This is a genomic window from Micromonospora sp. NPDC049900, assembly GCF_044461025.1.
Taxonomy (GTDB): Bacteria; Actinomycetota; Actinomycetes; order Mycobacteriales; family Micromonosporaceae; genus Micromonospora.
The window spans coordinates 213737-271407 of sequence record NZ_JBITKM010000007.1; the positions used below are offsets into that span (position 1 = coordinate 213737).

Annotated in this window: 47 protein-coding genes (2 of these 47 running past the window's edge); 25 read left to right on the forward strand and 22 right to left on the reverse strand. The window is 73.0% G+C overall.

Annotated features, from left to right (window positions below):
* On the reverse strand, nt 1-987 hold the 5' portion of the coding sequence (locus tag ACIBMZ_RS18300) for an ABC transporter substrate-binding protein (RefSeq protein ID WP_396695175.1). It extends 357 nt beyond the left edge of the window; only the first 987 of its 1344 coding nucleotides appear in the window; it begins with the start codon at nt 985-987; its stop codon lies beyond the left edge, outside the window.
* Nucleotides 988-1006: 19 nt separating this feature from the next.
* Nucleotides 1007-2137 (reverse strand): LacI family DNA-binding transcriptional regulator, encoded by a 1131-nt coding sequence (locus ACIBMZ_RS18305; RefSeq protein ID WP_396695177.1) that lies wholly within the window; start codon nt 2135-2137, stop codon nt 1007-1009.
* A 239-nt stretch (nt 2138-2376) separates the two neighbouring features.
* Between ACIBMZ_RS18305 and ACIBMZ_RS18310 the strand changes: the two genes are divergently transcribed.
* From ACIBMZ_RS18310 to ACIBMZ_RS18350, 9 genes are all read left to right on the forward strand, one after another.
* The gene (locus tag ACIBMZ_RS18310) at nt 2377-3705 is read left to right on the forward strand and encodes a Gfo/Idh/MocA family protein (RefSeq protein WP_396695179.1); all 1329 of its coding nucleotides are present in this window, start codon (nt 2377-2379) and stop codon (nt 3703-3705) included.
* A 24-nt stretch (nt 3706-3729) separates the two neighbouring features.
* Nucleotides 3730-5160 (forward strand): glucuronate isomerase, encoded by a 1431-nt coding sequence (gene uxaC, locus ACIBMZ_RS18315; RefSeq protein ID WP_396695181.1) that lies wholly within the window; start codon nt 3730-3732, stop codon nt 5158-5160.
* A complete protein-coding gene (locus tag ACIBMZ_RS18320) occupies nt 5157-6458 on the forward strand; it encodes an enolase C-terminal domain-like protein (protein ID WP_396695183.1) in 1302 nt (433 codons plus the stop codon). The genes uxaC and ACIBMZ_RS18320 overlap by 4 nt, the downstream gene beginning before the upstream one ends.
* Nucleotides 6449-7936, forward strand: a complete 1488-nt coding sequence (locus ACIBMZ_RS18325) for a mannitol dehydrogenase family protein (RefSeq protein ID WP_396695185.1) — start codon at nt 6449-6451, stop codon at nt 7934-7936. Before ACIBMZ_RS18320 ends, ACIBMZ_RS18325 begins: the two co-directional genes overlap by 10 nt.
* A gap of 143 nt (nt 7937-8079) precedes the next feature.
* On the forward strand, nt 8080-9258 hold the full coding sequence (locus ACIBMZ_RS18330; RefSeq protein WP_396695187.1) for a Gfo/Idh/MocA family protein: 1179 nt from the start codon (nt 8080-8082) through the stop codon (nt 9256-9258).
* A 214-nt stretch (nt 9259-9472) separates the two neighbouring features.
* A complete protein-coding gene (locus ACIBMZ_RS18335) occupies nt 9473-10831 on the forward strand; it encodes a polysaccharide lyase family 1 protein (protein WP_396695189.1) in 1359 nt (452 codons plus the stop codon).
* Nucleotides 10832-10906: 75 nt separating this feature from the next.
* On the forward strand, nt 10907-12469 hold the full coding sequence (locus ACIBMZ_RS18340; RefSeq protein ID WP_396695191.1) for a polysaccharide lyase family 1 protein: 1563 nt from the start codon (nt 10907-10909) through the stop codon (nt 12467-12469).
* Nucleotides 12470-12609: 140 nt separating this feature from the next.
* On the forward strand, nt 12610-15426 hold the full coding sequence (locus tag ACIBMZ_RS18345; RefSeq protein WP_396695193.1) for an AAA domain-containing protein: 2817 nt from the start codon (nt 12610-12612) through the stop codon (nt 15424-15426).
* 315 nt (nt 15427-15741) lie between these two features.
* The gene (locus tag ACIBMZ_RS18350; protein WP_396695195.1) at nt 15742-16530 is read left to right on the forward strand and encodes an HD domain-containing protein; all 789 of its coding nucleotides are present in this window, start codon (nt 15742-15744) and stop codon (nt 16528-16530) included.
* Nucleotides 16531-16632: 102 nt separating this feature from the next.
* Here ACIBMZ_RS18350 and ACIBMZ_RS18355 read toward each other — a convergent pair whose 3' ends face one another.
* Nucleotides 16633-17232 (reverse strand): hypothetical protein, encoded by a 600-nt coding sequence (locus ACIBMZ_RS18355; RefSeq protein WP_396695197.1) that lies wholly within the window; start codon nt 17230-17232, stop codon nt 16633-16635.
* A gap of 148 nt (nt 17233-17380) precedes the next feature.
* Here ACIBMZ_RS18355 and ACIBMZ_RS18360 point away from each other — a divergent pair, with 148 nt between their 5' ends.
* Both ACIBMZ_RS18360 and ACIBMZ_RS18365 read left to right on the forward strand, forming a co-directional pair.
* On the forward strand, nt 17381-18178 hold the full coding sequence (locus tag ACIBMZ_RS18360) for an SAM-dependent methyltransferase (protein ID WP_396695199.1): 798 nt from the start codon (nt 17381-17383) through the stop codon (nt 18176-18178).
* A gap of 162 nt (nt 18179-18340) precedes the next feature.
* Complete coding sequence (locus ACIBMZ_RS18365; protein WP_396695201.1) at nt 18341-18559, forward strand: hypothetical protein; 219 nt, start codon at nt 18341-18343, stop codon at nt 18557-18559.
* Here the strand turns inward: ACIBMZ_RS18365 and ACIBMZ_RS18370 are convergent.
* From ACIBMZ_RS18370 to ACIBMZ_RS18385, 4 genes are all read right to left on the reverse strand, one after another.
* Entirely contained in the window at nt 18495-19280 is a 786-nt protein-coding gene (locus ACIBMZ_RS18370) for a DUF4184 family protein (protein ID WP_396695203.1), read from the reverse strand. The genes ACIBMZ_RS18365 and ACIBMZ_RS18370 overlap by 65 nt on opposite strands.
* A 139-nt stretch (nt 19281-19419) precedes the next feature.
* Nucleotides 19420-20745: a cellulose binding domain-containing protein gene (locus tag ACIBMZ_RS18375; protein ID WP_396695205.1), complete on the reverse strand. Its 1326-nt coding sequence runs from the start codon at nt 20743-20745 to the stop codon at nt 19420-19422.
* Nucleotides 20746-21007: 262 nt separating this feature from the next.
* Nucleotides 21008-21613 carry a TetR/AcrR family transcriptional regulator gene (locus ACIBMZ_RS18380; protein ID WP_396695207.1) on the reverse strand — a complete coding sequence of 202 codons (606 nt, stop codon included), beginning with the start codon at nt 21611-21613 and terminating at the stop codon, nt 21008-21010.
* A 15-nt stretch (nt 21614-21628) separates the two neighbouring features.
* A complete protein-coding gene (locus ACIBMZ_RS18385) occupies nt 21629-22717 on the reverse strand; it encodes an aldo/keto reductase (protein WP_396695208.1) in 1089 nt (362 codons plus the stop codon).
* Between the two features lie 234 nt (nt 22718-22951).
* Here ACIBMZ_RS18385 and ACIBMZ_RS18390 point away from each other — a divergent pair, with 234 nt between their 5' ends.
* Nucleotides 22952-24166 (forward strand): S8 family peptidase, encoded by a 1215-nt coding sequence (locus ACIBMZ_RS18390; protein ID WP_396695209.1) that lies wholly within the window; start codon nt 22952-22954, stop codon nt 24164-24166.
* A 109-nt stretch (nt 24167-24275) separates the two neighbouring features.
* Here the strand turns inward: ACIBMZ_RS18390 and ACIBMZ_RS18395 are convergent, their stop codons facing one another.
* Both ACIBMZ_RS18395 and ACIBMZ_RS18400 read right to left on the reverse strand, forming a co-directional pair.
* Nucleotides 24276-25187 (reverse strand): hypothetical protein, encoded by a 912-nt coding sequence (locus ACIBMZ_RS18395; RefSeq protein WP_396695211.1) that lies wholly within the window; start codon nt 25185-25187, stop codon nt 24276-24278.
* The gene (locus ACIBMZ_RS18400) at nt 25174-27201 is read right to left on the reverse strand and encodes a hypothetical protein (RefSeq protein WP_396695213.1); all 2028 of its coding nucleotides are present in this window, start codon (nt 27199-27201) and stop codon (nt 25174-25176) included. Before ACIBMZ_RS18400 ends, ACIBMZ_RS18395 begins: the two co-directional genes overlap by 14 nt.
* 209 nt (nt 27202-27410) lie before the next feature.
* Between ACIBMZ_RS18400 and ACIBMZ_RS18405 the strand changes: the two genes are divergently transcribed.
* The 3 genes from ACIBMZ_RS18405 to ACIBMZ_RS18415 all read left to right on the forward strand — a co-directional run bounded on the left by ACIBMZ_RS18405 (nt 27411) and on the right by ACIBMZ_RS18415 (nt 30976).
* A complete protein-coding gene (locus tag ACIBMZ_RS18405) occupies nt 27411-28109 on the forward strand; it encodes a hypothetical protein (RefSeq protein ID WP_396695215.1) in 699 nt (232 codons plus the stop codon).
* A 124-nt stretch (nt 28110-28233) separates the two neighbouring features.
* Nucleotides 28234-30369 carry a sensor histidine kinase gene (locus tag ACIBMZ_RS18410; RefSeq protein ID WP_396695217.1) on the forward strand — a complete coding sequence of 712 codons (2136 nt, stop codon included), beginning with the start codon at nt 28234-28236 and terminating at the stop codon, nt 30367-30369.
* Entirely contained in the window at nt 30341-30976 is a 636-nt protein-coding gene (locus ACIBMZ_RS18415; RefSeq protein ID WP_396695219.1) for a response regulator, read from the forward strand. Before ACIBMZ_RS18410 ends, ACIBMZ_RS18415 begins: the two co-directional genes overlap by 29 nt.
* 84 nt (nt 30977-31060) lie before the next feature.
* Here ACIBMZ_RS18415 and ACIBMZ_RS18420 read toward each other — a convergent pair whose 3' ends face one another.
* Nucleotides 31061-31612 carry an AAA family ATPase gene (locus tag ACIBMZ_RS18420; RefSeq protein ID WP_396695221.1) on the reverse strand — a complete coding sequence of 184 codons (552 nt, stop codon included), beginning with the start codon at nt 31610-31612 and terminating at the stop codon, nt 31061-31063.
* 70 nt (nt 31613-31682) lie between these two features.
* Entirely contained in the window at nt 31683-32561 is an 879-nt protein-coding gene (locus ACIBMZ_RS18425; RefSeq protein WP_396695223.1) for a hypothetical protein, read from the reverse strand.
* 140 nt (nt 32562-32701) lie between these two features.
* Between ACIBMZ_RS18425 and ACIBMZ_RS18430 the strand changes: the two genes are divergently transcribed.
* Nucleotides 32702-33919 (forward strand): MFS transporter, encoded by a 1218-nt coding sequence (locus ACIBMZ_RS18430; RefSeq protein ID WP_396695225.1) that lies wholly within the window; start codon nt 32702-32704, stop codon nt 33917-33919.
* Here ACIBMZ_RS18430 and ACIBMZ_RS18435 read toward each other — a convergent pair.
* The 3 genes from ACIBMZ_RS18435 to ACIBMZ_RS18445 all read right to left on the reverse strand — a co-directional run bounded on the left by ACIBMZ_RS18435 (nt 33906) and on the right by ACIBMZ_RS18445 (nt 37542).
* Entirely contained in the window at nt 33906-35930 is a 2025-nt protein-coding gene (locus tag ACIBMZ_RS18435; protein ID WP_396695227.1) for a copper resistance protein CopC, read from the reverse strand. The genes ACIBMZ_RS18430 and ACIBMZ_RS18435 overlap by 14 nt on opposite strands.
* 118 nt (nt 35931-36048) lie before the next feature.
* Nucleotides 36049-36777, reverse strand: coding sequence for a hypothetical protein (locus ACIBMZ_RS18440; protein WP_396695229.1), 729 nt, complete (start codon nt 36775-36777; stop codon nt 36049-36051).
* Between the two features lie 36 nt (nt 36778-36813).
* Nucleotides 36814-37542, reverse strand: coding sequence for a DUF2470 domain-containing protein (locus ACIBMZ_RS18445; protein ID WP_396695231.1), 729 nt, complete (start codon nt 37540-37542; stop codon nt 36814-36816).
* Nucleotides 37543-37574: 32 nt separating this feature from the next.
* On the opposite strand from ACIBMZ_RS18445, the gene rpsD reads away from it, so the two are divergent.
* The 4 genes from rpsD (at nt 37575) to ACIBMZ_RS18465 (ending at nt 40995) form a co-directional block, all read left to right on the forward strand.
* Nucleotides 37575-38183 carry a 30S ribosomal protein S4 gene (rpsD, locus tag ACIBMZ_RS18450; RefSeq protein ID WP_396695233.1) on the forward strand — a complete coding sequence of 203 codons (609 nt, stop codon included), beginning with the start codon at nt 37575-37577 and terminating at the stop codon, nt 38181-38183.
* Nucleotides 38184-38312: 129 nt separating this feature from the next.
* Entirely contained in the window at nt 38313-38618 is a 306-nt protein-coding gene (locus ACIBMZ_RS18455; RefSeq protein WP_396695235.1) for a DUF6403 family protein, read from the forward strand.
* Nucleotides 38615-39976: a hypothetical protein gene (locus ACIBMZ_RS18460; RefSeq protein ID WP_396695237.1), complete on the forward strand. Its 1362-nt coding sequence runs from the start codon at nt 38615-38617 to the stop codon at nt 39974-39976. Before ACIBMZ_RS18455 ends, ACIBMZ_RS18460 begins: the two co-directional genes overlap by 4 nt.
* Nucleotides 39973-40995 (forward strand): hypothetical protein, encoded by a 1023-nt coding sequence (locus ACIBMZ_RS18465; RefSeq protein ID WP_396695239.1) that lies wholly within the window; start codon nt 39973-39975, stop codon nt 40993-40995. The genes ACIBMZ_RS18460 and ACIBMZ_RS18465 overlap by 4 nt, the downstream gene beginning before the upstream one ends.
* Here the strand turns inward: ACIBMZ_RS18465 and ACIBMZ_RS18470 are convergent.
* Both ACIBMZ_RS18470 and ACIBMZ_RS18475 read right to left on the reverse strand, forming a co-directional pair.
* Nucleotides 40936-42456 carry a DUF2207 family protein gene (locus tag ACIBMZ_RS18470; protein ID WP_396695241.1) on the reverse strand — a complete coding sequence of 507 codons (1521 nt, stop codon included), beginning with the start codon at nt 42454-42456 and terminating at the stop codon, nt 40936-40938. The two genes, ACIBMZ_RS18465 and ACIBMZ_RS18470, sit on opposite strands and share 60 nt — an antisense overlap.
* On the reverse strand, nt 42456-43052 hold the full coding sequence (locus tag ACIBMZ_RS18475) for a LemA family protein (RefSeq protein ID WP_396695243.1): 597 nt from the start codon (nt 43050-43052) through the stop codon (nt 42456-42458). The genes ACIBMZ_RS18470 and ACIBMZ_RS18475 overlap by 1 nt, the downstream gene beginning before the upstream one ends.
* Nucleotides 43053-43289: 237 nt before the next feature.
* Here ACIBMZ_RS18475 and ACIBMZ_RS18480 point away from each other — a divergent pair, with 237 nt between their 5' ends.
* Together ACIBMZ_RS18480 and ACIBMZ_RS18485 are read left to right on the forward strand one after the other, a co-directional pair.
* On the forward strand, nt 43290-45323 hold the full coding sequence (locus tag ACIBMZ_RS18480) for an NAD(+) synthase (protein WP_396695245.1): 2034 nt from the start codon (nt 43290-43292) through the stop codon (nt 45321-45323).
* Nucleotides 45324-45488: 165 nt separating this feature from the next.
* A complete protein-coding gene (locus ACIBMZ_RS18485; RefSeq protein ID WP_396695247.1) occupies nt 45489-45905 on the forward strand; it encodes a cold-shock protein in 417 nt (138 codons plus the stop codon).
* 3 nt (nt 45906-45908) lie between these two features.
* Here the strand turns inward: ACIBMZ_RS18485 and ACIBMZ_RS18490 are convergent, their stop codons facing one another.
* The 5 genes from ACIBMZ_RS18490 to ACIBMZ_RS18510 all read right to left on the reverse strand — a co-directional run bounded on the left by ACIBMZ_RS18490 (nt 45909) and on the right by ACIBMZ_RS18510 (nt 51263).
* Nucleotides 45909-46787 carry a metallophosphoesterase family protein gene (locus ACIBMZ_RS18490; RefSeq protein WP_396695249.1) on the reverse strand — a complete coding sequence of 293 codons (879 nt, stop codon included), beginning with the start codon at nt 46785-46787 and terminating at the stop codon, nt 45909-45911.
* Nucleotides 46788-46860: 73 nt separating this feature from the next.
* Nucleotides 46861-47538, reverse strand: coding sequence for a hypothetical protein (locus ACIBMZ_RS18495; protein WP_396695251.1), 678 nt, complete (start codon nt 47536-47538; stop codon nt 46861-46863).
* A 217-nt stretch (nt 47539-47755) separates the two neighbouring features.
* Complete coding sequence (locus ACIBMZ_RS18500) at nt 47756-50047, reverse strand: FtsX-like permease family protein (RefSeq protein ID WP_396695253.1); 2292 nt, start codon at nt 50045-50047, stop codon at nt 47756-47758.
* A complete protein-coding gene (locus ACIBMZ_RS18505; RefSeq protein WP_396695254.1) occupies nt 50044-50736 on the reverse strand; it encodes an ABC transporter ATP-binding protein in 693 nt (230 codons plus the stop codon). Before ACIBMZ_RS18505 ends, ACIBMZ_RS18500 begins: the two co-directional genes overlap by 4 nt.
* Nucleotides 50733-51263 carry a PadR family transcriptional regulator gene (locus ACIBMZ_RS18510; protein WP_396695256.1) on the reverse strand — a complete coding sequence of 177 codons (531 nt, stop codon included), beginning with the start codon at nt 51261-51263 and terminating at the stop codon, nt 50733-50735. The genes ACIBMZ_RS18505 and ACIBMZ_RS18510 overlap by 4 nt, the downstream gene beginning before the upstream one ends.
* A 297-nt stretch (nt 51264-51560) precedes the next feature.
* Between ACIBMZ_RS18510 and ACIBMZ_RS18515 the strand changes: the two genes are divergently transcribed.
* The gene (locus ACIBMZ_RS18515) at nt 51561-54383 is read left to right on the forward strand and encodes a M36 family metallopeptidase (RefSeq protein ID WP_396695258.1); all 2823 of its coding nucleotides are present in this window, start codon (nt 51561-51563) and stop codon (nt 54381-54383) included.
* Between the two features lie 162 nt (nt 54384-54545).
* Nucleotides 54546-56693 carry a glycogen debranching N-terminal domain-containing protein gene (locus ACIBMZ_RS18520; RefSeq protein ID WP_396695260.1) on the forward strand — a complete coding sequence of 716 codons (2148 nt, stop codon included), beginning with the start codon at nt 54546-54548 and terminating at the stop codon, nt 56691-56693.
* Nucleotides 56694-56708: 15 nt separating this feature from the next.
* On the opposite strand, the gene ACIBMZ_RS18525 is transcribed toward ACIBMZ_RS18520, so the two are convergent.
* Entirely contained in the window at nt 56709-57329 is a 621-nt protein-coding gene (locus ACIBMZ_RS18525; RefSeq protein WP_396695262.1) for an L-threonylcarbamoyladenylate synthase, read from the reverse strand.
* An 87-nt stretch (nt 57330-57416) separates the two neighbouring features.
* On the opposite strand from ACIBMZ_RS18525, the gene ACIBMZ_RS18530 reads away from it, so the two are divergent.
* Nucleotides 57417-57671, forward strand: partial view of a hypothetical protein gene (locus ACIBMZ_RS18530; RefSeq protein WP_396695264.1) — the 5' portion only. The gene runs 144 nt beyond the window's last position; only the first 255 of its 399 coding nucleotides appear in the window; the start codon lies at nt 57417-57419; its stop codon lies beyond the right edge, outside the window.

Genomic DNA, 57671 nt, shown 5'->3' on the forward strand with positions numbered 1-57671 from the left:
GTACATCGAGGCGCGGGCCCACTGCGCGCTCGGGTCACCCGGGTACGCGATGACGCCCAGCTCGTCGGCGGTGTTCTTCTTCAACTCCGGCATCTGGTTGACCCAGACCCAGGAGGTGCCCGACTTGCCGGTCACCACGAGCTGCTTGGTGATGTCGGTGGCGTTTCCCTCGTGGATGATGTCGGGGGTGGGCGTGGCGCCCCGGTCCCGCGCGCCCTTCCACAGCTCGAACCACCTGGTCACGTCCTCGGCGGTGAAGCCGAGGTCGTTGCCGGAGTAGAGGTCCTTGCCCTGCTGGCGCAGCCAGACCCAGAACGCCTTGTAGTCGGCGCTGGGGTCCTGGGTGCCGGGGACACCGGCCTTCCTGCTGACCTGCTCGGCCCAGGTGATGTGCTCCTCCCAGCTCATCCCGGTGGTCGGCTCGGGCAGCCCGTTCTTGGTCAGCAGCGTCTTGTTGTAGACCAGGCCCTGGGTGTTCTCCCCGGCGGCGAGGCCGGCGAGTTTGCCGTCGACCTCGCCGTACTGGAGCAGGCTGGGCGGGAACCTGCTGGTGTCGAGGTCGCCGGAGTCCGCGTACTTCTTCAGGTCCAGGGTGGCGTTGCGGGCCGCGTACTCGGCGAGGAAGTTGTCGTCGATCTGGAAGATGTCCGGCGGGTTGCCACCGGCGGTCAGCGTGGCCAGCTTGTCGAAGTAGCCCTGGTTGGCCTGCCAGACCTTCTCGAACGTGACGTCCGGGTTCTTCTTGGTGTAGAGGTCGAGGGCCTGGTTGGTGAGATCGGCCCGGGCCTCGCCGCCCCACCAGAAGATGGAGAGCTTGACCTTGCCGTCGGAACCGGCGTCGTCACCGCCGCAGGCGGCGGCCGCGCCGACCAGCGGCAGGGCCACGACGGCGGCGAGCATGCCGCGCAGCAACCGGCGGCGGAGCAGGGGGGTACGGTAGGTGCGCCCGTCGGACGCGTTCGCGGTGGGGTGCGTTGCGGGGTGCATGTGCGCTCACTCCTTGGCGTTAGGAGGCGACGACGTCACCGGCGGCCACGATCGGGCTGCCCGGGTCCGCACGGCGATGCGGGCCCGGGCCTACGGCAGCGGCGCCGGGACGTTCCCGGCCGGCGTATGGTCCCGGCGCGGTGGAGTCGCGGATGACCAACTCGGTCTGGAGCATTACCTGTGCGGTGGTACGACGGACGCCGACTGTCGCCCCGGCACCGCCGCCCCGCCCGGTGCGCGGGAGATCGGTGTCCTGTTGCAGCAACATGTCGACGGCCGTCCGGCCGGCGGCCGCGGTCGGCGTGGCCACCGTCGTCAGCTTGGGGCGGGTGAGTCGGCTCAGGCTGATGTCGTCGACCCCGACGACACTCACCTCCTGCGGCACCCCGACCCCGAGTGCGTCGAGCCCCTCCAGGAGTCCGATCGCGATCAGGTCGTTGTAGGCGAGCACGGCCGTGACGCCGGCCCGGCGGACCTGCTCCGCCTGGGCCAGGCCACCGTGTTCGGTGGGCGGGTTGGGGCCGAGCACGGTCAGGTCCGCGCCGGCGGTCCGGGCCGCCGCGCTGGCGGCGCGTCGGATCTCCCGGCTGGTCCATGAGCCGCGAGGCCCGCCGAGCAGGGCGATCTGCCGGTGGCCCAGGCCGACGAGGTGCTCGATGGCGGTGCGCGCGCCCTGCCCGACGTCCATCAGGACGCAGGGCAGACCGGCCAGTTGGCGGTTGACCACGACCAGCGGCACCTCGCGGCTGAGCTGCTCGATCAGGCTGTTGCTCATCCGTGGGCTGCACAGCAGCACGCCGTCGACCTGCTTGGCCAGCGCGTGCACCAGTTCCTCCTCCGCGGCGGCGTCCTCGTTCGTGTCGGCGACGAAGACGTGGTAGTCGCGGTGGCGGGCCTGGCTCTCCGCCGCCTTGATCAGCGGCGGGAAGAACGGGTTGGCGATGTCGGCGATGATCAGGCCGATGTTGTGCGTCCGGCCGGTGATGAGGGCGCGGGCGGCGCGGTTGGGCCGGTAGCCCAGGTCCTCGGCGCAGGCCAGGACCCGTACCCGGGTCTCCGGGTTGACCAGATGGGGTGCGGAGAAGGTGCGGGAGACGGTGGAGATGTGCACGCCGGAGGCCCGTGCGACGTCCCGGATGGTGACTGGCACTCAGGCCCCCTTCATCGATGTGTGTCGGCGGTCACGGGTGTCGCCAATTAATGCAAACGGTTGCTCCACTGTCAACGGCGCTTGATTACAGCTCTGTTTCGGCCGGGCTCTCACCATGCACTCTAAGCCCCACGAATAGGGTCAAAAGACGCCGATTCTCGGCCGCTCGTTGACTCTGACCAATCGATCGTGGTTACTTCACTGCAAAGGTTTGCACAAAGATCGAGGAGGATCGGTCTGTGTCACCGCAACCCGGCAAGCGCGCCCGGTACGCCGTCGTCGGCACCGGCGCCCGCGCCGAGATGTTCGTCCGGGCACTGGTCCGCGACCACGCGGACACCGCCGAGCTGGCCGCGTTCGCCGACGTCAACCAGGCCCGGATGGACGCCCACAACCGATGGCTCGGCGAGCTGGGCCACGCCGCGCTGCCGACCTACCACGCCGACGACTTCACCGCGATGCTCACCAAGGAGCGGGTCGACGTGGTCCTGGTGACCTCGGTCGACGTCACCCACGACGCGTACGTGGTGGCCGCGCTGGACGCCGGCTGCGACGTGGTCACCGAGAAGCCGATGACCACCGACGCGCCCCGCTGCCAGCGCATCCTCGACGCGGTACGCCGCACCGGCCGACGGGTGACGGTGGCGTTCAACTACCGCTACAACCCGTTGCACGAACAGATGCGGCGGCTGCTCGCCGAGGGCGCGGTCGGCGAGATCGGCTCGGTGCACTTCGAGTGGCTGCTCGACGTACGCCACGGGGCCGACTACTTCCGGCGCTGGCACCGCGACAAGGCCAGCTCCGGCGGGCTGATGGTGCACAAGGCCAGCCACCACTTCGACCTGGTCAACTGGTGGCTCGACGCCACCCCGGTGCAGGTGTACGCCGCCGGCCGGCTGTTCTTCTACGGCGACGACGGCCGCCGGCACGGCTACGCCCGCGACTACGAGCGGGCGCACGCCGCCCCCGCCGCCGCCGACGACCCGTTCGCGCTGCGCCTGGCCGAGCACCCCCGGCTGCGGGAGCTGTACCTGGACGCCGAGGCCTCCGACGGCTACCACCGCGACCGCAACGTCTTCGCCCCCGGCGTGACCATCGAGGACGACATGGCGGTGCTGGCCACCTACTCCAGCGGCGCGACGATGACCTACCACCTCACCGCGTACGCGCCGTGGGAGGGCTACCGGGTGATGGTCAACGGCAGCCGGGGCCGGCTGGAGCTGGAGGTCACCGAGAGCGAGTTCGTCAGCCCGGCCGCCGCCGGCGCACTCAAGGGCGCCGCCCTGCACGGCGCCGAGGCCGCCAGCGAGGGCGGCGACGCCACGCTGACCCTGCGCCCCTTCTGGTCCCCGCCCCGACGCATCGAGGTCGACGGGTACACCCGGCACGGCCACGGCGGGGCGGACGCCCGGATGACCCAGGTGCTGTTCGGCGGCGTACCCGATCCGCTGGACCGCGCGGCGACCGCCCGCGACGGCGCACTGGCCCTGCTCACCGGCCTGGCCGCCAACCGGTCCTTCGACACCGGCGCCCCCGTGCGGGTCGCCGACCTGCTCACCCTCGACTGACCTCGACCCCAGGAGCCGAACCCCGTGCCCACCTCGACCCGTCCCGACCTGCTGTTACCCGCCGAGCCCGGCCAACGCGCCCTGGCCCGCGAGCTGTACGCGCTGGTGGCGCGGCTGCCCATCATCTCGCCGCACGGGCACGTCGACCCGGGGCTGCTCGCCGACGACCAGCCGTTCCCCGACCCGTCCCGGCTGCTCATCGTGCCCGACCACTACCTGACCCGGATGCTGTTCAGCCAGGGGGTGCTCCCGGCCGAGCTGGGCGTGCCCACCCGCGACGGCAGCCCGGTGGAGACCGACGGGCGGCGGATCTGGCGACGCTTCGCCGAGCACTGGCACCTCTTCCGCGGGACCCCGTCCCGGCTCTGGCTGGAGCAGACCCTCACCGAGGTCTTCGGCCTGGACACCCGACTGTCGCCGCAGACCGCCGACGAGGTGTACGACGCGCTCGCCGCCCGGCTCGCCGAGCCGGAATTCCGGCCCCGGGCCCTGTTCGAACGGTTCAACATCGAGGTGCTGGCCACCACCGAGTCCCCCCTGGACGACCTGGGTCGGCACGCCAAGCTCGCCGCCGACGGGTGGGGTGGTCCGGGCGGTCGGGTGGTCACCACCTTCCGGCCGGACAACGTGGTGGACCTGGAGTTCGAGGACTGGTCGACCAACGTCGACCGGCTCGGCGAGATCACCGGCGAGGACACCGGCACGTACCAGGGCTACCTGGCCGCGCTGCGGGCCCGCCGGGAGGCGTTCATCGCCGCCGGTGCCACCTCGTCGGACCACGGGCACCTCACCGCCCGCACCCTGGACCTCGGCGCGGGCGCGGCGGAGGTCTTCGACCGGGCCCGCCGGGGTCGGGCCGAGCCGGGCGACACCGAGGCGTTCCAGGCACACATGCTGCTGGAGTTCGCCCGGATGTCGCTGGACGACGGCCTGGTCATGCAGTTGCACCCGGGAGCGGTACGCAACCACAACCGCTGGCTGCACGACCGGCACGGCCGTGACGTGGGCGGCGACGTCCCGCAGGCCACCGAGTTCGTGCACGCGCTGGCGCCGCTGCTCGACGCGTACGGCAACGACCCCCGGCTGCGGGTGGTGCTCTACACGCTGGACGAGGACACCTTCACCCGGGAACTGGCACCGCTGGCCGGTGGGTACGCCGCCCTGGTGCTCGGCGCACCCTGGTGGTTCCTGGACTCCCCCGAGGTGCTGCGCCGATTCCGCGAGACGGTCACCGAGACCGCCGGCTTCTACAACACCGCCGGGTTCGTCGACGACACCCGCGCGTTCTGCTCCATCCCGGTACGCCACGACGTGGCCCGCCGCATCGACGCCGGCTTCCTCGCCCGGCTGGTGGCCGAGCACCGACTGCCCATGGACGAGGCCGCCGAGACCATCGTCGACCTGGCGTACCGGCTGCCGAAGCAGGTCTTCAAGTTCGGAGAGAAGCAGGCATGACGACCATCACCGACGTGACCGTGCACGACGTACGGTTCCCGACCGCCGCCAGCGGCGACGGCTCCGACGCGATCAACCGGGGCGACTACTCGGCCACCTACGTCGAGTTGCGCACCGACGACGGGCCGACCGGCGCCGGGTTCACCTTCACCAACGGTCGCGGCAACGAGATCACCTGCGCCGCCGTGCAGGCCCTGGCCCACCACGTGCGGGGACGCGGCGTGGAGGAGATCACCGCCGAACCGGTGGCGTTCTGGCGCTCGCTCGTCGCCGACGTGCAGTTGCGCTGGCTCGGCCCGGAGAAGGGGGTCATCCACATGGCCACCGGCGCGCTGGTCAACGCGGTGTGGGACCTGCGCGCCAAGCTCGCCGGCAAGCCGATGTGGCGCTACCTGGCCGAGCTGTCCACCGAGGAGTTGGTGGCCAACGTCGACTTCCGGCACATCACCGACGCGCTCACCCCGGACGAGGCCGCCGCTCTCCTGGACAAGGGACGCGACGGGCTCGCCGACCGGCTGGCCCTGCTGGAGCGGGACGGCTTCCCCTCGTACACCACCTCGGTGGGCTGGCTGGGCTACCCGGACGACAAGGTGCGGGCGTTGACCCGGGAGGCGTACGCGCAGGGGTGGCGGGCGATGAAGATGAAGGTCGGCGGCCCGCCCGAGGACGACCTGCGGCGGGCCCGGATCATCCGGGCCGAGATCGGCCCGGACGCGCTGCTGATGATGGACGCCAACCAGGTGTGGGACGTCGACGAGGCGATCACCAACATGACGGCGCTGGCCGAGGTCGACCCGTACTGGATCGAGGAGCCGACGCACGCAGACGACGTGCTGGGTCACGCCCGCATCGCCCGCGCGCTGACCGAGCTGACCGGCGGCCGGTGCCGGGTCGCCACCGGCGAGGTGGCCGCCAACAAGGTCATCTTCAAGCAGTTGTTGCAGGCCGAGGCGATCGGCGTGATGCAGATCGACGCCTGCCGGGTGGCCGGGGTCAACGAGGTGCTCGCCGAGATCCTGCTGGCCGCGAAGTTCGGCGTACCCATCTGCCCGCACGCGGGCGGCGTCGGGCTCTGCGAGTACGTCCAGCACCTGGCGATCTTCGACTACCTGCGGGTGGGCACCAGTCTGGACGGCCGGATGGTGGAGTACGTCGACCACCTGCACGAGCACTTCGTCGACCCGGTACGCACCCGCGACGGGCGGTACCTGCTGCCGACCGAACCGGGCTACAGCGCCACCATGCGGCCGGAGTCGATCGCCACCTTCCGCTTCCCGGACGGCCCGACGTGGCGGTGACCGTGGGCGCGTCCCGACTGGACCTGGGCGCCCTGCGCCGACTGCCGGCGCAGTCCCGTCCGCTGATCCGCCCGGGCACCGTGCCGGCCGGCGTGATGCACCTCGGGCTCGGCGCGTTCCACCGCGCCCACCAGGCCGTCTACACCGAGCAGGCGCTCGCGTCGGCCGGGGGCGACTGGGGCATCGTCGGCGTCGCGCCACGCAACGCCGATCTGGTGCGGACGCTGACCGCGCAGGACAACCTGTTCAGCGTGAGCACGCTCTCCGCCGCCGACCAGCAGACCCGGGTGATCGGAGCGCTGGCCGACGTCCGGCTGGCCGCCGCCGACCCGGGCGCGATCGTGGCGTTGCTGGCCGACCCGGCGATCCGGGTGGTGACGCTGACGGTGACCGAGAAGGCGTACCAGCTCGATCCGGCGGCCGGCACGCTGCGCCCCGACTCCGAGCTGGTTGCCGACCTGACCGGCGACCGGCCCCCGGCCACCGTGCCGGGGCTGCTGGTGCGCGGCCTGCTCGCCCGGGCCGCCGCCGACGCCGGGCCGATCGCGCTGGTGAGCTGCGACAACCTGCCCGCCAACGGTCGTCGGCTGCGTGGCCTGGTCACCCAGGCGCTGGTGTACGCGGGCACCGGGCAGACCGCGCTGGACTGGGTCCAGGACCAGGCCGGCTTCCCCGGCACCATGGTCGACCGAATCGTCCCGGCCAGCACCGCGCAGACCCTGGACGCGGCCCGCCGGGCGCTCGGCGTCGAGGACCTGGCGGCGGTGGCGGCCGAGCCGTACACCCAGTGGGTGATCGAGGACGACTTCCCCGGCGGACGGCCCGCCTGGGACCGGGCCGGTGCGGTGCTCTGCGCCGACGCCGGGCCGTGGGAGCGGCTGAAGCTGCGCGGACTCAACGGGGTGCACTCGGCCGCCGCGTACCTCGGTGCGCTCGCCGGATGCGAGACGATCGCCGACGCGCTCGCGCTGCCGCACCTGACGACGGTGCTGCGTCGGCTGATCGCCGAGGTGGCCGCCAGCTTCACCCCGCCCGACGGCGTCGACGTGGTCGACTACGGCGAGCAGGTGCTCGCCCGCTTCGGTAACCCGGCGATCCGGCACCGCACCCTCCAGGTGGCCATGGACGGGTCGCAGAAGCTGCCGCAGCGGATCCTGCACACCATCGCCGACCTGCGCGCGTCCGGCCGGTCCGCCCGGTGGGCGGCGCTGGTCGTGGCCGCCTGGATCCGGTTCGCCCAGGGCATCGCCGACGACGGCCGCGCACTGCCGCTGGACGACCCGCTGGCCGAGCGGATCCGTACCGCCCTGGCCGCCGCGCCGCAGACCCCGGTCGGTGCCGTCGACGCGGTCCTCGCCCTCGACGAGGTCGTCCCGCCCGAGGTGGCCGCCGACGCGCAGGTCCGCGCCGACGTCACCGCCTGGCTGACCGACCTGCACCGGCACGGCGTCCGAGCGACCCTGGCCGGTGCCGGATGAGTGAAAGGAAGGGCACCTTCCTAACGCCTGCGGTAGAGCAGGGGTCCCCTGCCAACGCCCCGACACCCACGACCCGCGCGACACCCACGACCCGCGCGACACCCACGACCCGCGCGACGCCCACGACCCGCGCGACGCCCGCCGTGCCCGCGACGTCGGTGCCGACGGTCGCGCTGGTCGGGGCGAACGGGCACGGACGTTGGCACCGGCGGGTGCTCGGCCCGCTGCACGACGCCGGACGGCTGCGCCTGGTCGCACTGGTGGACACCCGGCCGTTGGAGGACGAACGGACCGCGCCGGTACCCCCCGACGCCCGGGTCTTCACCGACCACCGCGCCATGCTCTCCGCCGTCACGCCGGACGTGGTGGTGATCTGCACCCCGCCGCACACCCACCTGCCGATCGCCCGGGACGCATTGACCGCCGGTGCCGACCTGCTGCTGGAGAAGCCGCCGGTGCTCTGCACCGCCGAACACGAGGAGCTGGCCGGGGCGTTGGCCGGCACCGGCCGGGTGGCGCAGGTCGGCTTCCAGGCGCTCGGGTCGGCCGCGCTGACCGCACTGACCGACGCGGTCGGCGCCGGTCGACTCGGTACGGTCACCGGCATCGCCACCGTCGCCGCCTGGCAGCGTCCGGACGCGTACTACGCCCGCTCACCGTGGGCCGGTCGGCGGACGTTGCACGGGCGGCCGGTGCTCGACGGCGCGTTGGCCAATCCGCTGGCGCACGCGGTGATGCAGTGCCTGGCGGTGGCCGAGGCGGTCACCGGTGGGCCGGTGGAGCCGACCGCCGTCGAGGTGGAGCGCTACCGGGTCCGGCCGATCGAGGTCGAGGACACCGCCGTGCTGCGGGTACGCCTGCGGCACGGCCCGCCGGTCGTGGCCGCGGTGACGCTGGCCGGGGAGGACTTCGTCCCCGGCGAGGTGATCGTGACCGGGGACGCCGGACGGGCCGTGCTGGAGTACCCGACGGACCGCCTGCTGCTGCCCGGCGAGACGCAGGCACGGGAGGTGCCCGGCCGACGGGGCCTGTTGGAGAACCTGCTGGACCATCGGGCCGATCCCCGGGTGCCGTTGATCGCGCCGCTGGCCCGGACCGCCCCGTTCACCGCGGTGCTGACCGCGCTCCAGGCGGCGCCCGAGCCGACGTTGCTCGGTGGCGGCTGGGTGGAGACGGTCGGCGACGGCCCGCAGCGGGTGCGAGTCGTTCCGGGCGTCAACGACGTGCTGCGCCGGTCCGCCGAGAGCGGCGCGTTGCCGACCGAGCTGGGTGTGCCGTGGGCGGTCGCCCCGTGGCGGACCGATCCGACCGGAGCGGAATAGGAGGACACCGCAACGCCACTGCAACATCGCCGGTCCGATCAGGACCGATCACGCCACGATGACCAGCGGTTTCCCGACCGGGACAGGTCGGGACGATGTCGGCCGAAAGCATTTTCTGCAACAAAACTGCACATCATTAATATTGACCACAATAAAAACATAACCGTAACCTTCGTCACATAGAGAAACAACGACGAGGGAACGGGACGAGCTGATGCGCAGAATTGCCGCCGGTGCGGCATTGATCATTCTCACCCTGACCGCCGCGCCCACCCCGGCGGCGGCACACCCCGGCCCGACGGGCGGCACGGACACCCTGTCCGTACTGGCCCGCCAGATCGGCCGACAGGCGCTGCCGACGAACGACGGCTGGGCGGCGGCCGGGCCGGGCACCACCGGTGGCTCCACCGCCACCGCCGACCAGGTCCACGTGGTCGACAGTCGCCAGGACCTGGTCGCCGCGCTCGGCGGGAACAACGCCACCAACGCGACCAACGCGACCCCGAAGATCGTTTACATCCGGGGCGAGATCGACGGGTTCGAGGACGCCGACGGTCGACTGCTCGACTGCGCCGACCTGGCCGACCCCGGGTACTCGCTGGAGACGTACCTGGCCGCGTACGACCCGACCGTGTGGGGACGGGTCGCGCCGAGCGGGCCGGTGGAGGAGGCCCGGGTCCGGTCGGTGACCAACCAGACCCGGCAGACCCAGATCAACGTCGGCCCGAACACCACCATCGTCGGTCTGCGCGGGGCGCGACTGACCGGCCTCACCCTGATGATCGACCGGGCACCCAACGTCATCGTCCGCAACATCACCTTCGACGACGCCCGGGACTGCTTCCCCGCCTGGTCCCCCACCGACGGCGAGACGGGCAACTGGAACTCCCAGTACGACCTGGTCTCGGTCCGCCGCAGCGAGAACGTCTGGATCGACCACAACACGTTCACCGACGGCGACAATCCCGACAGCGGCCAGCCGGTCCACTTCGGACGGCCGTACCAGGTGCACGACGGCGCGCTGGACATCACCCACACGGCCAGCCTGGTGACCGCCTCCTGGAACCGGTTCGACGGGCGGGACAAGCTGATGCTGATCGGCTCGTCCAACACCGTCGGCCCGGACGTCGGTCGGCTCAACGTCACCCTGCACCACAACCTGTTCGACGAGGGGCTCCAACGGCTGCCCCGGGTCCGCTTCGGGCAGGTCGACCTCTACAACAACCAGTACCGGCTGACCGGCGACGCTTTCGAGTACGCCATCGGCGTCGGCGTGCAGTCCGCCGTGTACGCGGAGAACAACCACTTCACCCTCGGCGCCGGCATCACCGCCGCCGACCTGCTCTACGACTGGAGCGGCACCGCGATCACCACCCGGGGCAACTGGGTGAAGGCCGCCGGCAAGCTACCCCGCCCGGTGGACCTGGTGGCCGCGTACAACGCCGCGCACGACCCGGACCTGTCGCCCGACGCCGGCTGGACGCCGACGCTGCGGCACGGACCGGTCCTCCCGGCACCACTGGTGCCCCTCGTCGTCGGCCCGCTCGCCGGAGCCGACCGCCTGCCGCTCTGACCGTCCCTCAGGCGACCCGGCGACCACCCCCGGCTGTAGCAGTACCACCACCGATAGCACGGAAGGTAGGCAAGGATGAGACGAACAGTCGCACTGCGACTCCTCGCGGGGCTGTCCGCGACGGCCGTGGGCGCCGCGGTCTGCGTGACCCTGGTGACCCCCCAGGCGTCGGCCGCCGTCGGCAGCGCCACCGGCTTCGCCACCCGCAACGGCGGCACCACCGGCGGCGCGGGCGGCCAGACGGTACGCGCCACCACCGGCACCCAGATCCACGCGGCCCTGTGCAACCGGGCCAGCAGCAGCGCCCCGATCACCATCCAGGTGGAGGGGACCATCAACCACGGCAACACCACCAAGGTGTCCGGGTCGAGCTGCAACACCGCCGCCGACGTGATCGAGCTCAAGCAGATCAGCAACGTCACCATCCTCGGGGTGGGCAACGGTGCCGTCTTCGACCAACTCGGCATCCACATCCGCGAGGCCCGCAACATCATCATCCAGAACGTGACGGTGCGGAACGTCAAGAAGTCCGGCTCGCCCACCTCCAACGGCGGTGACGCGATCGGCATGGAGAGCGGTGTCCGCAACGTCTGGGTCGACCACGTCACCCTGGAGGCGTCCGGTGGCGAGTCGGAGGGCTTCGACGGCCTCTTCGACATGAAGAACGACACCCAGTACGTGACGCTGTCGTACAGCATCCTGCGCAACTCGGGTCGTGGTGGCCTGATCGGCTCCAGCGAGAGCGACCGCTCGAACGGGTTCGTCACGTTCCACAACAACCTGTACGAGAACATCGACTCGCGGGTGCCCCTGCTACGCGGCGGGCAGGCGCACATCTACAACAACCACTACCTGCGGATCAACGAGTCCGGCATCAACTCGCGGGCCGGCGGGCAGGCCAAGGTGGAGAACAACTACTTCCAGAACGCCAAGGACGTGCTCGGCACGTTCTACACCAGCGAGGCCGGCTACTGGCAGGTCAGCGGCAACACCTTCGACAACGTCACCTGGTCGGCCCGCAGCGGCGACAACAACCCGGCCGGGCCCAACCCGACGTCCAACACCAGCGTCAGCATCCCCTACTCGTACCGGATGGACGCGGCGAGCTGCGTGCCGACCATCGTCCGGGACACGGCCGGCGCCAACAAGGGCATCCGGACCTCGAACGGCAACTGCACCCCGACGAACCCGACGACCAGCCCCACCCCGGGGCCGACCAGCCCGACGCCCGGACCGACCACCAGCCCCACCCCCGGGCCGACGAACCCGCCGAGCGGCACCAACCTGAGCATCGGCGCCGGTTCCGACGGTTCCAGCAAGGCCAGCGGCACCAGCTACGGCGACGTCCGGGACGGCGACATGAACACCGCCTGGTCCCCGTCGGCTACGACGGGTTCCATCTCGATCAAGTGGGACTCCGCGAAGACGATCTCCCGGGTCACCATCCGTGAGGCGTCCGGCGCGGTGGGCAACATCCGGGGCTGGCGTCTGATCAACCACGGCACCGGGGCGGTACTCGCCTCCGGCACCACCGCCGGTGTGATCAGCTTCGCCTCGACCTCGCTCAGCAAGGTCACCTTCGAGATCACCAGCTCCAGCGGCACGCCGAGGGTCGCCGAGTTCGAGACGTACGCCTGACCATCCGACCGCCACGTGGGCGGGAGCCGTCGACGGCTCCCGCCCACCGCCGTGCCGTCGCTGGGCGGCGGTGCGCGACGGCGAGGTGCCGGGGCACGCGGGCGGCCGGGCGGGACGGCGTACGGCAGAACCGGGGGGCGATGCGCGCGGCCACGATCCTCACCGCTCTCGCCGACCTGGCTCCGGCCGGCGCGGAGCGGGTGTTCGACGTGTCCGGGACCGGGCGGCCACTGGTCTGGCTGCCCGAGCCGCACCGGGGTCCCCGTACCGCCCGGCTGGACCGCCTCGCCGCACTGGACGCGCTGCACCGCGACGAGCGGATCCTGCGGCTGGGGCTGGCGTTCCTGGTCGGCGGCGTCGACGTGGCGGGGACCCGGCGTCGGGTCCGGCTGCCGCTGCTGGCCCAACCGGTACGCCTGGAACGCGGTCGGCGCGCCTACCGGGTGGTGCCCGCCGGTGACCTCGAACTGACCTCACTGATCGAGGATCGGGACCTCGCCGCCCGGCTGGAGGCCGCGCCGGGGCTCGCCGGTCCCGGCTGGCTGGCCGCGCCCGGCACCGCCGCCTGGGTGACCACGGCGGCCCAGGCCGCCGGCCTGACGGTCGACCGGGTCGTGCCGAGGCCACCGCGCCGCCTCGACGAGACGACCCTGACCGGCGTGGCCGCGGCGGCGCTGTTCGTCACCCGGGACGTCTTCGCCGGACGACTGCGGGACACCCTGCTGAACTGGGCGGGCCGCCCCGGATTGGCCGGGACGGCCCTGACCCGGATCTACCTCGGTCCGGCCGAGACGCCGGCCGACGTCGCGGGCAGCACCACCAGCGGCACCGACGGCAGGACCGACGAGGGCACCGACGACGGGGCGAACGGGGACGACGTACTGTCGCCGCTGGCGCTGAACGAGGCGCAGCGGGACGTGGTCCGGCGGACCCGGACCGAGACGGTGGTGGTGGTCTCCGGCGCGCCCGGGAACGGCAAGAGTCACGCCCTGGTCGCCGCCGCCCTGGACACCGTGGGCCGGGGCGGGTCGGTGCTGGTGGCGACGCAGTCCGCGCACGCCGCGGAGGTGCTCGGCGAACTGCTGCGCCGACACCCCGGCCCACCGCCGGTGCTGTTCGGCGACGCCGAGCGGCGGGAGACCGTCGCCGCCGACCTCGCCGGTGGCATCGCGGCCGGGGTGGACGACGCACAGTTGCGCGACGACGCCGCCGCCGTGGCCGCCGCCCGGGACCGGGTGAGCGCCGTCCGGTCCGGCATCACCGCCGCGCTGGAGCGGGAACGGCTCGCCGCCACCCTGCCCGGCTGGCAGCCGCTGCTGCCGGCGCTGGGCCACGACGCGCCGACGGTCTTCACGCCGGACGCCGACGTCGCCGCGGTCCGGCGGGCCCTGGCCGACACGGGCCGGGCGGATACCGGCTGGTGGTCCCGGCTGCGTCGGGCCCGGGCCGCCCGACGGCTCCGGCGACTGACCGGTGCCGACCTCGGGCTACCCGCCGACCGGCTGCGGGCCGCCGTGGAGGCCGCCGAGGCGGTACGGGCGGCGGCGCGACTGACGGTCGAGGGCGGCACCGACCTGTCGGCCGCCTGGTCGGCGCTGACCGAGGCGGACACCGCGCTCGCCGAGGCGGTCGGCACCGCGCTGCGGCACCAGGTCACCAGCGCGCGACGGTGGACCGGCGACGCCCGCCGGGCCGCCGGTGCCCTGGGCACCGCCCTGCGGGCCGGTCGCAACCGTCGACGCGAGATGCTCGCCGGGCTGGACGCCGAGGCACTGGTGCGGGCCCTGCCACTCTGGGTGGGCACAGTCGCCGACGTGGAGGACCTGCTGCCCCCGGTGTCCGGCATGTTCGATCTGATCGTGCTGGACGAGGCGGCACACGTCGACCAGTTGCGGGCCGCCCCGGTGCTGGCCCGGGCCCGACGCGCCCTGGTCGCCGGTGACCCGCGCCAGTTGCGGTTCGTCTCCTTCGTCTCCGACGAGGACGTGACCGCCACCCTGCACCGGCACGGACTGGACCGCTTCGCCGACCGGCTCGACGTACGCCGGTCCAGCGCCTACGACCTGGCCGCCGGTGCGGCACCGGTCACCTGGCTGGGCGAGCACTACCGGTCCACGCCCCACCTGATCGGGTTCTCCGCACGGCGGTTCTACGGCGACCGGCTCAAGCTGGTGACCCGGCACCCCCGCACCGAGCGCACCGACGCCATCGACGTGGTCACCACCACCGACGCGGACGTGGTCGACGGCGTCAACCGGGCCGAGGTGGACGCCGTACTCGACCTGGTCGGCAAGCTCGCCGCCCAGCCGCCCGGCGGCGGCATCGCGGTGATCAGCCCGTTCCGCGCGCAGGCCGACGCGGTGGAGGCGGCGCTGCTCTCCACGTACGACGTCGACGAGATCGAACGGCTCGGCCTACGCTCCGGCACGGTGCACGCGTTCCAGGGCAGCGAGGCGGACGTGGTGATCGTCTCGCTGGGACTGGTCGACGACGACCCGCCGGGCCGGCACCGTTTCCTGGCCGAACCGAACCTGTTCAACGTCATGGTCACCCGCGCCCGGCGGCACCTCACGGTGGTCACCTCGCTGCGCTCCCCCGACGGCATCGTCGCCGACTACCTCCGGTACGCCGCACAGCCGCCGGTCTCCACCACTGCCGACACACGCACGTCCGAGCCGTGGGCCCGCGCCCTCGCCGCCGAACTCGACCGGATCGGCGTGCCGGTACGGCCCGGCTACCCGGTCGGCCGCTGGCGGATCGATCTCTGTGTCGGGGCCGACACGGACGCGGTCGGGGTGATCTGCGGCGTGCACCCGGACGGGGTGGCCGCCCACGTGGAGCGGCAGCGCACCCTGGCCCGCGCGGGGTGGCGTCTGCACGACGTGTTCGCCAGCCGCTGGGCCGACGACCCGATCCGCGCCGCCCTCGACCTGACGGGCCGGATCAGCCCTCGCTGACCACGACAGACCGCCCACGCTCGATGGTGGTCACGGGTAGTCCTTGTCGTGCCGCCACCGACGGTGGGGCAAGGATGAGGTTCCGTCGTCGGTGGACCCGGACTCGGGGCCAGTCTCGTAGACCGCTGGCGGCCACCCAACCCTCAGGTACGCAGCCACGAGCGCCCGTACCTGTGGACGGACAGCCCCGCTGTGGACAACCCCACCGCCGGCCCCCATCTGCTATGACGGCGGGGAGGTGCGGCGGCGCGCCGAGTGGGTCGGGGCGCACCGGCCGTCCCCCTACCGGTGCGGGTGATCGGTTATAAGGGACGGATGGAATTGCCACCGTATCTGGCCACCATGCCGATGCACGCGATCACCGAGATGCACGGCGAGGCCGGTCTGCGGGAGCGGTTCCGGCTGGAGATCGAGGTCTTCGACGAAGACGCCCGACGCCGCCTCGACGAGGCGTTGACGCTGGCCTCGCGGCTGCACCGGGACGACCGACGGTCCCGTGAGCCGTACGTGAACCACCTGCTCCGGGTCGCCATCCGGATGGTGCACTACTACGAGGTACGCGACGTCGACGTGATCGTCGCCGGGCTGCTCCACGACGCCGTGGAGGACCACCCGATCGAGCTGGCCGGGGCACGGAACGGCTCCGGGGTCGGTGGCCAGGACAGCTCCGACCGGGCCGCAGCCACCGGCGAGCAGGGCGGATCCGACCAGATCGGCGCGGCGCTGGAGGTGCTCGCGGAACGGTTCGGGCCTCGGGTGGCGCGGCTGGTGGCGGCGGTGACGAATCCGCCGTGGGATCCGGGGCGGGAGCGTGACGAGCAGTACCACGAGCACGTCGCCACCAGCCTGGAGCGGGAGCCGTGGGCGCGGGTCGTCAAGATCTCCGACTTCACGGACAACGGGGTCGGCGTGATCCACTCGGTCGGGCCGAAGGTCGAGTCGTTGGCGCGGAAGTACCGCCCGCTGGTGCCCGTCTACCGGGATCTCGTCACCCGCCCGGACACTCCGCTCTCCGCTGCGGTGCGTCGGCACATCCTCGACCAGCTCGACCTGGCCGAGGAGCGCTTCAGCGCCATCCTCGACCAACCCGCCCACCCCGCCTGACCGGGCCACTCCGCCCGGCTACCGACCCCGGTCAGCCGCCGTCGGCCAGGTTGCGGGCCTCGGCGGCCTGGATCTCGGCGGCGCGGCGTTGGTACTCGGCGATCAGCGCCAACTCCTCGGTGCGGTACTCGGCGTGGAGTTCGCCGAGGGCCGGGTCGCGGTGGCCGGGACGGTCCGGTCGCCCAGGCGGCTCCGCAACAGGGTGGCCTGGGCGACCGGGCCGCCGCCCACGCCCAGGCCGTCCCGGGCCGCGTCGTAGAAGTGGTCGCGGGCCTCGTTGGCCCGGTGCAGCAGGTCCGGTAGCTCGTCGTCGGTGGGTACACCCCGGACGAGACGCTCGATCGCCCAGACCGCGTCGCGCCACGCCCGTGCCGCGGTCACCGTCGGGCCGTCACCGAGCAGCAGCACGTTCTCCCAGGCCAGGGTGTGCCGGAAGTCCGCCTCGATGAGGTTGGCCAGCTCCCGCTCCCGGTCCACCTGCGGGCCTTTCCGGCCGGGCGACAACCGGCCGGCGATGGTGTGCACCTCCTTGAGCGCGCGGGCGAACTCCGCGTACGCGTCGAGTCGCCGTTCGTCCCAGCGCACCGTCTGGGTACGCCGCCAGCGCGACCGGTCGGCCAGCGAGGTGGCGACGATCGTGCCGGCGGTGCCGATCAGCACACCGAGCAGGGCAGGCAGTTGCGCCAGGAGGCTTCCCACCACCCGAAGACTGCCACCTCCGAGCAAGATTCAGGGGCATGGGATTCCCGCCCGGGGCGGTATGTTCACCTTCGACAATGGACGGAGCCTGGATACGATGATCCAATCGAGCACAGGTCCGTCACCCCGACCCCGCTGACAGGAGCTAGGAATGGCCAGCCCGGACGCCGAACTCGCCGCGAAGCTCCAGCCCGAGGTGCCGCACGCCGCCCGGATCTGGAACTACTGGATGGGCGGGAAGGACAACTTCCAGTCCGACCGGGCCGCCGGCGACGCCGTGGCGGAGGTCTACCCCGAGATCGTGGTGATGGCCCAGCAGTCGCGCAAGTTCCTCATCCAGGCGGTGCGCTACCTGGCCGCCGAGGCGGGTGTGCGGCAGTTCCTCGACATCGGCACCGGACTGCCCACCATGCAGAACACCCACGAGGTCGCCCAGGCCGTCGCGCCCGACGCGCGCATCGTCTACGTCGACAACGACCCGATGGTGCTGGTCCACGCCCGCGCGCTGCTGTCCAGCACCACCTCCGAGGGCGTCACCACGTACGTGCCCGCCGACTACCACGACCCGGAGAAGATCCTCGCCGAGGCCGCCCGGACGCTCGACTTCGACCAGCCCGTCGCGGTGATGTACATGGGCGTGATGGGCTACGAGCCGGACCTGGACGTGATCCGCGCCATCGTCGGCCGGACCATGGCGGCCACCGCCTCCGGCAGCCACCTCGTGCTCTGGGACGGCACCGACACCAGCCCCGAGGTCGTCTCCGGCGCGGAACGGCTGGCCCAGAGCGGCGGCGTGCCGTACATCCTGCGCAGCCCCGAGCAGATCGGGACCTGCTTCGAGGGGCTGACGCTGGTCGAGCCGGGCCTGGTGCCGATCCCGCTGTGGCGGCCGGCGGCCCCGGACGCGGTGGCGATCGACGCGTACGGCGCGGTGGGCCGCAAACCCTGACCGTCACCTGCCCGGGTGACGGCGGGACCGGTCGGTCACCTGCACGCAGACCGGTCAGGAATCGAGAAGCGCAGGTCAGCGCCCCGACCATAGCCTGACTTCCGGTCGAGCACACCACCGGCAGAGTGCCGGTGCGGCGGCTCGGCCCGGAGGGAGGCCCCGGTGAAGGGCAACGTGTGGACTCGTCAGGTGCACCGGTGGACGTCGATCGTCTTCACGGTGGCCGTCGTCATCGTCACCGTCGTCGCCCTGCGGCAGCAGGAACCGGCCGAGTGGGTGTACCTGCTGCCCCTGCCACCGCTGTTCCTGCTGCTCTTCACCGGCCTGTACCTGTTCGCCCTGCCGTACGCCGCCCGACGCCGCGCCGCCCGCGCGCGCTGACCCGGACCGCCACGCCTCCGACCAGCAGCGCCAGCGCGGCGACGTGCAACAGCCGGACGCCGGTCGGCGCGAGCAGGTCGGCACCGGGCAGCACCGTGACGCCCGCCGCACCGGCGACGACGACCGCCCCGGCGACACCCCAGAACAGGGCCGGCCGGCGGGTCGGGACCGCGAGGCCGTCCGCCTCCCGCCCGCCGCGCCGACCGATCCGGGCCGCGAGTACGACCGCCAGCGCGCTGCCGACGACCGTGCTCGTCAGGTCCGACACGGTCCACCACGCGACGCCGCCGACCCGGGACCAGTCGATCCCGAACAGCACCCGCAGCCAGTCGTCGGTGTGCGTGAGCCAGTCCCACCCGAGATGGCTCGCCGCACCGAGCAGCGCCGACCCGACCGTGATCCACCAGCGGTGCGGCAGCACCGGCCCCCGCAGCGCATAGCCCCGCCAGCCGAACCACCGGTCCCCGGGCAGGTGCACCGCGACGTCGGGGCCGGTGAGGCGGACCACCGCCGCGTACGCCAACGCCACCGGCAGGCACCACCAGAACAGAGCGGGCCAGGAGTGGGTGTCGGCGAAGGTGCGGCCGTCCGCCCCGGCGGCCAGGTACGCGACGTCCGGGGCGACCGCACCGGCACTCAACGCCACCCCGTCGCACCACCGGGGCCGCCACACCCTCACCGCCAGCACCGGCGCGAGATGCGCGGGAAAGGTCAACGGCACGCGCAGCAGCCTAAGCCCACCCCTGATCGTGGCACTGTGGCTGCTCGACACGCCGAGGCGGGAACAGCCACACCGCCACGATGAGCGTGTGCCGGCCCGATCAGCGGGGGCGGAGCCTGGTAGCTCCGCCCCCGCACGGTCAGGCGACGGTGCAGGTGGCGCCGTTGAGCGTGAACGCACTCGGTCGGGCCGTGTTGCCGGTGTGGTTGGCCTGGAACCCGATGCTGACCGACGCGTTGGGCGCGATGGTGCCGTTGTAGGAGACGTTCCGTGCGGTCACCTGCCCGGAGGTCGGCGAGTAGCTGGCGTTCCAGCCGCCGGTGATGGTCTGCCCGGCGGGCAGCGTGAAGACCAGCGACCAGCCGTTGACCGCCGAGCTGCCGGTGTTGGTGATGGTGAGGTCCTCGGTCAGGCCGTTGTTCCAGGCGTTGATCGTGGCGGTGACCCGGCAGGACGCGCCGCCCGGGGGCGGGGTGGTCGGGGGCGGGGTGGTCGGCGGAGCCGTGGTGGGCGGCGGGGTGGTCGGCGGCGGGGTGGTGCCGCCGAACTGGGTGAAGAAGCGCCAGGTCTCGCCCGGCAGCCAGGTCCGCGAACCGCTGTCACCGGGAGCGCCGTCCTGCGGGGCGGCGATGTGCCCCTCGTCGAACGCCGCCCAGACGACCGGGTAGCCGGCCGCGCATCCGGAGTAGGTGGTGGTCCGGTGGGTCAGGCTGCCCTGGCTCGGCTCCGGCGGGTTCTGCGGGGTGCAGCCGTTGTTGCCGACGAACCGGTCGCGCAGGGACCGTCCACCGGCGATGCCGAGCACGTTGTCACGGATGCCGTGTGCCCCGAAGTAGGCGATCCGGCCGGTGCCGCCGCTGCAACCGCTGATCTGGCCACCGGCGTACACGGCGACCGCGCGGAACACGTTCGGCCGGGCGCAGGCGACCGCGTAGCTCATGCCGCCACCCCAACTGAAGCCGAGGGCGAAGCGTTGGGTGGTCTCGACGCAGAGATCCGCCTCGATCACCCGGAGCATGTCGTCGACGAAGGTGATGTCCTCGCCGCCGGAGTTGCCCCATCCGTTGTTCAGCCCCTGCGGCGCGACGAAGATGGTGCTGTTATTCGACAGGGGCAGCAACCCGTAGTAGGCCCAGGCGTCACGCTGCACGGTCTGGCCGGTGGCGACGTCGGTGGCCGTTCCGCCGCGCCAGTGGAAACCGAAGACCAGCCGGTACGGGTTGGTGTTCTGGTAGTTGTCGGGCACCCGCAGGATGAAGCTGCGGCTCTTGCCGTTGCTCTGGATGGTGTGCGTACCGCTGCGCAGTGTCGGGCTCTTGCCGCACCCGGCGGTCGCGGCGAGCGTGCCGACCTCGGCCGCGGCGGCGGTGCGACCGAGGCTGCCGGTCACCGCCGTGCCGGCGGCGGCCACCAGGAGGAGGGCGGCGAGCAGCACCGGCCCGAAGAACGATCTACGCCTGGACATCGTGGGACTCCATTCCGCGTCGCGTGGACGCGCGGGCGGCGCGGGGCGCCGTGGTGGTGGGTACGGCCGGGATGCCCGTCGACCGGCCTGGTGCCGTGCGCTCGGCCGCGCCGTCTCGCAGGCGCGGCCGAGCGGTGGCGCGTGCCCCTCACTCCCGAAGGGACGGTAACCTGTGAGCGATAACATAGCAAGGAGTCGATGGTGGCCGGCGACATCGCTCCGCCGGGCGCAGCCCGGCGGCGCATCATGCCCACCAGTCGGATCAGCGGGTCGGGGCCGAGGCGCGCAGACCGTCCAGGGCGAAGTCGAGCGCGGCCTCGAGATGGTCGATCCTGCCGGTGGCGAGCATCAGCAGCACGCCGCCCTGGATGCTGGCCAGCAGTGCCGACCCGACCCGGGCGGCGTCCAACCCGGCGGCGATCTGACCGGTCGCCTGCATCTGCCGGACGCCGGCCGTGATCCGCGCCTGCCAGCGCGTCATCAGCCCGGCGACCACCGCCTGCGAGCCGGGGCCACGCCGGCCGGTCGGCCCGAGCAGGGTGCTCAGCGGACAGGACATGCCCTGGGCGCGGTAGCGCGCGACGAGCAGGTCGCGCCACTCCTGCCAGGCCGGCCAGGTGCTCAGGTCGCTGAGCGCCGGCTCCTGGTCGGCGAGTACCTGGTCTGCCTCGTGCTGGGCGACGGCGAGCAGCAGTTCCTCCCTGCCGTCCGGGAAGTAGTGGAAGATCTGCCCCTTGCTGGTGCCGGTGCGCCCCATGACGTCGTCGAGGCGCACCTCGTCGACGCCACGCTCGCGCACCTCGGCGGCGGCACCGGCGACGATGCGGGCGCGGGTCTGCTCGCCCTTGCGGGTCAGCGCACGCGGCAACTCGTCCTCCCGAGGTCAGGCGGCTACCGGGCCATTGAACACCGGCGGCGCGTAGCCGGTCGGCTTGTCGCCGATGCCGAGGCCGGGACTCACGATCCAGGACTGGTACGCGGGGGTGAACATCGAGTACGGGGCGGCGAGCGGCCGGGCGCTGGCCACGTCGAGCCGGTCGCGCAGCTCGCCGGGGATCTCGAAGTCGAGGGCCGCGAGGTTGCCGTCCAGTTGGTCGGCACTGCTCGCGCCGACGACCACGGAACCCACGGCCGGTTGGGTGATCGCCCAGTTGAGGGCCACCTGCGCCATGGGCCGGTCCAGTTCACCGGCCACGCTCTCCAGGGTCTCCACCACGCGCCACTCGGCGTCGCCGACCGGCCGGTTCCCGTCGCCGAGGCGTCCCGTCCCGGACAGGCCGTCGCCGGTCCGGCGGTACTTGCCGGTCAGCAGGCCGCCACCGAGCGGACTCCAGGCGGTCAGACCCAGCCCCACCGTCTGGGCCATCGGCACGAACTCGGGTTCGATGTCCCGCGCCACCAGCGAGTACGGCAGTTGCACGGTGACCATCGGGGTCATCGCGTGCGCCTCGGCGACGCTCTGCGCCCGGGCGGCGTACCAGGCGGGCACGTCGGACAGACCGGCGTAGCGGATCTTGCCGGCACGGACCAGGTCGTCGAAGGTCCGCACCACCTCCTCGACCGGGGTGATCCGGTCCCAGGTGTGCAGCAGGTACAGGTCGAGGTAGTCGGTGCCGAGCCGGCGCAGCGACTCCTCCACGGCACGGATCATGTGCTTGCGACCGTTGCCGCTGGCGTTGGGGTCGGTGGGGTCGACCGTGTTGGTGAACTTACTGGTCAGCACCAGCCGGTCGCGGACCTTCGCGGAGTCGATCAGCCGGCCGAGGATCCGCTCGCTCTCCCCCGCCGTGTAGAAGTCCGCTGTGTCGATCAGGTTGCCGCCGGACTCCAGGTAGCGCCGGAAGATCGGCTCCGCCTGCGCCTCGGTGCGGCCGTACGCGGCGTGGAAGCCGCCGGTGCCGAAGTTCATCGTGCCCAGCGCCAGTCGACTCACCCGCAGCCCGGACCGGCCGAGCAGGTAGTAGTGATTCATGGCGCCACTGTGGCGCGGCAAAATTGGACCGACAAGTCCAGAAGCCCCGGCCCCGGAGGGGCGCGACCCGCGCCTCGGGCACCTCGGGTGGCGGACCGGCCCCGTCTGTCACCCGCGACCCACCTCGGTACCAATCCGTAACATCCACAGACTTATATGTCGGCCCGTGCACCGCTAACCTCCTGAAACATCGAAGATCATCCACGCCGGGTGGTCTGCATCCAAGGAGGCTCCGTGTCACAAGCACGCCCACCTCGCCGACGTCGTCTCGTACTCGCCGCCGGCATCACCGCGACCGCCGTCGTCACCAGCCTGCTCGCGCTGCCGCAGCCCGCGATGGCCGCGGGCGGACCGTACCGGGCCGTCGCCGTACCGGTCACCACCCCGCAGGCGGCCGGTGACGTCGCGGTGATCCCCGGTGCGTACGTCGTCACCATGAAGGCCGGCGCCGACGCCACCGTGCCGGCCCGCGCGCTCAAGGCCGCGCCCTCGGCCTACTTCAGCCGCGCGGTGAACGGCTTCGCGGCCCGCCTCACCGCCGCGCAGGTCGCCGAGCTCGCGCACAACGCCAACGTGCTCAGCATCGAGCGGGACGTGATCCAGTACGACGTGGTCGACGCCACCCAGACCAACCCGCCGGCCTGGGGCATCGACCGGATCGACCAGACCACCCTGCCGCTGTCGCGCAGCTACACCTACAACTCGACCGGCACCGGCGTGCACGCGTACGTGATCGACAGCGGCATCCAGGCCAACCACCCCGACTTCGGCGGGCGCGCCCAGTTCGCCTACAACTCCATCGACACCAACAACACCGACTGCAACGGCCACGGCACGCACGTCGCCGGCACCATCGGCGGGACCAGCCACGGCGTCGCCAAGAACGTCCGGCTGTACGGCGTGAAGTGGCTCAACTGCTCCGGCGGAGGCACCCTGTCGGCCGCCGTCGGTGCGGTGGACTGGGTCACCCGCAACGCCAACAAGCCCGCGGTGGCCAACGCCTCCTGGAACTACACCTACAGCGCCAGCCTGGCGACCGCGCTGACGAACATGATGAACAGCGGCGTCTTCCTCGCCGCCTCCGCCGGCAACACCGGTGGCAACTCGTGCGACCGGCTGCCCCGCAACCTGACCGCCGCGCTGGTGGTGGCCGCCACCACCAACACCGACGCGCGGGCCAGCTACTCCTCCGTCGGATCCTGCGTGGACATCTACGCCCCCGGCTCGGGCATCGTGTCGACGTACCCCACCTCGACGACCGCCTCGCTCAACGGCACGTCGATGGCGACGCCGCACGCCGCCGGGGTCGCCGCCCTCTGGAAGGCCACCAACGGTGACGCGAGCCAGGCCACGGTGCACAACTGGATCGTGGCCAACGGCACCAGCGGGGTGGTCACCGGCAGCCTGTCCGGCACCCCGAACCTGCTGCTGAACAAGAAGAACCTGTAACCGGACACCGGGTGTCCCCGCCGCTCCCCCGGCAGGGACACCCGGGCCGCCGTCCCGGACGGTCGGGCGGGACGGCCCGCCCGCCGCCGGGCCGGTGTCACCCGTCCGGCTAGCGGATCTCGGTCACGTGGGCGCAGGCGAACGGCAGCGACACCGAGACCGCCCCACCCCGGCTCTCGTCGGCCAGGCCGCCGATCTCGACGGTGCCGGCGGGCCGGTCGGCCGTCCCGTCGCGCACCGTCACCTCGGCCTGCAAGGAGTCCCCGGCGACGAGTTGGCTCAGTCCGGCCGGGCGGCGGCCCGGTTCGGCGTACACGGCCGACATGCCGGTCAGGTAGCGCCCGGAGTGACGCAGCAGGACCAGGGTGAGCGCGGACGTGTCGTCGTCGACCTGGTAGCGGTCGCCGGACCGGGTCAGCACGATCTGCCCCTGACCGCCCACCTTGGCCTCGGTGTCGAAATAGAGGCTCACGGTCAGCGTGCCGTCGGCCTTGGAGCGGTAGCACCGGGTCGTCGCCACCCAGCCCGGTGACGTCCCGGGCAGCCCCCGGCCCTCGATCCCGATCTCTGCCCGGGTCACCTCGGTCACGGTCGCCGTGCAGGCCGGATCACCCTCCAGGCCGGCGAAGGCCAGCCGCTCACCCCGGCGCAGCAGGTCGCCCGCGACGCCGCCGAAGCCAGCCAGCAGAGCCACCTCGGCGCTGCCCAGGGTGCCGAAGGTGAGCCGGTCGACCCGATGCCACTGACCGGCCGCGAGCATCGCGGACAGGTCCCCGCATCGACGCCCGCTGGCCAGCGTGATCCGGGTGTCGGACGACTCGACCGGCACCACGTCGGCGGCGAGGTACAGCCCGGGGAAGGCGGCCGGTGCCGCGCCGTCCCCGGTCGGACCGGCACCCACCGGCCGCCCCTCGGGGGTGGTGTCCGGGTCGGACCCGCCGCCGGTGCAGGCGGTCAGCGCCAGCACCACGGCCAGGCCGAGCGTCGCCGCCCCGGTGCGCCATCGGTCACGTCTCGTCATGGAAGTACCTCACCTTGGGGCATCGTGGGTCGTCGGTCACCCGGACCACCGGCCAGGAGAGCCTGCTGAACGGGAACGTGCTGCCGGCGAGCAGGATCTCGACGTCGCCGACCGGGCGGCCGACCCGGTAGTCCGCGAGCACCTCGGCCCGGGCGTTCAGGAACGGATAGAAGCGCAGGACGCCGTCGAGGAACTGGTTGCCGCCCTCGCCCTTCATGATGAAGAAGGGCTCCGGACCACCCTGGTTGTTGGGCGTGACGCTGATCCTGTTGGCCCTGCCGGCGAAGCCCTTCGGGACGTGCACCCCGGTCGCCGCGCCGGCCATCTGCAACAGTTGGCCGCTCTGTGCGCCGCTGTACCCGGCGGTGCCGGTGAACGGCCCGGTGAGCCCGGCGCAACTGACCAGGTCGACGTAGACCTTGGGCAGCTTCGCGAGGATCAGGTTGACCTCGCCCGCGCCCTGGGCCAGCACGATGTCGGACCCGTGGTACGTGACCTCGATGGTGATCTGCTGCGCCGGCAGGCCCGCCTTGACCAGGACGTCCCGGAGCAGGTCGAAGTTCTTGCCCACGCCGAAACCGACCGGGTTGCTGAGCAGCCCGTAGACGTCGCCCAGCTCGAACGGGAGGCTCTCCTTGTCCAGCGAGGCGGTGTAGGTGGCCAGGCCGGTCAGCTTCTCGCCCTCGCCGCCGGGGTCCTCGACCGGCGGCTTGAGTTCCAGGGTGGCCACGCCGTCGGCGCCGGTCTTGGCGCCCCGTTGCGACTTCACACTGTCCGCCGAGACCGCCTTCAGTAGTTGGGTGCCGCCCTTCTGGATGGTGCCGACCTGCGGCTGGATGGTGCTGAACCGGACGGTGAAGTCCTTGAGCGGTCCGCTCCTGGGCACGGTGACCCCGGCCAACGCGTAGCAGTCGATCTTTTCGAGCGCGGTCTCCAGGTCGAAGGTCGCGGTCGCGGTCAGCAGGACGTGTTCGGCCCGGCTGCCCGCCGTGTGCTTGAAGTGCGTGCTGGTCTTGTCGGCGGTCAGCGATAGCCGGGCGCCCAGCAGCAACAGGATCGCGCTGGCCGCCGCCGCCGACTTGCCCCACACCTCGTCCGCCTTGCCCACCCGGTCCTGTGCCTCGTCGGAGAGATTCTTGACCAGGTTGTCCTTCAGGTAGCCCTTGGCCGAGTCGACGATCCCCTTGGCCACCGGGTCCTGCGGCGACCCGAACCGTCGGGTGAGCGCCTTGCACGGCCCGTCCGAGGCGTACGCGACCCCGCCGCCGACCAGCCGGTCGAGCGCGCCGGGGCGGGCCGCCGCCCGGGGCTGGGCCTCGTCGACCACCGCGACCAGACGGCTGGTGGCGTGCCCGAGCAGCAGGACGGTCTGCAACGGATCCAGGTACGCGGTGTCCGGGTCGGCACCGGCGAACAGCACCTGCTGCCGGTGCGCCGACAGGGCCCGGACACCCGCCGCCGCGGTGACGAAGATCGGGTGGTGGTCCGGCTCCCGGGCCCAACCGGCGACGGCGGTGGTGACCTGAGCGAAGGTCATCTTCTTGCGGGTCAGCCCGACCGCGTCCAGCAGCTCGGCGAACTGGTCCACGGTGTACCGGTCCCCGGCGCGGGTCGCGGCGGCCAGCAGCGGGAGCAACTCGGCGTAGACCGGCGCGTCGTGCAGCGCCACCTGGTCGGGCAGCGCCACCACCGGCCCGCGTACCGACACGATCGGGTGTCCGGCGCGGCGCAGCAGTTCGGCGGTGGCCGCCGCCGACCGGGTCGGGTCTGCGGCGTGGATCTCGGTCACCAGACGCTCGGCCGCCTCCACCGGATCGGCCGGCAACGTCGCGGCGAGCGCCTCCAGAGCCGGACGGTCGACCCCGGCCGACGGCGGCGGATCGTCGCGGGCGGCGGTGCAGGCGGAGGCGACGAGTGTGAGACAGAGCAGTGCCACCACCGGTGGTCGCCACCGCAGGCGGACGGCGCCGCGTGGCGCGGGGACACCTCGCGCCCGGCAGGAGGTGCGTGTCATCGGTCTGGTTCCTTCCCGGCGGGGCGGTGGGGCACCGGGCAGTGCCACCCCCGGCATCAGACCGGCCGACGGATCCCGGTCACCAGGGACCGATGTCCCGACCGGCCGGGAACCTCACACGCCGGTGGGCCACGCCGCCCCATGCGCGCCGGGTCGGCCCGGCGGCAGTGTGCGAGGCGACGAACCCTCCACCGGAGAAGGAGAACACCATGCATCCCGCCACGTTGCCGGAGAACCCGCCGAGCGTCGCGCCACCGGCACCCGTACGCCCGCCGCGTGCCTGGGCCCTGACCGGCGCCCTCGGCGGCCTGGTCGGCCTGGTCGGCATCTTCACCACCGCGGGCCTGACGGCCCCCGCCGAGCCGTACAGCGCCGACAACGCCGGCTACGTCGCCGCCCTGACCGACCGCGCCGGGTACGTCTGGGCCCACCAGGTGGTGACCGTGGTCGCCATCGTCTGCCTGGCGGTCTTCGCGGCCGGGCTGCGCCGTTACCTGGGGGCGCAGGAGCCCGCCGGCAGCCTGCTGCCCACGCTCGCCGCGAGCGGGGTCGGTCTGGTGCTGGTCGGACTGCTGATCGGCGGCGGGATCTCCACCGAGCTGTTCTTCTCGTTGAACGCGGCGGACGAGTGGGACCCGGACGTCATCGCGCCGATGCTCACCATCTACAGCACCATGGCCTGGCTGTGGGGCGGGATCGGGCTGACCGCCGCGGCGGTCGCGGTCGGTGGGCTCCGGCACGGCTCGGTCAGCCGCTGGTTCGCCGTCTTCAGCGCGGTCATCGCCGTCCTGATCGCGGCCACCCAGCTCGCGCCGGTGCAGTACATCGCGCTGGTGCCCGGCGGGATCTGGCTGGTCGTCGCCGGGGTGACCCTGGCGTTGCGCCAGCGTCCGGGCGGACGGTCCTGAGCGTGTGGCCCCGGCCCGGCACCGACGGAGCCACGTGCGGGCACCGGCCCGGCGTGGCGTCCACGGGGTCGGGCCGGTCGCCCGATCCGCCGGCCCGGCGACACGGTCTAGTCTCGGCGACGCCATGACCACCGAGAACACCGCTGTCGTGCCGGTCGCGGGCACCACCCGGACGCGAGCCGCGCGTGCGCCGCGCCCCGCCTGGACGCGCCGCGCCGCGTGGTCGCTGAGCGGGGCCTCGCTGCAACTGGCCGCCGTCGCGGTCGGACTGGCGATCCTCAACGGCGCTTCGGTGGGCGACCTGTCGCACCTGCTGCTGGTGACGGCCTGGGCCGTCGTCGGCGCGGCGATCGCCGCGCACCGCCCGGACAACCCGATCGGCTGGCTGGCCCTGACCAGCGGACTCTGCTTCTCACTCCAGGAGGCGTGCGGCCAGTACGCCGCGTACGGGCTGGTGGTGGCACCCGGTGCGCTGCCGTTCGCCGAGGCGCTGGCCTGGCCACAGAACTGGCTCTGGGTGCCCGGCAACGCGGCCGTGGCGCTGATCCCGGTGTTCTTCCCCGACGGCCGGCTGCTGTCGCCCCGGTGGCGCCCGGCGGTCTGGACGGTGGTGCTCCTCGGTGCGGTCGCCATGGTCACCGGGGCGCTGCGACCCGGCACCAACGAACAGATCGGCCCGGTCAGCGCGGTCAACCCGCTCGGGGTGTCCGGCTGGCAGCCGATCGCCGACCTGGCCGCCATCCCGGCCACCCTGGCCAGTGCGGTCATCTACGTGGCCGCCGGGTGCACCATGGTGTGGCAGGCCCGTCGGGCCCAGGGGGTCCACCGCCAGCAGGTCAAGTGGCTCGGGTACGCGGTCGCGGTCGCGGTCGCCGTGGTGGTCGCCCGGCTCGTCGCCGGCCTGACCGACGGCCACCCGAACATCTGGCCGCACGGCAACCTGTTCTGGGACCTGGCCGGCGGCCTGAGCGGCGCGCTGATCGTGGTCGCCATCGGTATCGCCGTCCTGCAACACCGACTCTTCGACATCGACCTGCTGATCAGCCGGACCGCTGTGTTCGTCGCCCTGTCGGTGGCGGTCGGTGGCGTGTACGTGCTGGTCGTGGGCCTGCTCGGGGCCGGCTTCGACGCCTCGGCGAGCCTGCCGGTCTCGTTCGTCGCGGCGGCCGTGGCCGCGCTGATCCTCGCGCCGCTGCGCGGCTGGCTGCAACGCCGCGTCAACCTGCTCGTGTACGGCGAACGCGACGACCCGTACGCGGTGCTGGCCCGGCTGGGACAACGGCTGGACCAGACCCAGGACGCCGCCGCCGTACTCGCCACCAGCACGGCGACGGTTCGCGAGGCGCTGCACCTGTCCTACGTCGGGATCGAGACGGTCGACGGCCGGTCGTACCGGCTGGGGGTGCCGCCACCGGACCCGGTGCGGCTGCCGCTGGCCGCCCACGACACCGTCGGTCACCTGCTGCTCGGCCCCCGGATCGGGGAGACCACGCTCGGCGCCTGGGAACTGCGGCTGCTGCGCGACCTGGCCCGGCACATCGGGGTGGCGGTGCAGGCGGTCGGCGCCCTGGACCGGGCCCAGTCGCTCGCCGCCGACCTGCAACGCTCTCGGGAGCAGTTGGTGCTCGCCCGCGAGGAGGAACGACGGCGGCTGCGTCGCGACCTGCACGACGGCCTCGGGCCGACGCTGGCCGGACTGACCATGCGCGCCGAGGCAGCCCAGGAACTCGGCCCGGGTCCGCAGACCCAGCGGCTGCTGGAGGAGATCGTGGTGGACGCCCAGACCGCCGTCGCCGACGTCCGGCGGCTGGTCAACGGTCTGCGGCCACCGGCGCTGGACACCATGGACGTGGTCGCGGCGCTGCGGTCGCACATCGCCGGCTGGCCGGACGACGGGCCCCGGGTGGTCTTCGACGCCCCGCCGGTGCTCCCCGAACTCACCGCGGCGGCCGAGGTGGCCGCCTACCGCATCGCGGTGGAGGCGCTGAACAACGCCCGCCGACACGCCCGCGCCACCCAGGTGCAGGTGCGGCTGCGGGTCTCCGGCGGACGGCTGTGCCTGCAGATCCGCGACGACGGCCGCGGCCGCCGACCCGACCGGCCCGACGGCGTGGGCATGCACACGATGCGGGAACGGGCCGAAGAACTCGGCGGCTCCTGCGTCGTCACCTCGACACCGGGCGCCGGCACGCTGGTGACCGCGACCCTGCTCACCGGTATGAAGGAGACCGATGGACCAGATCCGGACCCTGCTGGTTGACGACCACGCGCCGTTCCGGGCCGGGTTGCGCGCGCTGCTCGCCACCAGCCCAGACATCGAGGTGTGCGGCGAGGCAGCCAGCGGCGAGGAGGCGCTGGCCGTGCTCGGCCGGGTGCAACCCGACGTGGTGCTGCTCGACCTGACCATGCCGGGCATGGGCGGCATCGCGGCCACCGAGCGGATGGTCCGGATGAGCCCACACGTCCGGGTCCTGATCCTGTCCATGGCCGACGACGACGACTCGGTCTTCGCCGCGCTGCGGGCCGGTGCCCGGGGGTACGTGCTCAAGGGAGCCCGCCGACTGGAGATCATCCGCTCGGTACGGGTGGTGGCCGACGGTGAGGCGATCTTCGGCCCGGCCATCGCCACCCGGCTGATGGGCTACTTCGCCGGGCTGGACCGGGCCGAACCGGCGTTCCCCGAACTCACCGCACGCGAGCGGGAGATCCTGACACTCATCGCCGCGCACCTGACCAACCCGCAGATCGCGACCCGGTTGGGCCTGAGCACGAAGACGGTCCGCAACCACGTCTCCAACATCTTCGCCAAGCTCCAGGTCGCCGACCGGGCCCAGGCCATCAGCGTGGCCCGCCGACAGGGACTCTGAGCCGGGGCGGTTCGACGAGCCGGGGCGGCCGGTGGGGCGCGGCGGGTCAGCCGGGCGGGAGCGGGCGGCGGCCGGTGGGGCGAATCAGCGGGGCGACGCGCCGGGCGGGCGGGGCGGTAGGGCGGCGAGCCAGTGCTCCAGCGCCTGCGGGGTGTCGAACAGCAGCACCGGCGGCCCGGCCGGGTCCTGCTGCCAGGCGCGCATCCGGGCGCGTTCGCGGGCGTACCCGGTGAGGTGCCAGACCAGGACGGACTCCGAGGAGAGCACGCTGCCCAGCGACTCGCGGTTGCCGTTGCAGATCTCCTCCCCCGTCCGGAGCCGGTGCACGGTACGGCGCAGCAGCCGCCGGAAGGAGAGCCCGCGCGGGTAGTCCAGCCCGATCACCAGGTCGGCCCGGGCCAGCGGCACGTCCCGCCAGCCGTGGTACGCCCCGTCGAGGATCCACCGCTCCTTGCGGCAGATCGCCTCGATCCGGCTGCGCTGCACCGCGACCGGCACCTCCACCCAGCCCGGTTCCCAGAGCAGGTCGTCGACCGGGTGCCAGGGCAGCCCGAGCCGGTGGGCCAACTGCTGCGCGAGGGTGGACTTGCCGGAGCCGTGCACCCCGTACACCAGGATGCGAGTCGGGCTGTTCATCGCGCGGCAGCCTACCGAGTGGTCCGCGCGCCGGGCGGCCGGGTCGGGTGACCGGCCGCCCGGTCGGGATTCAGCGCTTGTTCGCGAGATCGCCGCAGTCCGACTCCTCGGGCAGCAGCGGCCGCAGGGTGACCCGCCACTGTTTGCCGTCGGAGGTCCACGGCGTCGCCGTGTTGGCGCTCGCGGCGGCACCGAGCAGCGTCCCCAACTCGTCCCCGGTGACCGTCACACAGCCCAGCCCCAGGTCCTTGTTGAGGGTCGTGCCGGGCAGGGCCGGCCCGGGCCAGGCCACCTCGGGCTGCTCACCGGCCTCGCTGTCGGCCACCCACGGCTCGGCGACGGCCGCCACGGCGGTCGGCGCGTACGACGTGGTGTCGCCCAGGGTGTCGCCGAGCGGGCCCGCCGGGTCGGTCAACGACTCGGCGAAGGCGCGCAGCTTGTCCCGGGCCGACTGCTGCTCGGCGCTCAGGCCGCTGTCGGTGCCGGTGGCCTCGCCGAGCGCGTAGACCTCGGACTCCTCGACGCCCTTGTCCCCCAGCAGGGTGAACCGGGTCGAGGCGGCGTCGGCGACCGGCGGGGTCCCGAGATCGGAGACTCCGCCGACACCGGCCGCCCGGGCCTGCGCCACCAGCTTCTCGACCTCGTCGGCGCTGATGGTGCGGACCTGGAGGTTGGGCAGGGCCGGGCCGGGATACTGCAACGTCGTCGGCCCCTCGGTGATCACCCGCCCGTCGCCGTAGACGCTGATCGCGGGCAGGCGGGTGGCCAGCATGGCCGGCGTGACGAACCCGCCGACGTAGTCCATCCGGAACACCACGGAGTCCGCCGAGTAGGAACGCTCGGGAGAACCGGCGTCGCCCGCGCCGCCGGCCCCCTGCTGGCCACAGGCCGCCGAGGTCAGCAACAGCAGAGGAAGGACCGCCAGCCGCCCGCTTCGATGAATCTTCATGCCGATCCGACGTATCCGGAGTCCGATCGGTTTCCACCGGACGCAGATCCACTTCGAGCGGCTTCAGGACGAGCCACGGGGACCGTCGAAGCCGGGGTGGTGAGGCGGCACGCCCGTCCAGGACGTGCCAGGATCGTCAGATGTCGATTCGCGGCGGTTCCGCGCTGACCGCCGTCGCCGTGGCCTATGCGATCTCCTCGATGGGCGACCAGGTCGCGCTGGTGGCCTTGACGTTGCGGTTCTACGAGCAGGGCGCCTCGGCGGTCCTGATCTCCGCCCTGGTGGTGGCGGGGGTGCTGCCGATCGTGGTGGTCGGCCCGGTGGCCGCGCCGCTGGTCGACCGGGTGGAGAGCCGCCTTCTGGTCACGGCGGTCGCCCTGGTGCAGGCCGCCGTGGTGGTGGTCGTCGCGTTCACCGATCACGTCGGCGTCACGCTGCTGCTCGTGGCCACGCTCGGGGCCGGTCTCGCCGTCGTCTCGCCGACACTGCTGCTTCTGGTGCCCGCAGCCGTCGGCGAGGAACGTGTCGCCTACGGCTACGGGCGCCTGGAAGCCTTCCGGTCGGTCGGGAACGTCCTTGGGCCGGCCCTGGCCGGGATACTCGTGGCCGCGTTCGGCAGCCGGGGCGCGCTGCTGGTCGACGCGGTGTCGTTCGTGCTGATGGCGTTGGTCGTCACCGTCGTCGCGGTGCGCCACGAGCCGGTGTCCGGCGCGCGCCCACGCTGGTCGCAGCAGGTCGGCGAGGGTGTCACCGTGCTGGGCCGCAACCACGTGCTGGTCACCGCCATCTCCGCGCTGGCCGCTGCGGTCATCTTCACCGCCACCATGGGCACCGCCCGGGTGTTCTTCGCCCGCGAGGACGTCGGCACCACCGACGTCGGCTACGGACTGCTGCTCACCGCCCACGCCGTCGGCATGGTGGCCGCGTCGGTCCTCCTCGCGCCCCGCGTGCCGGTGGCCGCCCAGCCGCGCGTGCTCGTGGGAGCCGGGCTCCTCATGGGTGTGGCGCTGACCGTCGTCGCGGTGCTCCCCGTCCTCGCCGTGGCCCTCGTCGGCTTCGTGTGCACTGGCGTCGCCAACGCCCTGCAGAACCTGGCCGTCCGGAACCTCATCCACGCCGAGGTGCCCGCCGAGGTGCGGGGTCGTGCCTTCGCCTGCGCCTCGGCGCTCCTCAACGGCGCCAACCTCTCCGGCACCGCGCTGGGTGGACCGGCCGTGGTGGTCCTCGGCGGCGCGACCAGCATCCTCGTCGCGGGTCTCGGCGCGATCGCCGCCACGCTCGCGGCAGCACCGGTCCTGCTCCGCAGGCGTCACGCCACCTCGGATGGCCCTGCGGCGGGCCCGGTCATTCCACGGTGACCGTGTACGCGGCCGTGTGCACCTCGCCGTCGACCTGGAAGTCGAAGAACGCCCGGTACCGGCCGGGGCTGGGCGGGGTCAGCCAGAACGTCACCGCGCCGTCGACGAGTTCCTGCTCGGGGTGGACGTGCACGAGACCCAGGTCCCCCTCCCGGATCAGCACCAGGTGCCCGTACGCGCCCAGGTAGCGTTCCAGTCGGGCCGGCTCGGTGCCGCCGGTGCGGTCGACCCGCAGGGCCAACGGCGTGGTCACGCCCACCGTGGGCGTACCCTCCAGCACCACCGTGTACGGCCCGGCGGTCGTCTCCCGCTGCGGCGGCGGCAGCCCCGCCGGGGTGTACGCCCCGGGCACCTGATGGTCCACGCCGAGCACCAACGGCAGTTGTCGACCGTCGGTGGTGGTGACGGAGAAGTCGGCGTAGACGCGGTGGTCACCGGCCCTGTCCAGGGTCAGCGGGACGCTCCAGGTGCCGTCCGGCGTCATCGTCGGGTGCAGGTGCTGGTAGCCGCCGAGGTCGTTGCCGACCACGATCAGGTGCAGCGGCTTGTCGTGCACCACCGCGAACCGGGTGGCGGGCTGCCCGTCGGGGCCGACGATCCGGAACCGGTAGTCGACGGCCTTGCCGCTCTGCTGCGTACGCAGCACCGGCTGCATGGTGTAGCCGCCCACGCTGACCTGGGTGCCGGTCGCCTGGCCGGTCCCGTCGCCGGGGTGCGTGTGCGGCCCGGTGCCCGGTGGGTGCTGGTGTCCGTCGCCCGCCATCGCTCCGGCGACCGGTGCCCCGGCGGTGGCCGCCTGCCGACCGCCGGTGCTGGTGGTCCGGGGCTCGTCGGTACCGAGGCGCCCCAGTCCGAACCCGGCCAGCAGCGCCACCACCAGCCCACCGACCAGCAGCACCAGCCGGGTGTCGCCGCGCCGGTTCGCCGGGCCGACGGGGGCCGGTTCCGCGTCGTCCGGTGGGTCGACGACCGGCGTTTCCCGCTCGGTGGTGGCGAGCGCACCGACCGGGCCGTCCGCCGAGGACGTGCCACCGGTCGCCGACGTCGCGTTCACGCGCGCCGGGGACGTCGCGGCCACCGTCGAGGTCCGGCCGGTTCCCACCGTGGAGGCGGTCACCGTGGACGCCTTGGCTCCGCCGGTGGCGGACTTGCCTCCCGAGGCCGACTTCTTCGCGCCGGCCCTGGCGTCGGGTCGACGTCCGGTGCCGGTCCGGCGGGTGTCACCCCGGGGTCGGGCGGGTCTGCGGGTGGGACGGGACCGACCGGTGGGGACGCCGGTGGTGGGGCGGCGGCGCAGGACGAGCAGGGCTGCGAGCGCCGCCCCGAGCGCCACCGCGCCGGTGAGCCAGGCGAGCCGTCCGGCACCGTCCCCGCCGTCGCCGGAAGATGAGGGGGGCGCGGTCATCGCCGGTGCGGGGGCCGCCTCGGGTGAGGTGGCGGGCGTCGCGCCGGAGCCGGACGTCTCGTGCTGCTGGGCGGCGGCGAGCAGTGCCGGGGCGGGCTGGTCCGTGGGCGGCTGCCATCCGGCTGGTGCGTCGGTGACCGGTCCGGTGTAGCGGAAGCTCATGGTGCCGCGTACGGTCTCGCCGTCGGAGGCGACGGAGAGGTAGCTGACCGAGTAGCGGCCGGTCGCGGGCAGGTGCGCGAGGGTCACCGTCGCGGGGTAGCCGGTGGCGTACTCGCGTGGCTCGAAGACGCCGTCGACCAGGAAGTACTCCCGGACGGGGCGGTCCAGCGGCGTGGGTGCACCGTGCGTCCAGCCGTTGTCGACGCGGGCGCCGCCGGGCGCGGTGACGGTGAAGTACGCGTCGTCCCGGACCTGCTCGGTGAAGTACAGCTCCACCGTGCTCAGTGCCTTGTCGACGGTGGCGCCCTCGGCTGGTGTGGACACCGCCAGGGTGCCGTGGGCGGCGGCCGGTGGGGTGGACGCGAGGAGGACGGCGGCCGAGGCGAGGACGAGCGCGAGGAGGCCCGAGACCGCGCGTCGGGGAGCCGCTGGGAGTCGACGCATCCGGTCATCGTTGCGACGACGGGGCTTCGTTCAATAGCCCGTCATCTTTTTATTCAGATAGCAAAAGTTATGCCCTGCCCGACTCAACCTGTTGGTGTCGACGACGAAACGGTGCGGGTCAGTGCCGGTCGCACGGGTGGAACAGCGCCGCGTGCCACCGTTTCACCAGGTCCTGATGCCCGGTCAGGGGCGGGGTGAAGCAGAGCCGGTAGCAGGCGGTCCCGCCGTCGGGGGTGGGTGTCGACACCAGCAGCCCGTGCCGGTCCAGCCGCAGCGGGCACGGCAGACAGTCGGCGGGCACGTCGACACCGGCGGCGACCAACTGCCGCCGCAGGAACGGATAGAACTGCGCGCCGTGGTGGTCGACCAGGTCGACCAGGAGCGTTCGCTCCATCGCGGAGATCGGGTCGGGTGCGGCGGCCCGGTAGTCGGCGAGCCGCACCGGCAGGTCCCGGTCTCGGCCGGTGAGGGTGACGCGCTTGGGCACCACCTCCACGATGACCGTCTCCGTACCGATGTCCAGCAGGTCCGGATCGGGCCGGGTGGCCGCGACCGCGTCGGCGGCGGCGCGGGCGGCGGCCCCGGTCAACGGGGTGGCCCGGCCGCCGACCCGCAACCGGCCCCAGGTAGGCGAGAAGGGCAGCGGCGGCACGTCCGCGACGTGCACGAGCACCGAGCCGGTGGTGCCGGCGAGCGGGTCGTCGCGGCGGCACACCAGCAGGATGCGGCCGTCGGCAGCGGCGCCGTGCCGGACGTCGGTCACCGCGGGCCCGCGGTACGCCGTCACGGTGGCGAGCGTGGCGCTGCTGGCCAGGGTACGGGCGATCTCGGCGCTACTCGGTTGCATGGGCGGGCTCCGTTCGGGCGGGCGGCCGGGTCGGGGTCACGGGTGCGGGCGGGCGCAGGTGGGGCAGCCGGGCTCGACACCGAGCAGGCGGGCCAGGCCCGCGCTGACGTCGTCCGGTCCGGCGAGCGTCTCGGCGAAGGCGAGTCGCACGTCGCGGTGCCCCTCGGGCACCTCCAGGCGCAGCACGATCCCGTGCCGGTCCAGCCGCAGCGGGTGCACCCGGCCGGCACCGGCCCGCCGGTCGGCCGGCACCAGGCGCGCCAGCCCGCCGAGCGTCTCCGGATGGGCGTCGGCCAGGTGGCGCAGCAGCTCGGCCTCGTACCGGGCGAGCGGGTCGGGATCGGCGGCGGCCAGGTCGTCCGGGTCCACGGTGGCGTCGCCGTCGGGGTCGACGAGGTCGGCGGTGGCGAGCACGAGGACGGCGGTCACGTCGCCGCCGTCGAGGTCGTCCAGGGTGAGCCAGCCGGTGAGCGTGGCACGGGCCCGGACCCGGTGGCGGGCCGGGACCGGCGCCAGGTCGGTGAGCTCGGCCAGGGCCGGCACCTCCCCCGTGTCGAGCAGGTGTCGGGCCAGTTCGGCGTGGACGGGCAGCGCCACCCGGAGCTGCCCGTCGGCGTCGAGGGTGTGCCGTCCGATCAGGTCCGCGCGGTGGCGGCTGGTCCGCAGGCGCAGCGAGTCCGCACCGGCGAGCAGCGTACGCAGTCGCTCGGCCGGTGTGGCGGTGGTCGCCGTCAGGGGTGCCTTGCTCAAGACCTCACCTCCCATTAGGTTAGCCTTACCTTACTAGAGAGGTGATGATGAACCAGTCCCGCCCGAAGATCAAGCGCTCCCGCCGCCTCGGCATCCCACTGACCCCGAAGTGCGTGCGGTACTTCGAGCGCCGGCCCTACCCACCCGGCGTGCACGGTCGGGCCCGGACCAAGGAGAGCGACTACAAGGTCCGGCTGCTTGAGAAGCAGCGCCTCAAGGCGCAGTACGACCTGCGGGAGAAGCAGCTCCGGCTGGCCTTCGAACGCGCCGTGGGCCGTCCGGGCAAGACCGGCGAGGAACTGGTCATCGACCTGGAGACGCGGCTGGACGCCCTGGTCCTGCGTGCCGGGCTGGCCCGCACCATCTACCAGGCCCGCCAGGCCGTCACCCACGGGCACGTCAACGTCAACGGACGACGGGTGGACCGCCCTTCCGCGCGGCTGCGCCCCGGCGACGTGATCGCGGTCCGCGAGGGCAGCCGTGCCAAGACCCCGTTCGTGGTGGCCGCCGCCGGTGCGCACGCCCCGGACCGGACCGCCCCCTACCTCGACGTCGACCTGGCCGGGCTGACCGCACGGCTGATCCGGTTGCCGCAGCGGGCCGAGGTGCCGGTGCTCTGCGACGAGCAACTGGTCGTCGAGTACTACTCCCGCTGACCGCAGCGGTCCGGCCGGCACCCCTCGCGGGTCCGGCCGGACCACCCGGCACCAGGGGTGGCCTGCGACGAGCTGGCACCGGTGCGCTAGACAGGTAGCCGTACCGACCCCCTCGGATGGCGGGAGCACATGTCACCATCCCTGCTCACCTGGCTCTCCGGCGGCGTACTGCTGCTGGGTGCCGGAGTCCTCACCACCCTGCTGCCACGCCTGCGTACGCGCCGGCAGGACCGCCTGGTGGCCTGGTCGACCGCGCGGGCCGCGATCGACAGCGCCACGGTCAGCCGCGACGCGACGAGTGCCCGCGTACCCGAGGCGGACGGCCTGCTCACCCGGGCCGAGTTGCTCGCCGCCGACCACGGCGGTGTCACGGCCGCCCGCGCGGCGGCCGACCTCGCCCGCCGCGCCGACGAGCTGTGGCAGGCGCAGCGGTGACCGCGCCCCGGGGCATCCGACGCACCGAACCGCTGCGCTGGGGACTGCTCGCCGTCGCGGTGGTCGTGCTGGCGGTCTTCCTGCTCGCCCAGCAGCAGAGCATCGACGTCAGCTACGGCCAGTCCCCGGCGGTGTCGAAGCGGGTCGAGGAGGGCTCCGCCGGTGAGCTGAGCGACGCCACCGTGCCGTCCACCGAAGAGATGACCGCCCTGGTCGACGCCGACCCGGTGGTACGCCTGCCGGGCGCCGTCGCCCGATGGGACGAGCAGCGGGTGCGGGACGCGATCGGCGACGACGACACCCGCATCCTGGTCGCACCGCCGGGCCTGGACGAGGAGGAACGCAAGCGGGTACGGGAGGTCAGGAGCGCCACGATCCGGGTGATCGGCACCCAGGTCAGCGGCGGCATGTTCCAGGCCACCCCGGACACCCTGCCCGGTTGGCGGGCCCAGTTCGCCACCGGTGACGTCACCGGCCAGTTGGTCACGTTGATCACCGCGCTGCGCAAGGTGCCGCGCCCGGCCGATGAGGACACGCTGCGCTGGCGCGACCCGAGTCGGACGGAGCTCGACGCGGTCACCGCCGACCTGCACGCCGACGGGCTGCACATCGCCGAGGGTGCCACCCTGCGCCAGGTGCCGCAGGACGCGCCCACCGCCTTCCCCGACGGCGCCTGGTACGTCGCCCTGCCCGCCCAGCCGTACGGCGAGGCGCTCCCGGCGTACGGTCCGGCGCTGCACCGGCTCTTCCCGGACCAGCCGCTGGTGGTGATGTACGGCAGTTGGATCGAATACCACGGTCCGGGCGCGGCGGACTTCGCCGAGCTGGCCGCGACCAGCTTCTACGCCCACTTCGGCGACCGGCTCAGCCGCTACGACTACCCGCAGCAGAACGTGCTCGGCGTCTACCTGGGCCGGGTGACCGACATTCGGTACGCGGGCCTGTTCGACCGCCCGCTGCCCTACCGCCCGCTGGATCCGCTGCGGGTGGCGCTGCCCGCCCTGCCCTGGATCTTCGCGGCCTGCGTGGCGGGCTTCCTGGTGCTGTCGATCCGGTCGCTGCGCCGCTCCGGCACCCGCCCGGGTGACCCGCAACGTGGTGGTGTGCGGGCCCGGCTGGCCGGGCTCACCGCGCTCGCGGTCGAGGCGTCGCTGCTCACCGACGCGCGCAGCAATCCCGCGTTGACCCGGGGCATCGGCAGGCTCGAAGCGGCCCGGAAGGCGCTCGACGAGGGACTACCGGAGCGGCACGTCCGCCGGTTGCTCGACGACGCGACGGCGGAACTGGAGGAGACCGCCCGCCTGACCGGCATTCCCGGCTACCGCCCCGACCTCTACCTCCAGGGGAGGCTGTCGTGACCGCCGCGCTGCGACGCGGCCTGGCCGCGCTGGTCGGCACGACCTTCGGCGGGGCGGTGCTGGCCTGTCTGGTGCTGGCCGGGTGGGCGCTGTGGTCGGGCGGGATCCTGGACGGCCCGATCGCCCGCGAGGTGCGCGCCTCGTCGACGTACGTCGCCCCCGGAGTGGACCTGGACCGGCCCGCCGCCGAGCGGATCATCGGCAACCGGCGGCTGGTGGTGCTGTTGATGGCGCCCGGCGACGACCTGCGGGACGCCTGCGACCAGACCCGGCAGGCCGCGAAGGGCACGCTGGTGCTGGCGTTGAGCCGCGACGGCGACGACTGGGACACCTACGGCTGCTCGCGCATCCGCCAGCGCGACAGCAAGGACTTCGGCCGCGCGATGGTCGCGGAGACGATCATCAGCCGGGGCGTGGACTCGTTCGTGGACCGGCCGCTGGAGGCGTTCAAGGTCATCGTGGTCAACTACGACCTGCTGGTGCGCGCCGGCAACCTCCCGGACGGGGCTCGCACGATCAGCCCGTCGCTGCCCCGGTACCTGCTGGCCGGCGCGGCGGCCGGCGGTGTGGTCGCCGGTGCCGCCTCGCTCTGGATCGCCGGTCGGCGGGCCGGGCGGCTGGCCGCGCAGCGGCGACGCCGACGCGACGAGCAGGCCGACGAGCGCAGCGCGCTCAGTGCCGCGGCGGCCGGGTTGGCGCAGCAGATCGTCGACCTCGACCAGCGGTACGGCCGGATCTCCGCCCGCAGCACCGGCCGGGGCTACGCGCGGCTGGTCAGCGACTACACCCGGCTGCTCGGCGAACTGTCCGACGCCGGTGCGGGCGAGGTCACCGTGCGGCGGCTGCGGGAGCGGGTGGACGAACTCGCCTCGCGGGCCACGATGCTCACTCGGGAGGCGCAGGCCCGGGCCGGGAACGGTTCGGGTTCGGACCCGTCGTCCACGGGCCACCGTCCGGGGTCAGGGCGTGGCGGTCGGCGGGGGCGTCGGCGCGACCGGCCCGGGTCCACCACCGGCTGACCCGCTGCCCGGTCCGGGCGGCGAACCGGAGTCGGGAACGGTCGTGCCGGTGGTGTGCCGGGACCGGCCGTGCCCGACCACCGACAGCGCGACCACCCGCCGGGACCAGGGACGTACCCGCAGGGTCACCACGTCGCCGTCGCGGCAGCGCGTCGCCCACTCGCTGGGCAGTCCCCACGCGGTGGTGCGGTCGGCGGTCCCGTCGTCCACGGCCAGGTAGTGCAGCCAGGGTCGGGGCGGGCTGTTCTCGCCCCGGGCGACGCTGCGCCACACCTCGATCCAGAGCACCTCGCCGGTGACGGTGCGCTCGGTGGCCAGGTCCAGCAGGGTGCGGACCACGGTGTGCAGGCCGGATAGCAGCACCAGGACCACCACCACGGTGACGCCGTTGCGCACCAGGTCGAAGATCCGGGCGGCCTGGTTCACCGTCGACGGAGTGAGGGTGAACGTGGGACCGAAGGCGTCGAGCAGGAAGGCGCCGACGGCGACGCCGATCACGCCGCCGGCCAGCAGACGCGGTGCCGACCGGCCGTAGCGGGGCAGCAGCCGGGGGTAGCGGACGCGTATCCGGTGCCACCTGCCGCCGTACGACGACCAGACCGAGGTGCGGTCGCCCAGGCCGAGGTCGAGCACCGTGCTGGCCAGGCGGGTGGCCCCGACGGCGGCACCGTAGCCGAGGTAGCGGTCCCAGATCACCACCGCGGCCGGGGGCAGTTCGTCGAACTGCTCGTGCCCGCGCAGCCAGTCCCGCACACCGAGCCACCGGGCCGCCACCTGACGGCCGAGCGCCGTGTCGCGTTCGCCCGGTGACGCCCCGGCCAGCGTGGAGAGCAGGACGAACACCGCGATCCCGGCGATGAACGCGTGGTTGCCCGAGGTCGGATGCCAGCTCGCGAGGTGCAGCGCGGCCAGCCCGACCACCGCGGCGGCGGCCAGCGCCGCGCCGACCAGCAGACCGGTCACGCGTGGACCGAAGCGCCGCCGGGACAGGCCGGCGGCACGGGCGTCGGCGATCACCTGCCCGCGCAGCCGCCGGTTCCACGCCCGGGCCCGGGTCTCGTCGCGGAAGGTCAGCGCGGTCAGCGGCAGGACGCCGTCCACCGCCAGTGCGCGGACCCGGTCGAGCACCTCGCGCTCGTACGGGCGCAGTGCGGCCTCGTCCGGCGCAGCCGCCGGCAGGTGGACGGTGCTCTGCCTCGGGTCGTCGCCGGGTTGGCGGATCTCCAGGAAACTCCGGGCGGCGAGGTCGAGCAGGGTCGCCTCGGCGGCGTCCTCGGTCAGCGACCAACGGTTGACCAACAGGTTGACCACGGCGGGCGATTCGGCACCGAGATCCGGGGTGGCCGGCGCGGGTGCCACGGCGGCGGGCCGGGTGACCCACCGGACGACGCCGTAGAGCAGCAGCCAGCCGACGAGGGCGCCCAGGCCCACCGTCAGGTCGAGCAGGAGACGGCCGTCCATCACGTGCCGCCGTCCGCGAAGCCGACTCCGACGGCACCACGCTCGCCCGTCCCGGCCTCGAAGTAGTCCCGCGTGCGGAAGCCGGCCGCACCGGCGATCAGGTTGGTGGGCACCGACTGCACGGTGGTGTTGTACGTCTGCACCGCGCTGTTGTAGAACTGCCGGGCGTAGGCGATGCGGTCCTCGGTGCGGGACAGTTCGGCCTGCAACGCCGCGAACTGGTGGTCGGCGCGCAGGTCCGGGTACGCCTCGGCGAGCGCGAGCAGCCGACCGACCGCCTCGGTCAGCACGGTCTCGGCACCGGCGCGACCGGTGGGGCCGGGCGTGGTGGCGGCGGCCAGCGCACCGCTGCGGGCCGCGGAGACCGCCGTCAACGCGTCGCGTTCGTGCGCCGCGTACCCCTTGACCGTCTCGACCAGGTTGGGGATCAGGTCGTGTCGGCGGCTGAGCTGCACGTCGATCTGGGCCCAGGAGGCCTGCACCTGGTTGCGGCGACGGACCAGCCGGTTGTAGGCGACCGTCGCCCAGCCGAGCACGGCCACCCCCAGCAGGCAGAGCAGCCCGCCGACGAGACCCGCCACGACGCCACTGCTCATTCCCCGACCCTCCGGTGCCGCACCTGCGCGCCGCGAGACCGCGGTGACCGGCGCGAACGCGTCGGACCCCGGTGTCGGCGGTCCGGCCGGTCCGATCATGATGATCGGACCCGGCAGGCGCAATCCGACGAACGGGTGGTCACCAGGTGGAACCGGTCGCTCACCCGGCGGCGTCGATGACCCGGCCCCGGTCGGGTCCCAGCCGGGGCCGGGTCGGGGGTCGGCGATGATGGGGCGGTGAACTTCCGCTCCGTCTACCAGCACGGGTTCGTCCGGGTCGCCGCCTGCACCGGGCGTACGCGTATCGCCGAGCCCACCGCCAACGCCGAGGCCGTCCTGCGGCAGGCCCGCCGGTGCGCCGCCGAGGGGGTGGCCGTGGCGGTCTTCCCGGAACTGGGCCTGTGCGGCTACTCGATCGAGGATCTCCTGCTCCAGGACGCGGTGCTGGACGAGGTGGAGGCGGCGCTGGCGCACCTGGTCGCGGAGTCGGCGGAGCTGCTGCCGGTGCTCGTCGTCGGTGCGCCGCTGCGGCACCGGGGCCGGGTCTACAACTGCGCGGTACTGGTGCACCGGGGTCGGGTGCTGGGCGTGGCGCCGAAGTCGTACGTTCCGAACTATCGGGAGTTCTACGAGGCCCGGCAGATCGGCGCGGGGGTCGACGAGCGCGGCGGGACGATCCGGCTCGGCGGCGTCGAGGTGCCGTTCGGGGTGGACCTGCTGTTCACCGCCGAGGACGTGCCGGGCCTGGTGCTGTACGCCGAGGTCTGCGAGGACCTGTGGGTGCCGGTGCCGCCGAGCGCCGAGGCGGCGTTGGCCGGCGCGACCGTCCTGGTCAACCTCTCCGGCAGCCCGATCACGGTGGGTCGGGCCGAGGACCGTCGACTGCTGTGCCGGTCGGCGTCGGCCCGCTGCCTGGCGGCGTACGTCTACGCGGCGGCGGGCCTGGGCGAGTCCACCACGGACCTGTCCTGGGACGGCCAGACGATGATCTACGAGAACGGTGTGCTGCTCGCCGAGACCGACCGGTTCCCGGCCGACGAGCGGCACGCGGTGGCCGACGTCGACCTGGACCTGTTGCGGCAGGAACGGCTCCGGATGGGCACCTTCGACGACAACCGGCGGGCGCACGCGGAGCGGACCGGCGGCTTCCGCGAGGTGCGGTTCCGGCTGGAGCCGCCGACGCGGGACCTGGGGCTGCGGCGGCGGGTCGAGCGGTACCCGTTCGTGCCGTCGGATGCGGCGCGTCTGGCGCAGGACTGCTACGAGGCGTATCACATCCAGGTCGCCGGCCTGCACCAGCGGCTGGCGGCGACCGGCGACCCGAAGGTCGTCATCGGGGTGTCCGGCGGCCTGGACTCGACCCACGCGTTGATCGTCGCGGCGCGGGCGATGGACCGGGCGGGCCGCCCGCGCAGCGACATCCTCGGGTTCACCATGCCGGGCTTCGCGACCAGCGCGCACACCCGGGACAACGCCCACAAGCTGATGCGCTCGCTCGGGATCACCGCGGCCGAGCTGGACATCACCGCCACCGCGCGGCTGATGCTCCAGGAACTCGGCCATCCGTTCGGTGCCGGCGAACCGGTCTACGACGTGACGTTCGAGAACGTGCAGGCCGGGCTACGCACCGACTACCTGTTCCGGCTGGCCAACCAGCGCGGCGGGATCGTGCTCGGCACCGGCGACCTGTCCGAGTTGGCGCTGGGCTGGTGCACGTACGGCGTCGGCGACCAGATGAGCCACTACAACGTCAACGCGGGCCTGCCGAAGACCCTCATCCAGCACCTGATCCGGTGGGTGATCGGCAGCGGCCAGTTCGACGAGGAGGTGGGCGAGACGCTGCGCGCGGTGCTGGACACCGAGATCAGCCCGGAACTGGTGCCGGGCGCGGAACTCCAGTCGACCGAGAGCACCATCGGCCCGTACGCGTTGCAGGACTTCACCCTCTTCCACGTGCTGCGGTACGGCTTCCGGCCGTCGAAGATCGCCTTCCTGGCCTGGCACGCCTGGCACGACCCGGCGGCGGGCAGTTGGCCGCCCAACTTCCCCGAGCACAAGCGGGTCGGCTACGACCTGCCGGAGATCCGCCGCTGGCTGGAGGTCTTCTGCCGCCGCTTCTTCGGCTTCGCCCAGTTCAAGCGCTCGGCGATGCCGAACGGCCCGAAGGTCGTCGCCGGTGGTTCGCTGTCCCCGCGCGGCGACTGGCGGGCACCGTCGGACGGTTCGGCGCAGGCGTGGCTGCGCGATCTCGCCCGCTGGGACGCGCACTGAGTGGACGGTGGACCCGGCCCGGACGATGGTCCGGACCGGCCCCCGGACGTAGGCTGCACTCACCGAGGGCTTCCGCTGTACCGCCGCCGATGAGCGGCGACGGTCCGGCACGGGCCGGGGCGCGGGGTACCACGGCGGGTGGCGGTTCAGCGGAGGGAAAGTGCTGTGGCGGTAGGGCGCGTGGTGCGTTTCGACGAGGTGAAGGGGTACGGGTTCATCGCCCCGGAGGAGGGCGGCGAGGACGTCTTCGTGCACGCGAACGACCTGATGGAGGGCAAGCAGGCGATCACACCGGGCACCCGGGTGGAGTTCCAGATCAAGGAGGGCGAGCGGGGCCTCAAGGGCTACGACGTCCGGGTCGTCGCGTCGGAGCGCCGCCCGCTCGCCGCCCCGGTCACCACCGCCGACACCGAGGAGTACGACGAGGACGCCACCTGTGACGTGCTCTCCGTCGCGGCGCTGCGGACGGAGGTGACCGAGGCGTTCATCCAGGCCGCCCCGGATCTCACCGCGGGTCAGATCGTCCGGCTGCGGGACCAGGTGATCAGGATCGCCACCCGGCACGGGTGGACCGAGGGCTGAGGCTCAGCCGGCACGCCCGCTGCCCACGTCCGGCGTAGGGGTCGCGGACCCACCACCGAACACCACCGCACGCGGCAGCTCGGGTCGCCCGCCCCGTGGCTGCCACTCGCGCGGGTAGCCCAGCGACACCTCCTGGAACGGCACCCCGTCGTGCCAGGTGGTCCGGGGGATGTGCAGGTGACCGTAGACCACCGCCGCCGCCCGGTAGCGGACGTGCCAGTCGGCGGTCAGCTCCGTCCCGCACCACTGGGCGAACTCCGGGTGGCGCAGCACGTCGGTCGGCTCGCGGACCAACGGATAGTGGTTGACCAGGACGGTCGGCAGACCCGGGTCGCAGGCGTCCAGCCGCTGTCGGGTGTACGCCACCCGCGCCCGGCACCAGGCGTCGCGACTCGGATGCGGATCCGGGTGCAGCATGAACTCGTCGGTGCAGACGATCCCGGTGGCGTACGCCCGCGCCAGCGACTCCTCCTTGGTGGTGGTGCCGGGGGCCCGGAACGAGTAGTCGTAGCCGACGAACAGCGGGGCGACGACCACCGGCCCGCCGGGGCCCCGCCAGAGGGGGTACTCGTCCTGCGGGGTGTGCACGCCGAGCGCGCGGCACAGTTCGACGAGGTGGTCGTACCGCTGCTCGCCGCGCAGGTCCACCGGGTCGTGCCGGGGGGTCCACAGTTCGTGGTTGCCCGGTGCCCAGACCACGGTGTGGAACCGCTCGGCGAGGGTTCGCAGTGTCCACTCCACATCGGCGTACGCGTCGCCGACGTCCCCGGCCACGAGCAGCCAGTCCTCGTCGGAGCGTGGTCGCAGCTCCGCCGCGATCCGCCGGTTCTCGGCGTAGCCCACGTGCAGGTCGCTGACGGCGAGAAGCGCGCCGGCACCCATGTCGTCCACCCCCGGTCCGCGACCCGTCGCCGCCCCGCAACGGTAGTCGGACCGGCGGTGGGCGAACAGCCCGTCAGCCGCCGGTGCCCTCTGCGGCGCCGTCCGGGGTAAGGGCGCCGTCGGCCTCACCGGCGTCGAGGTGCACGTGCTGGTGGCCGTTGCCGGCGTCGATGTTGATCTGGTCGAGCTGCGTGGCGGCCACCGACCAGGTGGTGGCGGCGAGGGTGGCCTGCCGGGCAGCCAGCGCCAGGTGGTCGCGCCGCCGGGCGTCGGGAGCGGACGCCGCCAGGGCGACCGCGTCGACCGCGACGGTGGCCTGGGCCACCGCGCTGCGCAGGCCGCCCCGGGCGACGTTGGTGGCCGTGGTGCCCGACGGCGGGTCGGCGTACTGCTCGGTGAGCCGACGCATGGTCTGCCGCCACTGGTCGAGCTGCGTCGGCTCGGGGGCCCGGCCGGACTCCCCGGTCTCCCGCACGGCCACCAGGATCGGTGCCATCTCCTGACCGGTCCGGCGCGCCAGGTCGGTCAGTTCGACGATCTGGCGCGCGTCCCGTTCGACCTCTGCCGCCCGCATGTCGGCGATCCGCGAGTCGGTCTCGTCCGGTCGTCCCAGGGTGAACCCGACCAGCCCGCCCACCAGGGCCACCACCAGCACGGCCGCGACCGCGCCGAGGATCGACCAGCCGGAGGGCCGGGCCGCCGGGGCGGGTGGGGTCAGCAGGTAGGAGGGCCTTCCGGTACGTCGGGACATGGCCACCCCTCGGATCGACGACGATTCGCTCGGAGCGTAGCCCGTATATCACAAGCCGTCGATACTTCTGTGCGTTCCGGCGTCAACTTTCACTCGGCGGGCACGAAAGCCTGCTGGCGGCCAGGCCCACCACGACGGCCAGCAGCGACGTCCTGCCGCGCGTCGACGAACATGACCGTCACCAGGGAGAGGACAGCCGGCATCAGGGTCAAGCCGGCTATTCGCTGCGTAGCCCCTCGGCCCGGGTCAACCGCCACAGCAGTGGCAGGCTGGCGGCGGTGACCACGAGCACCAGCACCGCGGCGGTGCCGGACACTCCGGCGATGGCCGCCCAGTTGACGCCGACGGAGATACCGGCGACCGACTGGAGCAGGGCCGCCACCGCGCTTCCGGTCACGACCGCCAGCAGCATGCCCAGCGTCACCGGGATCGCCACCTGGTAGAGCACCGACCCGGAGAGGCTGCGGCGGCGGACGCCGAACGCGCTGAGCACCGCCAACGGCCGCCGCCGCTCGCGCAACTGTTCGAGGATGTTGACCAGCATGCTCGCGCCGATGACCAGCAGCAGGACGACCGCGCCGATCTGCAGCGCCTGCTGGTAACCGGCCAGCACCGAGGAGGTGCGGCGCTCCTCGAACGTCTGCACGACCGCCGTCGGGTCCACCTGCGCGACGGTGTTGCGCAACCGCTCCACCGCGTCCCGGTCGGCCGGGTCGTACGCGACGAGCACGGTGCCCGGATTGACCGGCGGCACCTGCAACGCTCCCGGGGTGAGCAGGAAGTCCGCCACCACCATCGTGGAGTACTGCCGGACCGTGGGGACCCCGGTGGGCACCGTCCAGCGGATCGGCGTACCGCCGTCGTCGAAGGTGAGCGTGGTGCCCGCCTCCGTCGACGCGCCGCCCGGGCCGGCGAAGCTGTCACCGTCGGCGCAGGAGGGCAGCTCGGCGTACTGGCGCAGGGCCGCGCAGTCGGCGACGTAGACCCGGTGGACCTGGGCCGCGTCCGGGGCGGTGCCCAGGTCCGCCAGCCCGCTGGCGGCCCGGACCCCGACCGTCTCGGCCAGCGCCTCGGCCCAGGTCCGCGCGGGACCGTCGGGCGTGCCCTGCTCGTACACGTAGACCACGGCCTGGAAGTCGTCGTCGGGACTCAGGTCGCTCGCGCCGTACGCCTGCGCCGCGCCGAGCACTCCCTGCACGGCGATCACGCCGGCCACCGACACCGCGATGCCGGAGACGGCCCGGACCGCGGTGTCGCTGTCGAGTTGCAACCGGCGTACCGCGAGCTGCCACGCCACGCCGCCGCCACCCAGCCGCCGTACCGTCGCCTGCACCAGCCACGGCAGGAGCAGCACCACCCCGACCAGCAGCAGCGTCGCCCCGGCGGCGAGTTGCAGCTCCACCAGCAGGCCGCCGGCCTGCTCGGTGAGGCCGCCGAGCAGCGGGTAGAGCAGAAGGAGTCCGACCAGCGAGGGCAGGGGCCGCCACCAGAACCGACGGTGTCGCTCGCCGCCGCGTCGGACCACCCCGAGCGGCTCGATCACCACCTGCCGCAGCGCGGAGAGGGTGACCAAAACCGCGACGGTCGGCACCAGCACCACGACCAGCAACGCCAACCCAGGCACCGGACGCAGGTCGACGGTGAAGAAGCTGAACCCGGGCGGCAGCAGGTCGCCGGCCACCCCACGGACGCCGAGGAAGGCGAGCGCCCCGAGGGCCAACCCGAGCACCGCGCCGACCAGGCTCTCCCCCGCCGCCACCCGCCGGGTCATCGCGCTGTCCGCGCCGACCAGCCGAATCGCGGCGAGTTGGCGGTCGCGGGCCGCACTGCCGAACCGCACCGCCGTGGTCACGAAAATCATCACTGGCAGCAGCAGGACCACCAGGCCCAGTACGCCCAGTACCAGCAGCACCGGAGTCACTCCTGCGGATTCCTGCCGGCCGTCACCGCCGTACGCGTCGATCCGCCGGGCGCCGGGAGTCTCCTCGTCCACCTGCTCCGAGCCCAGGTAGAAGAGACGCTCACCCGGGCCGGCGAGCCCGTCGGCGCCGATGGTGCCGACCACCCGACCGCCCCACCGCTCCCGCAGCAACGCGCCCTCGGGCGAGTCGAGCAGCTCGGCCAGGGCCGGCGAGACGACCATCTCCCCCGGGGCCAACCGGCGGTCGACACCGGGCGGCAGCGGCGTCCGCTCCCCCTCGGGCCGCACCAGCCAGCCGTTGACGTCGGTGCCCCGGTAGCGGGACTCCACGTCGACGGTCAGCAGGGTGTCCGGCCCGGACGCGGACACCACCGGCCCGGGCAGGCGCGCCGCCTCCCGTTCACCACGCGCGGCGGCCAGCGTGGGCAGGGCGGCGACGGTCAGCAGCAGCACCACACCGAGGCCCACGCCGACCGAGATCAGGGTCAGTCGGGCCCAGCCGGACCGGCCGCCCGCCACGCTGAGCCGTACGCCCAGCGCCAGGTCGTCGAACCAGCCCGCCGCGCCGCGCCGCGTCCCGGCGCTCATCGGACGTGCGCCGGAGTGCGGACCTTGCCGTCACGCACCACGACCTCCCGGTCGGAGTACGCGGCCACCCGCGCCTCGTGCGTGACGAGCACGACCGCGGCACCGGTCTGCCGGGCCGCCTCGACGAAGAGTCGCATCACCCGCTCGCCGTTGAGCGAGTCCAGCGCACCGGTCGGCTCGTCGGCGAAGATCACCCGAGGGCCGGTGATCAGGGCGCGGGCCACCGCCACCCGCTGGCCCTGGCCGCCGGAGACCTCCCCGGGGCGCTTGCCCGCCACGTCGCCGACCTCCAACCGGGCCAACGCGTCGGTCGCGCGGCGTGCCGCCTCCCGCCGCCGTACGCCGGACAGCCGCAACGGCAGCGCCACGTTCTCCAGACAGGTCAGCTCCGGGACGAGCTGCCCGAACTGGAACACGAACCCGAAGTCGGTCCGCCGCAGCGCACTCCGGCGCTGGTCGGACAGGGTGACCAGATCCTGGCCGGCGTAGCGGACCCGGCCGGAGTCCGGCACGACGATCCCGGCCAGGCAGTGCAGCAGGGTGGACTTGCCGGAGCCGGACGGGCCCATCAGGGCGAGCACCTCACCGGCGTGCACCCGCAGCGACGCGCCGTCCAGCGCCGTGGTGGCGCCGTACGTCTTGACCAGGTCCTCCGCCTCCAGCAGTGGGGCCTCCGTGGCGGGCTTCATCGCGTCTCCTCTCGCACCTGCGCGCGGAGCTGGTCCAGCCGGGCGGCGGTCAGCTCCAGCCAGCGCAGGTCGGCTTCCAGGTGGAACAGGGCGTGGTCACAGACGAGCTGGTCGGCCAGGTCACCGGCGAGCTTGCGGTGGGTCAGCTCCCGCATCTGCGCCAGGTGCGCGGCGCGCTGCACGTCGAGCAGGTCGGCCGCGTCACGGTCGGTCAGCAGCGCCAGCACGACCTTGGTGTAGAGCTTGCTCTGGAGGTAGACCTCGGGCTGCTCCGGTCGGGCCAGCCACTGCTCGACGTCGGTGACGCCGGCCTCGGTGATCGCGTACCGCTTGCGGTCCGGGCCCTCGCCGGGCTCGGACCGGACCTCGACGAGACCGTTCTTGAGCAGCCGGGCGAGCGTGGCGTAGACCTGCCCGTAGTGCAGCGACCGTCCGCGACCGAACTGGTCGTCGTAGGAACGCTTGAGGTCGTAACCGTGGCGCGGGCCCTGCTCCAGCAGACCCAGTAGGGCGTAACCGACAGACATGAGCGCCACTATACACGTGGGCTATACACACAGTGTCTACGTACGCGGCGTACGGGCCGACGACGCATTGCCGCAGCTCAGGACGGTCGCACGACAGACGTAGGAGCCATAGATCGAAATGTTTGAACATCCGTCGGATGACCGGCCGTGAGCTGCGCCGTAGCGTCGACGCGATCCACCTCGCACGGCCACGGTCACGCACCGTGACCGCACCGCGAGCGTCACGGCCGCCGTGACGGGCCGCCCGGTCGTGGATCGGCGCTCCGTGCTGTCCTTTCCACCCCCGAAGGAGCAGAAGTGCCCCGACAACCCCGCTCGTCACGCGCTCGCCGCAGCGGCGCGTTGCTGCTGTCCACCGCCCTCGTCGCCTCGTTGACCTCGGTCGCCGCGAAGCCCGCCGCGGCAGCCCCGGAGGGACCCCTCAAGTCCAACGAGATCTTCCTGACCGGCCCGAGCCAGGGCGCCCCGGAGGACATCGCCGCCGCCTACCTGCGCGCCAACCCGGCCCGGCACGGGGTGACCGCCGCCGACCTCGGTGACCTCGCCGTGCTGTCCAGCTACACCAGCCGGCACACCGGCGTCACCCACGTCAACCTCGCCCAGCGCCACGAGAAGCTGGAGATCTTCGGGGCCACCGCGACGGTCAACGTCGCCCGCGACGGCAGCGTCGTCTTCGTCGGCGACACCCTCGTGGCCGGTTTGACCGGCGGGGCCACCACCCCCGACCTGGACGCCGTCGACGCCGTCGAGGCCGCCGCCGACGCCCTGGACCTGCCCACGCCCACCAACACCCGGGTGATGAGCCGCACCGGCGGCCCGGCGCAGGGCACCGTCGTCAGCGGCAGCGGCATCTCCGCCGAGCCCATCCCGGCCAAGCTCGGCTGGCAGCCCACCGACGCCGGGCTCCGCCTCGCCTGGCAACTCGTCATCGACGACGCCACCGACGCGCACCTCTGGAACGCCACCGTCGACGCGGAGAGCGGCGACCTGCTCGGTGCCGACGACTGGACCACCCACGAGCACACCGACGACCTCGCCGAGACCCTGCACCCGGTCTCCGGCCGGACGATGCCGGTCCGGCGCAGCGGTCCGCTCGGCACGCCCGACCCGGTGCGGGACGGGTCGAGCTACCACGTCTACGGTTACCCGACGGAGAGCCCGAACGACGGCCCCCGTGCCGTGGTGACCGACCCGGCGGACGCGCTGGCCTCGCCGTACGGGTGGCACGACACGGACGGCGTGCCCGGTCCGGAGTTCACCACCACCCAGGGCAACAACGTCCACGCATACCAGGACCAGGACAACAACAACGCACCGGACTTCGGCAGCAGCCCGGACGGCGGCCCGAACCTGACCTTCAACTTCCCGCTCGACCTGGGCGAGAACCCGCAGAGCTACCGGGACGCGGCCACCGCCAACCTGTTCTACTGGAACAACATCATCCACGACGTCTCGTACCGCTACGGCTTCGACGAGGCGTCCGGGAACTTCCAGGCCAACAACTACGGCCGCGGCGGGGTCGGCGGCGACTACGTCCGCGCCGAGGCCGCCGACGGCGGCGGCACGAACAACGCCAACTTCTCCACCCCGGCGGTGGACGGCGTGGGCACGCCCCGGATGCAGATGTACCTGTGGCCGGGCAACCAGTTCGGCGCCCAGAACCAGGTCGTCGTCGACGGGGTCGGGGCGTTCGACGCCACCTGGTCGCGTTACAGCCCGGCGCCGACCAGCGCCGGCCTGCCCGCCCGCCCGTTCGTGTACGGCGGCACCGGCTGCGCCGCCTCGTCGTACCCGGCCTCGCTGCCCGAGGACGGCTGGGTCGCGGTGGTCGACGGCGGCACCACCGCCTGCACCTACCTGCTGCGCACCCAGATCGCCGAGTCGCTCGGCGCCGACGCGGTGGTGGTCGCGCACAACGCGGCCGGCGCCGCGCCGGTGCTCACCGGTGCCATGACGACCGCGCCGGTCGCCATCCCGGCGGTGGCGGTCACCCAGGCCGACGGCACCGCGCTCAAGGCCGCGATCGCCGGCGGCACGGTCACCGGGTCGGTCCGCAAGCATCCCAGCCACCCCGGCATGCGCGACGGCGACCTCGACGCCGGCATCATCATCCACGAGTACGGCCACGGCATCTCGCTGCGGCTGACCGGTGGTCCGGGGATCAACTGCCTGACCGGCAACGAGCAGATGGGCGAGGGCTGGAGCGACTTCTTCGCGATCACCACGCTGCTCGACCCGGCCCTCGACACCGCCGACGGCTCGCGGGGCCTGGTGCCGTACGTGCTGTACCAGTCCGACCGCACCGGCAACGGACTGCGCCCCCGGCCGTACTCGCGCAACATGGAGACCCAGCCGTTCACCTACGACAGCATCAAGACCGGCGGCTGGCTGAACGGCACGTCGCTGGCCGCGCCGCACGGCATCGGGCACGGTTGGGCCGCCGTCCTCTGGGACGTCACCTGGGACCTGATCGACCGGCACGGCCTGAACCCGAACGTCTACGGCGCCTGGAACACCGGCGGCAACAACCTCGCCATGCAGCTCGTCATGGACGGGTTGAAGATGCAGGGCTGCGGGCCGGGCTTCGTGGTCGGCCGCAACGCCATCATCGCCGCCGACGCGGCGCTGACCGGCGGCGACAACGCCTGCACCCTGTGGGCCTCGTTCGCCCGCCGGGGTCTCGGCTACAGCGCGGTGCAGGGCACCACCAACCGGGACGACAACACCGAGGCGTTCGACACCCACCCGTCCTGCCGGGGCGACTTCGTCGGCCGCACCGCAGCGCCCGGCCTGAACACGCTGCCCGCCGGGGACGCGGCACCGATGAAGTTCCAACTCGCCGCGAACCGGGGGCTGGACATCCTGGCCAGCAACTCGCCGTACTCCCGCCTGGTCGACTGCGACACCCTGCAGACGGTCAACCCGGACGGTTCGGTCACGCCGCGACCGCTTCCGGTGGCCGCCGTCAATCCCGGCAACTCCCGCATGTCCGCCAACGCCAGGGGCCAGTACAACTACGTCTGGAAGACCGACCCCGCCTGGGCCGGCACCTGCCGTGAGTTCGTCCTGACCCTGGACAACGGCTTCCAGTACCGCACCTACTTCCGATTCACCGGCTGATCCGACCCGCACCTGCGGGGGAGGGTTCCGAGCCACGGAACCCTCCCCCGCGCCATGCCCACAGGTGTACCCGGGCGGCGAAGGGGTAGGAACCGCCGACCGGCGCCGCCGCGTGTCGCCGCCGTCGCCACGCGAGGTCCGCCGCAGGCCAGGGGGAACGGGATGAGCCGGGTCCGCAATCTGCGCGTCCGCCCCGACCTGCTCTATCTGGCCAGCGGATGGAGCACGCTGGTGACCGACGTCCGTGGCCGGATCACCGGCAGCGATCCGCAGGGATTCTTCGCCCGCAACACCCGGGTGCTGCACACCGAGCGGATCACCGTCGACGGACGGGAGCCGGTGCCGTTCAGCACCGCCACCGTCCAGGGAAACGCCCAACTGTCGTACGCCGAGCTGGGCGCCGGGGACGAGCTGCCCTCGCGGGCGGCGTACCTGACCGTGGCACGGTTCGTGGGAGCCGGGCTGCGGACCCGGCTGACCGTGCTCAGTTACGCCGACGTCCCGCTGGAACTGCGGCTGCGGATCGAACTGGACGCCGACTTCGCGGACACCGGCGAGGCCGAGCGGGGGCGTCGGGTGCAGTCCGGCACGGTCGAGCGCCGGTGGGACCCGACGGCGCGGGAGCTACGGCTGACGTACCGCTGCGACGGCCTGGACCGGGCGGTGGCGATCCGGGTCCGGACGGACCAGCCGATCCGGTACGCCGACGCCGGCTTCGAGGTCGACCTGGCGCTGCCGATCCGCGACCGCCGGGAGGTGGAGATCCTCGTCGAGCCCGTCTTCGACGGCGAACGGCTCGTCGCGCCGCCGCCGAGCTTCACCGACTCCGGTGACCTCGCCGGTGCCGCACGGGCCCGGCTGGAACGCGAGTTCACCCGGTTGACCAGCACCAACTTCGACGTGACGGCGGCCTGGCGATGCGCGACGGAGGACCTGGCCGGGCTGCCCCTCGGCGAGCCGGCCGGGCCGACCGCGCCGATCGCCGGCCTGCCGATCTATCAGGAGATCTTCGGGCGGGACACGATGACCGCCTCGTGGCAGGCGATGCTCGCCGGTCCGACGATGCTCGCCGACAGCCTGCGGCTCAACGCCGAGCACCTCGGGCGACGCGTCGACGACTGGCGCGACGAGGAGCCCGGCAAGCCGCTGCACGAGGCGCGCCAGGGGCCGGTGTCCGCGCTCGGACTCGATCCGCTCACGCACTACCACGGTGACTGGTCCACCGCGCCGGACCTGCTCGTCTTCCTCGGCCAGTACTACGCCTGGACGGCGGACCTCGACACGGTCCGCGCGCTGCTGCCGGCGGCCCGCCGCGCGCTGGACTGGCTCGACCGGTTCGGCGACGTGGACCGCGACGGCTTCCTGGAGTACCACTGCCGCTCCCGGGCCGGCGTGAAGAACCAGGGCTGGAAGGACTCCGACGACGCGGTGGTCGACGAGCACGGCAGACCGGTCCCGAACCCGATCGCCAGCAGCGAGTTGCAGGCGTACTGGTACGCCGCGCTGCGGCACGCGGCCGTCACGTTCACGGTGACCGGTCACCCCGCGACCGGCGCGGCCCTGCTACGTCAGGCGAGGGCGCTGCGTCGCCGGTTCCACCGCGCCTTCTGGATGCCGGACCGGGGTTGCTACGCGATGGCCCTCGGCCCGGACGGGCAGCCGGTCCGCTCGGTCAACTCCAACGACGGGCACCTGCTCACCAGCGGCATCGTGCCGGCCCGGATCGCGCCCGTGGTGGCCGACCGGCTGCTCGCGCCGGACATGTTCAGCGGGTGGGGAATCCGGACGCTCTCCGCCACGCATCCGGCGTACAACCCGTTCAGCTACCACCGGGGCAGCGTCTGGCCGGTCGAGGCGGGCACCATCGGCCTCGGACTCGCCCGGTACGGCTGCTGGGAACACCTGCACCGGCTGGCCGAGGGGACGTTCGCGGCGTCGGCCCTCTTCGCCGAGCACCGCCTGCCCGAGGTGCTCAGCGGCCTGTCCCGGGACACCTTCCCGCATCCCGGGGTCTACCCGAACTCGTGCTCCCCGCAGGCCTGGTCGGCCAGCGCGATCGTCGCGCTGGTGCAGGCGCTGCTGGCGCTGCGCCCGGCCGCGCCGCTGCGGGCGATCCTCGTCGACCCGCACCTGCCACCGTGGCTGCCGGACCTCACGCTGGAGGGGGTACGGGTCGGTGGGCACACCTTCGACCTGACGGTGCGCCGTCGACGGGGCGGGCGGACGTCGGTGCGTACCCGGGGCGACCGGATCGCGGTGCTGCGCCGCCCCACCCGCCAGGCGTCGGTCACCCGGCGGCACCGGCCCTGACCACGGGCCGGGTGCTCAGGAGAAGCGGTCCGGGTCACCGGCGCCGACCCGGACGATCTCCGGCTCACCGTCCGAGAAGTCGATCACCGTGGTCGGTTCGGTGCCGCACTCCCCCGCGTCGACCACCGCGTCGACGGCGTGGTCGAGGCGCTCCTTGATCTCCCAGCCCTGGGTCATCGGCTCCTCGTCGCCGGGCAGCAGCAGGGTGCTCGACAGCAACGGCTCACCCCACTCGTCGAGCAGCGCGCGGGTGACCGGATGCGCCGGGATGCGCACGCCCACGGTCTTCTTGCGCGGGTGCAGCAGCCGACGCGGGACCTCGCGGGTGGCCGGCAGGATGAAGGTGTAGCCGCCCGGAGTGGCCGCCTTCACCGCCCGGAACACCGCGTTGTCGAGCTGCACGAACTGGCCGAGCTGGGCGAAGTCCCGGCAGACCAGGGTGAAGTGGTGACCGCTGTCGAGCTGGCGGATCTCCCGGATCCGGTCCATGCCGTCCTTGTTGCCGAGCCGGCTGCCCAACGCGAAGCAGGAGTCGGTCGGGTAGGCGATCAGGCCGTCGCGCCGGACGATGTCGATCACCTGACCGATGATGCGCGGCTGCGGGTTGTCCGGATGCACGTCGAAGTACCTGGCCATGGCCGGAAGCTTAGAGCGACACCGGGAAGTGTCGCATTGGTGACAGTGGCCTCCTTCGGCCACATGTCGACGCCCATCGTTGTCGGTATGGTCGGACGAGCCCACGACGGCGGCTACCGCGACGCCTTCCGACATCCCGCGACACCGACACCCGTCCGGATCACCGTGCTCGTCTTCGGCGTACTGGCGCTGCTCTTCGCGCTGGCGACCGCCCACCGCGCGGTGGTCGACGGCGGCTCGCTCGGTGCCGCCGCCTTCTTCGCCGTGATGGCCGTGGCGTGCACGCTGGTCGCGGTCAGCCTGGCCGCCCGCCGCCCGTGGGCCCCCTACCCGGCGTACGCG

What these genes read in the sequence shown, in the direction of transcription:
- ACIBMZ_RS18505 (WP_396695254.1), bottom strand. Translation starts at nt 50,736, where the DNA reads ATGAAGCCCGCCACGGAGGCCCCACTGCTGGAGGCGGAGGACCTGGTC.
- ACIBMZ_RS18430 (WP_396695225.1), top strand. Translation starts at nt 32,702, where the DNA reads ATGTCGATTCGCGGCGGTTCCGCGCTGACCGCCGTCGCCGTGGCCTAT.
- ACIBMZ_RS18415 (WP_396695219.1), top strand. Translation starts at nt 30,341, where the DNA reads ATGGACCAGATCCGGACCCTGCTGGTTGACGACCACGCGCCGTTCCGG.
- ACIBMZ_RS18360 (WP_396695199.1), top strand. Translation starts at nt 17,381, where the DNA reads ATGGCCAGCCCGGACGCCGAACTCGCCGCGAAGCTCCAGCCCGAGGTG.
- ACIBMZ_RS18500 (WP_396695253.1), bottom strand. Translation starts at nt 50,047, where the DNA reads ATGAGCGCCGGGACGCGGCGCGGCGCGGCGGGCTGGTTCGACGACCTG.
- ACIBMZ_RS18455 (WP_396695235.1), top strand. Translation starts at nt 38,313, where the DNA reads ATGTCACCATCCCTGCTCACCTGGCTCTCCGGCGGCGTACTGCTGCTG.
- ACIBMZ_RS18350 (WP_396695195.1), top strand. Translation starts at nt 15,742, where the DNA reads ATGGAATTGCCACCGTATCTGGCCACCATGCCGATGCACGCGATCACC.
- ACIBMZ_RS18475 (WP_396695243.1), bottom strand. Translation starts at nt 43,052, where the DNA reads ATGAGCAGTGGCGTCGTGGCGGGTCTCGTCGGCGGGCTGCTCTGCCTG.
- ACIBMZ_RS18440 (WP_396695229.1), bottom strand. Translation starts at nt 36,777, where the DNA reads ATGCAACCGAGTAGCGCCGAGATCGCCCGTACCCTGGCCAGCAGCGCC.
- ACIBMZ_RS18525 (WP_396695262.1), bottom strand. Translation starts at nt 57,329, where the DNA reads ATGGCCAGGTACTTCGACGTGCATCCGGACAACCCGCAGCCGCGCATC.
- ACIBMZ_RS18405 (WP_396695215.1), top strand. Translation starts at nt 27,411, where the DNA reads ATGCATCCCGCCACGTTGCCGGAGAACCCGCCGAGCGTCGCGCCACCG.
- ACIBMZ_RS18410 (WP_396695217.1), top strand. Translation starts at nt 28,234, where the DNA reads ATGACCACCGAGAACACCGCTGTCGTGCCGGTCGCGGGCACCACCCGG.
- ACIBMZ_RS18435 (WP_396695227.1), bottom strand. Translation starts at nt 35,930, where the DNA reads ATGCGTCGACTCCCAGCGGCTCCCCGACGCGCGGTCTCGGGCCTCCTC.
- ACIBMZ_RS18490 (WP_396695249.1), bottom strand. Translation starts at nt 46,787, where the DNA reads ATGGGTGCCGGCGCGCTTCTCGCCGTCAGCGACCTGCACGTGGGCTAC.
- ACIBMZ_RS18340 (WP_396695191.1), top strand. Translation starts at nt 10,907, where the DNA reads ATGAGACGAACAGTCGCACTGCGACTCCTCGCGGGGCTGTCCGCGACG.
- ACIBMZ_RS18510 (WP_396695256.1), bottom strand. Translation starts at nt 51,263, where the DNA reads ATGTCTGTCGGTTACGCCCTACTGGGTCTGCTGGAGCAGGGCCCGCGC.
- ACIBMZ_RS18445 (WP_396695231.1), bottom strand. Translation starts at nt 37,542, where the DNA reads ATGGGAGGTGAGGTCTTGAGCAAGGCACCCCTGACGGCGACCACCGCC.
- ACIBMZ_RS18335 (WP_396695189.1), top strand. Translation starts at nt 9,473, where the DNA reads ATGCGCAGAATTGCCGCCGGTGCGGCATTGATCATTCTCACCCTGACC.
- ACIBMZ_RS18400 (WP_396695213.1), bottom strand. Translation starts at nt 27,201, where the DNA reads ATGACACGCACCTCCTGCCGGGCGCGAGGTGTCCCCGCGCCACGCGGC.
- ACIBMZ_RS18395 (WP_396695211.1), bottom strand. Translation starts at nt 25,187, where the DNA reads ATGACGAGACGTGACCGATGGCGCACCGGGGCGGCGACGCTCGGCCTG.
- ACIBMZ_RS18495 (WP_396695251.1), bottom strand. Translation starts at nt 47,538, where the DNA reads ATGTCCCGACGTACCGGAAGGCCCTCCTACCTGCTGACCCCACCCGCC.
- ACIBMZ_RS18320 (WP_396695183.1), top strand. Translation starts at nt 5,157, where the DNA reads ATGACGACCATCACCGACGTGACCGTGCACGACGTACGGTTCCCGACC.
- ACIBMZ_RS18470 (WP_396695241.1), bottom strand. Translation starts at nt 42,456, where the DNA reads ATGGACGGCCGTCTCCTGCTCGACCTGACGGTGGGCCTGGGCGCCCTC.
- ACIBMZ_RS18520 (WP_396695260.1), top strand. Translation starts at nt 54,546, where the DNA reads ATGAGCCGGGTCCGCAATCTGCGCGTCCGCCCCGACCTGCTCTATCTG.
- ACIBMZ_RS18420 (WP_396695221.1), bottom strand. Translation starts at nt 31,612, where the DNA reads ATGAACAGCCCGACTCGCATCCTGGTGTACGGGGTGCACGGCTCCGGC.
- ACIBMZ_RS18385 (WP_396695208.1), bottom strand. Translation starts at nt 22,717, where the DNA reads ATGAATCACTACTACCTGCTCGGCCGGTCCGGGCTGCGGGTGAGTCGA.
- ACIBMZ_RS18375 (WP_396695205.1), bottom strand. Translation starts at nt 20,745, where the DNA reads ATGTCCAGGCGTAGATCGTTCTTCGGGCCGGTGCTGCTCGCCGCCCTC.
- ACIBMZ_RS18425 (WP_396695223.1), bottom strand. Translation starts at nt 32,561, where the DNA reads ATGAAGATTCATCGAAGCGGGCGGCTGGCGGTCCTTCCTCTGCTGTTG.
- rpsD (WP_396695233.1), top strand. Translation starts at nt 37,575, where the DNA reads ATGAACCAGTCCCGCCCGAAGATCAAGCGCTCCCGCCGCCTCGGCATC.
- ACIBMZ_RS18345 (WP_396695193.1), top strand. Translation starts at nt 12,610, where the DNA reads ATGCGCGCGGCCACGATCCTCACCGCTCTCGCCGACCTGGCTCCGGCC.